The organism is Thioalkalivibrio sp. K90mix (genome assembly GCF_000025545.1).
Lineage (GTDB): Bacteria > Pseudomonadota > Gammaproteobacteria > Ectothiorhodospirales > Ectothiorhodospiraceae > Thioalkalivibrio.
This window is the reverse complement of sequence record NC_013889.1, coordinates 596134-652386: the sequence shown is the minus strand read 5'-3', so window position 1 is coordinate 652386 and position 56253 is coordinate 596134. Positions and strand designations below refer to the sequence as shown.

Genomic DNA, 56253 nt, shown 5'->3' with positions numbered 1-56253 from the left:
GAAGATCATATCCGCCTGCGCCTGATCCCCATCGATCGTGCCCCGCAAGGCGAGCGAGAACGGCGTCTGCAGGCGCGCCTGGAGCCCGAGATCCGCGAACAACTCGGCGCGGGCACACGCCTGGATATCGATCGCGTGAACGCGATCCCGCCGTCGCCCAGCGGCAAGCACCTGCATGTGATCAGCGAGTTGCAGGAGAGCCGACGGTGAAGATCCTGCACGTGATCAACGGGCTCGGCCAGGGCGGCGCGGAGCGCCAGCTGGGCAACCTGCTGCGCGCGGCACCGGACGCCGGCGCCGTGTTCGCGCTCAAGGAACCCGGGGTGATGGCCGGCGACATCCGGGCGCAGGGTATCCCGGTCTATACCGGGCGACTGCGCAACCCGCTCTCCACGGGATGGATCGCCGCCCTGCGCCGCGCGCTGGCCGCCTATCAGCCCGATGGCGTGATGGGCTGGATGTACCACGGCAACCTGGCGGCCTCGCTGACCCGACGCCTCGGGTATCAGGGCCCGGTGTTCTGGAACGTGCGCCACTCGGTGCATGACCTGGCGCACGAGAAACGCGGGACCCGCTGGGTGATCCGCACCGGCGCCTGGCTGTCGCGGTATCCGGCCCGCATCGTCTACAACAGCGCCACCGCCGCCGCGCAGCACGAGGCGCTGGGATTCGCCGCGGATCGCCGCGTGGTCCTGCCCAACGGCTTTGACCTCGCGCGTTTCCATCCGGCGCCGGACGCCACCCCCGGGCTGCGCGCCCAACTGGGTATCGGGGCGGACACCTGGCTGCTGGGCATGGTCGGACGCGCCCACCCCATGAAGAACCATGCCGGACTGGTGGCCGCCCTGGCGCACCTGGTCCGGGGTGGAGTCGACGTGCACTGCGTCATGGTGGGCACCGGGGTGTCCGCGGATGACAACCCGCTGGCCCAGGCCATCCGCGAACACGGGATGGACCGGCATGTCACGCTGCTGCCGCCCACCCCCGAACCCGAGGCCCTCTACCCGGGCCTGGACCTGCTGGTGCTGCCCTCGCGCTGGGGCGAGGGCTTCCCCAATGTCGTGGGCGAGGCCATGGCCTGCGGCAGACCGGCCGTGGTCACCGATATCGGCGATGCCGCCCGCGTGGTCGGGTCCACCGGCTTTGTCGCCGCAAGCCCCGAGCCGCAGGATCTGGCCGACGCCATTGTCCGGGCCATCGGCCAGGGCCGTGAGCGCCTGCACGCGCTGGGGGGCGAGGCCCGTGCACGCATGGAATCGCATTACGCCCTCGAGGCCGTGGCCGCGCGCTACCAGACCCTGTTCCGGGATGCGATGGCCCATACCGCGCCCGTCTCGCCATGAGCTATACCTCGATCCCGTTCACGACCATGGAGCTACTGCTGTCGGCCAGCTTCCTGATGGTGGTGCTGGTCGCCGTACTGTGGACCGGGGCCAGACGCGAGGGCTATCTGTGGCCCCTGCTGGCGGCCCTGCTGGCGCGCATCGGGGCGGCGCTGGTGCAGCGCTTCCTGTTTCCCCTCCCTCAGGGTGGCGCCGATGCGATCAGCTTCGAGCGCCGGGCCTGGTTCTGGGCCCAGAACGGCTGCGGCAATCTCGGCGACCACTTCAGCATGGGCAGCTCGTACCTGCACAGCTGGCTGATTGCCAACATCTATGCCTGTTCCGACCGCGCCCCCCTGGCCTTCCAGGCCGTGAACATCGCCCTGGGCATGCTGACGGTCTATCTGATTGCGCGCATCGCCGAGCAGCTCTGGGACCGCCAGGCCGCCGTGCGTGCGGCCTGGATCGCCGCATTGTTCCCGATCCTGATCGTGAATGCGGCCGTGCCACTGCGCGAGGTGTGGTTCACGGCCTTCTTCCTGCTGGGCGTGCTCTGGCTGGTGCGCTGGGTTCAGAGTCAGCGCACCGGTTTCCTGGTGGCCGCCGTCGGAGTGCTGCTGGGTGCGGCGGTCGTGCATGGCGCGGCGGTGTTTGCGATCGCGGGCATCGCGGTCGTACTGGTCGGCTGGTCGATCAAGGAATTCCTGCGGGCCTCGGATCTGGGGCATTTGCGCCCGGGCCTGCTGCTGGGCGGCATGCTGCTAGGCACGGCCGGGGTCCTTGGATTCGTGGTGATGGACGAGATGCGCTTCTCGTCGATCGGGCAGTTGGGCGATGTGATGGAACAGACCGAGACGCTGGACCAGCGGGCCGAGCGCAGCGCCCGCGGCGGGGCCGCCTACCCGTCCTTCCTGATCCCGTCCAATGACCTCCAGGCACTAGCCCTGACCCCGGTCCGGGTGGGCTATTTGCTGTTCGGTCCCCCGCTGTGGGAGGTGCGCTCGCCTGTCCACCTGATCGGCATGGCAGAGGGTCTGTTCTATCTGACACTGGTCCTGCTGCTGGCGGTGTATCGCCGCCACTGGTGGCATCGCTCGGACTTCCGGCTGCTGGTCGTAGTGTTCATCGTCCTGGCGATCATCTTCGCCTGGGGCACCAGCAACTTCGGGACCGCCGCCCGCCATCGCGCCAAGTTCCTCGGGATCCTGATCGCCCTGGCGGCGGGCCTGGCCGGGCGCCGCCTGTGGCGCTGGGAACGACTGCGACGCCTCGGCGCCACTCGCTCGACAGCCCCGAACAGCACGACGGACCTACCGGAGACTTCCGGCGCGGAACTGCCGCAACCGCGGCGTGCCGCGCCCTGATCGGCCGCGCGCGACTCGCGCGCACCTGCCCCGCTCCCGGGGCCATTACCAACATTCACACAGGAGATTGGAAGATGGCGGAATTTGCGGCACCGGACGCCCCGCGTCTGGCCATAATTGGTCTGGGTTATGTCGGCCTGCCCCTGGCAGCCGAGTTCGGACGGGTCCTTCCCACGCTGGGCTTCGATATCGATACGGGCCGCGTCGAGGAACTGCGCGGCGGACACGACCGCACACGCGAGGTCTCCCGCGAGGAACTCGCCGCCGCCGAGCATCTGGAACTGACCGCGGATCCGGGGCGACTGCAGGACTGCAACGTGTTCATCGTGACGGTGCCCACCCCGATCGATGCCCACCGGCGGCCGGACCTGGGCCCGCTGCTGGCGGCCAGCCGCACGGTGGGTCGCGCCCTGAAGCCAGGGGACGTGGTGATCTACGAGTCCACCGTCTACCCCGGCGCGACCGAGGAAGACTGTGCCCCTGTGCTGGCCACGGAATCCGGCCTCGAGCTCAACCGCGATTTTTTCCTCGGCTACAGCCCCGAGCGGGTGAACCCCGGCGACAAGGAACACCGCATTCCCGATATCGTCAAGGTCACCTCCGGCTCCACCCCCGAGGTCGCAGAATTCGTCAACGCGCTCTATGCCCGCATCATCCGCGCCGGCACCCACCCGGCTGCCAGTATTCGCGTAGCCGAGGCGGCCAAGGTGATCGAGAACACCCAGCGCGACGTGAACATCGCCCTGATCAACGAACTCGCGATGCTGTTCGAACGCCTGGACCTGGATACCGAGGCCGTGCTGGCCGCGGCCGGGACCAAGTGGAACTTTCTGCCATTCCGACCCGGCCTGGTGGGCGGGCACTGCATTGGCGTCGACCCGTACTACCTGACGCACAAGGCACAGGCCGCTAACTACCACCCGGAGATGATCCTCGCCGGCCGCCGCACCAACGACGGCATGGGCGGCTACATCGCGGATCGCACGATCAAGTCGATGATCCGCAAAGGGTTCCCGGTCGTGGCCTCGCGTGTCCTGGTGATGGGGCTCGCGTTCAAGGAAAACTGCCCGGATCTGCGCAATACGCGCGTGGTGGACATCATCCATGACCTGCACGGCTACAACGCCGAAGTCGATGTCTGGGACCCCTGGGTGGATACCGCCGAGGCCCGTCACGAGTATGGCCTGGACCTGCTGACCGAGGCGCCGAAACAGGGCCAGTACGACGCCATCATCCTTGCGGTTCCGCACCACGAGTTCGTCGAACTCGGCGCCCAGGGCCTGCAGAAATTCGGGCGCGAACGCGCGGTGATCTTCGACGTGAAATCGGTACTCCCGCCCGAGGCGAGTGACCTGCGTCTATAAACCGGCCATCCCCCTTGAGCCGGTCTGCCTTTTCGGGGTGTCTCGCACACTTTGAGCACCCCGAAACATGGCGATAAATCATTGTCCTGTTTACCTTTTGTACCCATGCACAAGGACTTCCGAGAGGCCTCTCCAGCGTAGGCGGAGACCACCCGGCACCTCTTGGGAACAGGAGCAACAGACATGCAGAACACCGAGCACCGCAGGGTGGCCACCACCCTGCGTGGGGATGCCACCAGCACGGCACGGGCCGACCGGGAAAGCGAGTCGCGGGAACACAGCGGGATCGATCTCCTGATCGTGGCGGCCAATGCCCGGTCGCTGATCGCCAACCGCGGTGACCTGATCCGCGAGATCCGCCGCCGCGGCCAAACGGTGGCCGCCGCCGTCCCGCGCAAGGACTACCTGCCCGAGGTCGAGGAGCTGGGCATCCCGATCTACCCGTTCGACCTGGGCCGTACCGGTGTCAACCCGATTGAAGACCTGCGCACGACCTTCGCCCTGACCCAGCTGATGCGGCGCCTGCGACCGGAGGCCGTGTTCAGCTATACCGTGAAGCCCGTGGTGTACGGTTCTCTGGCCGCCCGCTGGGCCGGGGTCCCGCGGGTATACGCGATGATTACCGGTCTCGGGCATGCCTTTACCACCGAGTCCTGGCGCACGCGCATCCTGCGCACGATCAGTTCCGGCCTGTATCGCCAAGCCCTGGCCCGCTGCGATCGCGTGTTCTTCCAGAATCCGGATGACCTCCAGGATTTTCTCGATCGGGGTGTGCTGCCGGATACCGAGCGGGTCGTTCGCATTAACGGCTCCGGGGTGGACGTGGACCGCTTCGCCCAGCATCCCCTTCCCGAGGGCGACCCGCTGTTCCTGTTTGTCGGCCGTCTGCTCACCGAGAAGGGCATCCTCGAGTTCGTGGAGGCCGCGCGCCAGGTTCACGCGCAACACCCCAATGCCCGCTTCGTGGTGGTCGGCCCCCATAACCCGGACCTGCCGCACACGATCTCGGCGGAGCAGGTAGAGGCCTGGAAGCGCGAGGGCATTGTCGAGTTCGTCGGTGGCGTGGCCGATGTTCGGCCCTGGCTGCATAAGGCCTCCGTATTCGTCCTGCCCTCCTACCGCGAAGGCACCCCGCGTTCGGTGCTGGAGGCGATGAGCGTGGGCCGCCCGATCATCACCACAGACGCCCCGGGCTGCCGCGAGACCGTCGTCGACGGCGAGAACGGCCTCCTCGTCCCGCCCCGGACCTCCGCGCCACTGGCCGAGGCCATGCAGCGGCTCCTCGAGCACCCGGAACTGCTGCCGCGCATGGCCAGGGCCTCGCGCGATCGGGTGGAGGCGAAGTACGAGGTGGGGCAGGTCAACCGCGTCATTCTGCGCACGATGGAGCTCGCATGAACGCCATCCTCAAACGCCTGTTCGACATCCTGTCCAGCATGGCGGCGCTGCTCGTGCTGGCCCCGTTGCTGCTGCTGATCGCCATTGCGATTCGCCTCGACAGCCCCGGGTCGATCCTCTTCCGCCAGCGACGCATTGGCTTCAACGGCCAGCCGTTCCGGGTACTGAAGTTCCGCACCATGGTGGATCGCGACCCGGACGCGATCGACCAGCACCAGGAACAGGTGGTCAGCACCGGGGTCGACCCGCGCATTACCCGCGTGGGTCGCTGGCTGCGTGCGACCAGTCTCGACGAGCTGCCGCAGCTGTGGAACATCCTGCGCGGCGACATGAGCGTGGTCGGTCCCCGCCCGATCCTGCCGGAACAGGTAGAGGTCGTGCCCCCCTCCTACGCCTCCCGGTTTTCGGTGCGTCCCGGCCTGACCGGACTGGCCCAGGTCCGTGGTCGCCGCACGCTGGGCTGGATCCAGCAGCTCGAGGCCGACACCGAATATGCCGCGCAGCACAACCTGCTGTACGACCTGGGGCTGATTCTGAAGACGGTCTACGTCGTCCTGACCGGCCAGGGGGTCTACGGCGAGGCCGGGATCAACTGGCGTACCTATCGCGATTCACTGCGTAACCGACAGCAAGGGGACATGGAATGACTTCGACCCTGAAACACATGTTCATCACGGCCTCCGCCGACGTCGCCCGGCAGGCCGAGGCAGCGGAAATCGCGCGTATCTTCGTCGACATGGAGACCCGGGGAAAGGCCGAACGCCAGGGTCATCTGGACACCCACAAGGCGCGGCACACGCTCGACGATGTCCGACGCATCTCCAGCGTGCTCACGAGCGCAGAGCTGATGGTGCGCATCAATCCGCCGGCTCCGCAGACGCCCTCCGAGGTCCGTCAGGCGATCGACGCCGGCGCCGACCGGCTGATGCTGCCGATGTTCACCCGTATCGACGAGGTACAGCACTTTCTCGACGCCGTCGGCGGACAGGTGCCGGTGACCCTGCTGGTCGAGACCCCGCAGGCCCTGATCCGACTGCCGTCCTACCTGCCCCTGCTCGGGCCACAGGACCAGATTCATATCGGCCTGAATGATCTCAGCCTGGCATCCGGGCTCGATTTCCTGTTCGAACCGCTGGCCGGCGGCATGCTGGAGGCGCCGGCCGCCCTGTGCCGCGAGGCGGGCGTCGCGTTCGGGTTCGGGGGCGTCGGCGCGGTGGGCAAGGGCGAGGTCCCGGCCGAATCCATCCTGGGCGAACATGTCCGCCTTGGGTCCGAATGGGTGATCCTTTCGCGCGCCTTCCGCGAGGTCGTCAGTCAGGAAGACCCGGCCACCGGGACGGCGCGCCTGCGCGGCGAACTGGAGCGGCTGCAGGCCGCGGAACAGCAGTTTCGCGCGGCCCCCCCGGAAGCACTGCTGGAGAACCGCGACGAGATCCGCACCCGTACTTTCCGGCTGGCGGCCCGCATGCACAACCGGAGCCGTGCATGCGCCTGAGCCACACACTGTTCCTGCAGAAACCGGAGGTTCTGGAGAACCAGCAGGATACGATCGAGGCCCATCTGCAGCAGGCATTACCCGGCACCACGCTGACCTTCGCCGGCCAGCCCGAGGCCATACCCGACGGGCTTGAGGTCGATGCGGTGATCGCCCCCACCCTGCCCTGGCTGCCCGACGCCCTGGACCGCCTGTCGCGCTATGACTGGGTGCACTTTCTGTCCGCCGGGGTCGAGAAGATTTGGGACATGCCATTCCCCAAGGATGGTCTGCTGATGACCAAGAGCAGTGGCGTCCACGGCGCCCCGATGAGCGAGTATGCGATCGGGGCCATGCTCTATTTCGCCAAGCACTTCGACCGCTTCAACGCACAAAGCCGCGAGAAGCGTTGGGAGCGCTGCTGGCTCGGGGAGCTGACCGGGCGCACCGCCATGGTACTCGGCATGGGGCATATCGGTACCCAGGTGGCGCGCCGGGCCCGGGCGTTCGACATGCGCGTGATCGGTGTCCAGCGCAACCCGCGCCCCCATGACTGCGCCGACGAGGTCATTGCCCTGGATAGCGTGGAGGACCGCCTGCCGGAGGTGGACGACCTGATCGTATGCCTGCCGCTCACCCGGGACACCCGGCACCGGATCGGCGAAGCCCAGTTCCAGCGGCTGCAGCCGGGCGCCGTGCTGGTGGACATCTCGCGCGGCGGGGTTGTGGATCAGCAGGCGCTGACCCGGGCGCTGGATGCCGGACGCCTGCGCGGCGCGGCGGTGGATGTCTTCGAGCAACAACCCCTTCCCGCCCAGTCACCGCTGTGGAACCGGGAGAACGTCCTCGTCACACCTCATGTCTCGGGCACCTCGCCGCACTATATGGAACGCGCGCTCGAGATTTTTACCCGCAATGCCCGCGCGATGGCGCAGGGCGAGCCCGCGGTGACCCCGGTCGACCCGATCGCCGGTTACTAGATCGGCGGTTACCAGGCAAGCGCTGGAGTCCCGCCTCTCCTTCCCCCACAATGCGCGGCATCCGGCCCGGGGCGGCATCGATCCGATTGCCTGCCCGGGGCCGCCAGCCGGGACCCATGGGGGATGCCTTACGTGATCGAGACCATCGGATTGCTGACCGCCTTCGTGCTGGTGGTGGTGATCACGGGCTGGATTCGCCAGTACGCCCTGGCGCGGCAGCTGGTCGACATCCCCGTCGCACGCAGCTCGCACCAAGCCCCCACACCACGCGGTGCCGGCCTGGCACTGGTGCTGGTTTTTCTGCTCGGAACCCTGCTCTCCGCCGGGATCGGCTGGGTCGACCTGCCGACCGCCGCCGCCCTGATCGGGGCGGCCGGCGCCGTCGCCTGGGTCGGCTGGCTGGACGACCACGGCCACCTGGCCGCGCGCTGGCGATTGCTGGTGCATTTTCTTGCGGCCGCCTGGGGACTGGCCTGGCTGGGCGGGCTGCCACCCGTAGCGATTGTCGGCGTCCAGATCGATGCCGGATGGATCGGCCATGTAATCGCGCTGTTCTATGTCGTCTGGCTACTGAACCTCTACAACTTTATGGACGGCATCGACGGTCTGGCCGGCATTCAGGCGGTCACGGCCTGTCTGGCCATGGCCGGCCTGCTCTTTGGCTGGGGGGATGCGCACGCGTGGTGGCTGCCGGCGCTGCTGGCCGCGGCAAGCGCGGGGTTCCTCATCTGGAATTTTCCACAGGCGCGGATCTTCATGGGGGATGTCGGGAGTGGCACGCTAGGATTGCTGCTGGGTCTGCTGTCGATGCACGCAGCGGGGCTGGACACGAACTTCCTGGCCGCCTGGCTGATCCTGCTGGGCGTGTTCATTGTTGACGCCACCACAACGCTGGCGGTACGCCTGTTTCGGGGAATGCGGGTCTACGAGGCCCATCGCAGCCATGCCTACCAGCATGCCGCCCACCGGTTCGGGTCGCATATCCCGGTGGCCCTGGGTGTCGCCACGATCAACCTGCTCTGGTTACTCCCCATTGCAGTCCTGGTCGTTGCCAATCATTTACCGGGTGCCGCCGGTGTCGTAATCGGCTACCTGCCCCTGCTCCTGCTGGCCATCGCCCTGCGCGCCGGACGCGACTGACCCGGGTCTCACCAGGGAAACCCGGATCACCACGCACGCTCGAGCGAGTCCGCTCTAGCGCGGAACCACCGGATCGGCCACCCGTGCATAGGCGACTGCCGCCGGACGCACGGTCGGGGCCGGAGCCGGGCGGGGCCGTCCGACCGGTGCAGAGGCACTGTGAGCGGCCTCTTCATCGCGGCCCGGCTCGTAACCATCGACGACCTCGCGCAGCACCTCGAACGCGGCCTGGGCATTGCGTTCGCGGTCGGCCTTCTCCAGCGTGCGCAGGGCGCGGGCGAGAACCGCCGGCTCCGCACAGGTTTCGCGTGCACGCATGATCTTGCTGTGCGGGGTCTCTTCCACGTTATCCCCGATCAGCAATTCCTCGTAGAGCTTCTCGCCGGGACGCAGGCCGGTACAGGTGATGGCAATACCTTCCCCTTCGGCCTCGTCCTCCCGGACCTGATGGCCGTGCAGACGGATCATGCGCCGGGCCAGGTCGATGATGCGCACCGGTTCGCCCATGTCGAGCACATAGACCTCGCCCCCCTGCGCCATCGCCCCGGCCTGAATCACCAGCTCGGCGGCCTCCGGGATCGACATGAAGTAGCGGGTAATCTCCGGGTGAGTCACCGTGACCGGCCCACCTTCGCGAATCTGGCGGTGGAACAGGGGTACGACGGACCCGGAAGAACCCAGGACGTTGCCGAACCGCACCATGCTGAACACCGTTGCATTCTGACGGCGTGCGCGGTCCTGCAGCACCATCTCGGCCAGGCGCTTGCTCGCGCCCATCACGTTCGTGGGCCGCACGGCCTTGTCCGTGCTCACCAGGATAAAACGCTCGACGCCGGCGGCGATCGCCGCATCGGCCACCACGGCGGTGCCCAGGCTGTTGTTGCGCAGGCCTTCCAGCAGATTGCCCTCGACCAGCGGCACATGCTTGTAGGCGGCCGCGTGGTAGAGCGTCTGCACGCCATACTGGTGGAGGACCTCTTCGACGCGCGCCTGGTTGGCGACCGAGCCCAGCACCGCGTGCACCTCGACGCCCGGCTGCATGGACAACCGCCGCTGCATGATCTCCTGTTCGATCCGGTAGAGCGCGAACTCGTTACGCTCGAACAGCACCAGGGCGGCCGGCTCCAGACTGAGGATGCGGCGGCAAAGCTCCGAACCGATAGAGCCCCCGGCGCCGGTGACCATCACCACGCGTCCGCGGATGCTCCGAGCCAGCAGGGCCTCGTTGGGCGGCACCGGATCGCGGCCCAGCAGGTCGGCGACATCCAGGTCCTCCAGCTGATCCAGGGGGGCCCGGCCCGAGACGACCGCCTCCAGCGAGGGCACCGACTGCACATGCAGCGGATAGGGCTCCAGCCATTCGAGGATGCGCCGGCGATCGGCCCGGCTCGCCGACGGCACCGCCAGCAATACCCGGCGCACGCCACACTGCTCCACCAGCGTGCCCAGGGCCTCGCGGCCACAGACCGGGATATCGTCAATCGAACGCCCCTGGACCGCCGGGTCCTCGTCGATGAAGGCCATCACCCGGAAGCGGCCGCTGGACTGCAGGCCGGAGGCCAGCTGAACCCCTGCCTCACCGGCGCCAAAGATGACCACGCGCTCGCTGCCAGTACGCGCATCGGACACGGCCTGGTACCAGCTGCGCACCACAAATCGGCCCGCCGCGACCAGGGCAAAGGCCAGCAGCGCAAAATTCACCGCCACCGCCCCGAAGAATCCAGGTGTCTGTGTCAGTTCGGCCGAGGCCCAGATCATCAGCGCCAGCGCGGAGACGCCGACGATCACCGCACGCACCGCGCGGGCCCCCATGAACCGCACGACCGTTCGATACAAACCGAGCCGCGCGAACACCAGCGCGCCGACCGCCGGGACCAGCGCAAACAGCCACCAGGCCTCGACCATCATCGGCGGGACCGTCTGGCCAGTACGAATCACGAAGGCCAGCCACAGTGCCAGCGGCAGCATTACGATGTCCGCCAGCACCATCAATCCCTGTTTTTTGCCGCGCGGCAGTCGCAGCAAGTTCTCCAGACTACGATCCAGTACCGCCATGATTAGGGCCTCCCATGTTTCAGCAACCGGGCGCGGTGTGCTTGCCGAACCTGTCGGCTTGCCTTGCACCACAAACGTGTGGGGAGGCTAGCACCTGAATGGCAGACTAATTGGGGGGGAAATCACGCTGTCAGACGAACGACTGAGGGCGCCATCACGCTGTCGGTAGATCGCTGCGAGATCAGGAGAAAAAGGTTGATCGAGTACCGCCACATCCACCCGGTACACCAGAAGCACATCGGCGCGACCAGGCATGGCCAACGGGCCAACCAACCAGAGACAGGCAAAAACCGTGAGAGGTCAGGCAAGGGAATGGTGGGCCGTGTAGGAATCGAACCTACAACCAATGGATTAAGAGTCCACTGCTCTACCAATTGAGCTAACGGCCCCCGAGAAAAAGGGGATGGGGTGACCGATGGGACTCGAACCCACGACAACCGGAGTCACAATCCGGGACTCTACCAACTGAGCTACGGTCACCACCGTGTCACTGCACAACCACTGGCACAAAGGGCGGCTCTGGCGCGCCCGGCAGGACTCGAACCTGCAACCGTCGGCTTAGAAGGCCGATGCTCTATCCGGTTGAGCTACGAGCGCGTTACCGCCGAACGTCGAGGTGCCACGCCTGATATCGAGCCTGCCTGCAAGCCTTCGGCCGGGAGAAATGGTCGGGGTAGAGGGATTCGAACCCCCGACATCCTGCTCCCAAAGCAGGCGCGCTACCAGACTGCGCTATACCCCGTCGAGCCGTCCCCGCAAAAGGGCCTACACAGCGAGCGCAGGATGGTAGCGCCGCCACCGCCAGCGGTCAAGGTACAAAGGGTTGCAAAGGTTGTTCTTTCATGCACGTTTCCGTGATACGTTGCAGGTACGCAAGTCGAGCTTGCGGGCGGGGGAGACAGGGACATGCTCAACTGGGTCGCCAACGGCGCCATCGTGCTGGGTGCAGCGGGCCTGATCTATGCACAGTGGAACCTGGCCCGCCTGTTGCGCGAGCTGCCGGAGAGCCGCGTTCGTACGGGCTGGCTGCTGATGTTCGTGCTGATCCCGATCTTCACGTTGGGGTATCTCGGTTTCATCCCCCTGAACTGGGGCCTGTACCACTCCATCCCTGACCTGCTGGTGCCAATCATATTCCTCCTGGGGGGAAGTTTCGTCTGCAGCGTCGTGCTTCTGACCTATAGCTCGGTGGAAAGCATCCGCCGCATCACCCGACTGGAACACGAATCGATCACCGATCCTCTGACCGGCCTGTTCAACCGCCGCCACATGGACCGCCGCCTGGACGAAGAAGTCGCCCGCTCGCGGCGCTATGGCCAGCCGCTGTCGGTGGTCATGCTGGACATCGACGAGTTCAAGGGGATCAACGATCGCCTGGGACACCTGGCGGGTGACTATATCCTCGAATCGATCGCCCAGCGCCTGCGGCAGAACCTGCGCCGCGTGGACCTGGCGGCACGCTTTGGTGGCGAGGAGTTCGTGGTCATCGCCCCGCACACCGACCAGGACGCCGCACTGCAACTGGCCGAGAAACTGCGCAGCGAGATCGCCCAGACGCCGATCATACTCAAGGGCCACGAACATGTGCCGCCCTGCGCCCCGGATGAACTGTACGTAACAGTCTCGGTGGGGGTCGCCAGCCTCAATATCGAGCCCGACTCCCGCGACAACGCGGATTTTCTGCTCCAGCGGGCGGACGACGCCCTCTATCGGGCCAAGGCCGGCGGGCGCAATCGCTGCGAGTCCGGACCCAGTCGCGCCAGCCTGGTCGCGGCGAGCTGACGCACCCGCGAACGAGCCGGCTTGAGGCGCTCCCGCGCGCGTGGGATGATCGCGGCCAGTTTCCGAGACAGAGCCTCCCATGACTGCCCAGCTCATCGACGGCCGCGCGATTGCCCAGACCCATCGCGCCCGCATCGCCACCGAGATCGAATCCATGACCGCCCGCGACCTGCGCCCGCCGGGCCTGGCTGTGGTGCTGGTCGGTTCCGATCCCGCCTCCCAGGTCTACGTGCGCAACAAGCGCAAGGCCTGCGAGCAGGTCGGCGTGGTCTCGCACTCCTATGATCTGCCCTCGGGCACGCCGCAGACCGATCTGCTGGCCCTGATCGACCAGCTCAATGCCGACCGCACCATCGACGGCATTCTGGTGCAGCTGCCGCTGCCCAGCCATATTGACCCCGAGACCGTGATCGAGCGCATCTCGCCCGCCAAGGACGTCGACGGCTTTCACCCCTATAACGTGGGTCGGCTCGTCGCCCGGATCCCGCGTCTGCGTCCCTGCACGCCCTGGGGTGTCATCCAGCTGCTGCGCCACCTGGAGGAGCCGTTCAAGGGCCGCACCGCCTGTGTGATTGGCGCCTCCAATATCGTGGGCCGCCCGATGGCGCTGGAACTCCTGCTGGCTGGCGCCACCCCGACCATCTGCCACCGCTTCACGCCGGATACCGCGGGCATCGCGCGCCAGTCCGACATCCTGATCGCAGCGGCCGGCAAACCGGGCCTGGTCAAGGGCGACTGGGTCAAGCCCGGGGCCACGGTGATCGACATCGGCATCAACCGCCGCGAAGACGGCACCCTGTGCGGTGACGTGGAATTCGACGCGGCGGCGGAGAAGGCCGCCTGGATTACGCCGGTGCCCGGCGGTGTCGGCCCGATGACGGTGGCGATGCTGCTGGACAACACCCTGCGCGCCCGCGCCTTCGGCACCCACGAGGCCAGCTAGCGATACGTCGGAAGTGTCGCTGGGTTTAATGCACGTAGCGCGAAACCCGCGGGACCGCCTCGAGCAGGTGACGGGTGTATTCGGCCCGCGGACTGGCCAGCACCTCGGCGGTGTTGCCGATCTCCTCCATGCGGCCATCGTGCATCACCAGCATGCGGTCGGAAAAATACTCGACCACCCCCATGTCGTGGGTGATGAAGATCAGCGCCAGGCGGCGTTCGACCCGCAATCGTCCGAGGATCTGCAGGACCTCCGCCTGCACCGAGACATCCAGCGCGCTGGTCACCTCATCGCAGATAATCACGTCCGGATCCAGCACCAGGGCCCGGGCAATCCCGATGCGCTGGCGCTGGCCGCCCGAGAACTCGTGCGGATAGCGCCACAGCGTATCCGCCGGTAGCGCGACCTGGTCCAGAGTCGCGCGCGCACGCTCGATGCGATCCTCCTGGTCCTCGCCAATCCCGTGTACCGCCATGGGCTCGGTCAGCAACGTCATCACGTTCAGGCGCGGGTTCAGCGATGAGGCCGGGTCCTGGAACACCACCTGCAAATGACGCCGCAGGCGGCGCAACGGTTTGCGCGGCATCCCGGTCAATGGCTGGTCGCGGTAGCGGATCTCGCCGCCAGTGGGCTCGATCAGGCGCAGGATCGCGCGACCCAGCGTGGTCTTGCCGCAGCCCGACTCGCCGACCACCGCGAGCACCTCGCCGTTGTCGAGCTGAAACGAGACGCCATCCACCGCGCGCACGACATCCACCTGGCGGCGCATCAGGCCCTTCAGCACCGGAAAATGCACCTGCAGATCGCGCACGTCCAGCAACGTCTCGCGCCCGGCCCCAGGCACCGAGGGCAACGGCGGCAGGTTTTCCGGCAGGGCGCCGATCAGCTTGCGCGTGTAGGCATCCTGCGGGTCGCGCAATAGCGGGTGACACTCGCCCTGCTCCACCAGCCGGCCCTTGTGCATCACCGCCACGCGATCCGCCACCGAGGCGACCACGCCGAAATCGTGGGTGATCAGCAGCACAGCCATCCCGTTCTTTTCGCGCAGCTGATCGATCAGCTTCAGGATCTCGGCCTGTATGGTCACATCCAGCGCGGTGGTCGGCTCGTCGGCAATCAGCAGATCCGGCTCCGCCACCAGCGCCATCGCGATCATCACGCGCTGACGTTGCCCCCCTGAAAGCTTGTGCGGATAGTCGTGGCGCCGCTGTTCCGGGTTTGGCAGCTGGACCTCGCGCAGCACCTCGAGCACCCGCGCCTCGCGCTCGGCCGGGGTCATCTGCGGGCGGTGCAGGCGCAGGACCTCGTCGATCTGGTCGCCCACAGTCAGCACCGGGTTCAGCGAGGTCATCGGTTCCTGGAAGATCATGCCCACCCGATCCCCGCGCACCTGCTGCATCACGCGGTCCGGCAGGCCCAGCAGTTCCTGCCGGGTCCCGTGCCCGGCCAGCCAGACATCACCCGTGGAGGGCTCGAAGCCCCCGTCCAGCAGCCGCATGATCGCCAGCGCCGTGATCGACTTGCCGGACCCCGACTCGCCCACCAGGGCGAACAGCTCGCCTGCACGGATCGAGAAGCTGATGTCCTCGACCAGCGGCGCCTCGCTGTCGCGATGCCGAATGCGGAGGTTGCGCACCTCGAGCATGGCCTAGCGCACCCCCCCGCTGGTGGCGCCCGCGGCTGCCGGGCGGGTGGGCGCGGCATGGCTGGCGGCCTTGGCGGCCGAGCGCGAGTGCGGGTCCACCGCATCGCGCAGGGCCTCGCCGATTAGGTTGTAGGCGAACACGGTCAGGAAGATCGCCCCGCCCGGGAAGGCCGCCATCCACCAGTTGAAGGTCGAGCTCTGCACCGCCTGGTTCAGCATCTGTCCCCAGGAGGGCTCGTCCACCAGCCCCAGACCCAGGAACGACAGTGTGGCCTCGGCGAGGATCGCGGAGGCGACGCCAAAGCTGGCCGCCACCAGGATCGGTGCGATCCCGTTCGGCAGCATATGGCGGAACAGGATCGAGGGCAGCGACAACCCCGACGCGATCGCACCCTGCACGAAGTCCTGCTGCCGCAGGCGCAGGAACTCCGCGCGCACATAGCGCGCATAACCGGACCAGGACGTCAGGCCGATGATCAGCATCATCAGATACAGCGATCGCCCGAAGAAGGCGACAAAGGTCAGCAACAGGAACAGGGTCGGGATGGCCTCGAAGATCTCCACCAGACGCATGCCGATGATGTCCACGATGCCCGAGAAGTAACCCATCAACCCGCCCAGGATCACGCCGATCCCGAGCGCGATCCCGGTGGCGATGAAGCCGATGGACAGGGCGATGCGCGAGGCGTGGATCATGCGCGAAAGCGCGTCCGCCCCATTGTCGTCGGTACCGAACCAGTGCACGCGATCGGGGGACTCGCGCGGGGCCTCGAGCCCGGTGTCCGCGTAATCCCGCAGGTAGTCGCGCGGCGAATACGGGATCGGCGCGCGGATCACGGTCTGGTATTCGCCCTGCGCCTCGGCCTCGCGGTACTGCTCGTAGATCACCAGCGAGGGGGGCGAGACCGTCTGCCAGGCGACCGCCCCCAGGATCGCACTCAGCACTCCCCAGAGCACAAAGCGCCGCCAGGGGCGGCCCGGCAGCAGCCAGAACACGCCCGCCAGCACCAGCATCCCGAACAACGTGACATCCGCCGCGGTCAGGTAGCGCAGGAACGGCATGGACCAGCCGTCCGCCGTCTGCACCAGCAGCGGATGCGAGCTGGCCAGCACGGGGGCCAGGATCGCAACCAGCGTCAGCAGCGCAATCCACCCGATCCCCAGCCGCGCACCCCAGCGCAGCAAGACCTCGCCGACCACCCGGCGTGCCCAGGAACGGCTGCGACGGCCCTCGCCCTGCTGCACCGACTCAGTCATAACTCACCCGCGGGTCGACAATGGCATAGGCCAGATCCGCCAGCAGATAGCCAACCAGGGTCAGCACGCCGGAGATCAGCGTGATCGACAGCACCAGCTCGCGGTCGCGGGTCTGCACCGCCTCCACCGCGAGTTTGCCCATCCCGTCGATCGAGAAGATCGCCTCCACGATCACCGACCCGGCCAGCAGCGACGGCAGCAGCGTGGCCGAGACCGTAATCAGCGGCAACAGGCTGTTGCGGAATACATGCCGCCACAGCACCTCGTGTTCGGGTACGCCCTTGGCACGCGCGGTGCGGGCGTAGTCCGAGTTCAGGTTCTCCAGCACGGACGAACGCGAGAGCTTCGCCAGAAAGGCGAGCCCGCCGTAGGACAGGCACAGTACCGGCAGCACCAGGTGCCATGCGCGATCCAGCAGGAAGCCCGGCACCATGCTGCCGGGCGCCAGGCCCAGCGCTATCGCGAACCCCGCGGCCAGGCCCACCGTGCCGAGGTAGAAGCCACGTAGCACGCCCCAGTCGCTGTGTGCCATCAGCCAGCCCAGCACCAGACCAACCCCCATGGCGACCGTCGTGCTGATCCAGCCCGCCGGGGCCAGGTCACTGAACATCAGCCAGCCGCAGAAGGCCCCGATGGCCGCACCAAGCCCGCCCCGGATCAGATCGGGCAGGTAGCGCGCCAGGTAAATACCCAGCGCCGCCCCCAGAAACGGCAGCACCAGCAGCAGCGGTATGGCCCAGGCCACCTCCACGGTTGGCAGGAAGGTCATGTCCAGCGCCGCCCGCTGGCTCAAGCCCCCGGTCGGAAACCATTGCCAGAACTGATCGGAGGCAAAGAAACCGATCAGAAGGACGCCCGCCAGCATTGTGGGCACCGACCACAAGGCCAGCAGCACCACCCCGGACTGGGAATCGAAGGCCTGCCCCTGCTGGGTGGCCGCGCGTACCCCGACGGCCACCGCCACGATGTAGATCAGTGGTATGGAGAGCACATTCAGCAGCAGGGTGATCGGCAATCGTTCGGCGACCAGATCCGCCACCGGACGGCCAAAACGGAAGCTGGTCCCGAGATTGGGGGCCTTCAGCTTCGGCCAGCCGGTCAGCGAGCCGTCCTCGTCCTGGGCAAAGCCCACCGGCGAGATGTTGTTCAGCCAGCGCCCGTACTGCACCGGCGGCGGCTGGTCCAGGCCATAGAGGCGGTTGTAGTACTCCTCCATCGCCTTTTGCGCCTGCGGCTCCAGGCCCTGTCCCTCGATCAGGGTCAGCGCGCTGATCCCGCCCGGCGCGGCCGCCATCACGGCGAAGACCACGACCGTGATGCCGAACAGGGTCGGCACCATCAAGATCAGGCGGCGCAGGATGTAGGTCAGCATGGCGTGCGCGGGTTCTCTGGCACTCCGGCCCCGGCTGGCATGCGGCTACTGCCCGTACCGCTGCTGGTCAAACGGGACGTAGATCTCCACCGGCACGAACCCGAGGTTCAGGCCGAGTGCCGTCTGTTCCAGGTTCTGGATACGGCGGTCGATGAAGGCAAGGGTCTGGCGCCGCATCAGGAAGGTATACGGCTGATCCTCCACCAGGATCCGCTCGGCCTCGCGCCAGTGTTCCATGCGCTTGTCCTCGTCCACCTCGCCGCGCGCGGCCTCGATCACGGCATCCAGCTCGGGGTTTTCGTAGTTGATGAAATTGTCACCACCAGAGACCGTCTGGCTGGAGTGGAACATCTGGTAGATGTCCACCTCCACGCCACTGGTCCAGCCCAGGGTAATGGCATCGAAGTCCTGGCGGCTGATCTTCTCCAGCATCACCGACCACTCGGTTGGCTGCGGCCGCATATGAACCCCGGCACGCGCGTACAGATCGCGCAGGAACAGCGCGATGCGACGGGTGTCCTCATTGTCCTGGAAATACACCAGGTCGAAGGAGAACGGCTCGCCCTCCTCGTTGACCAGCACCCCGTCCCGGTTTTTCTCGGAGTAGCCGGCCTCGGCCAGCAGTTCAAGCGCACGCTCGACATCGAACGGGATGTAATCGAGGTCGGGGTTGTGCTGGTCGCTGCGCGGGCTGAACGGGCTGATCGCGCGTTCAGCATACCCCAGCATCACCTGCTCGATCAGACGATCGACATCCGTCAGATAGCTCATCGCCCGGCGCACACGGGGATCGGCAAAGCGCGTCGGCTCGCCATCGCGCTTCTGGTTCCAGCCGATGTAGGAATAACCCGCGGTGGGGCTCATGTACTCGTGCGTATCCGCGCGTTCGCGCAGGGCCTCGTCGTCACGCAGCCGCGCGTACTCGCGCGGCCGGGCGCCGTAGACATCGATATCGCGGTTGCGAAAGGTCGTCAGGCGCGCACTGTCATTCTGGATCACGCGCCAGACGAGCCGGTCGAACGAGGGCTCCACCGGGCCCCAGTAGCGCGGATTGCGCTCCAGTTCGATCCGCCCGGCATCCGGCGTCCAGCCGGTCGGGTCCTCGAGCCGGTAGGGGCCGGATCCGAGCAGGATCCCGCGCGACTCGTTGAAGGTCTCGGGCTCGTCGAGGTAGCGCTCGTAGAAATGCTTCGGCAAGACGTTCAGCCCACCGGCAACCCGCAGGGCGTCAAAATACGGCTCCTCGAAGGTAAACACGACGGTGCGCTCGTCCGCTGCCTCCACCTTCTCGACCTTCTCCAGGAAGGCCCGCGCGCGCGGCACCGCAATCGCATCGGTCATCAGGAAGTTGAAGGTGAACTCCACGTCCTCCGCGGTCAGCGGCTCGCCGTCGGAGAACTGCAGGCCCGGGCGCAGCTGGAAGCTCAGCTCCTGGCCAGAGTCGTCGAAGTCCCAGGAGGCCGCCAGCAGGCCCTGCCACTCCAGGGTCTCCGGGTGGCGCTGCACCAGCGACTCCAGCACATAGTTCTGCACATCGGCGGCATAGGCATCGCTGGAGACATAGGGCGTGATCGTCGCCAGCCCCGTGCCGAAGGCCTGAACCAGCCAGTCGCCCTCCGCGTAGTCCTCGCGCCCCGCCGCCTCGGCCGCCCGCTCGAATGCCGAGGGGACCTCCGCGACCCGGGGTGCGCGCTCGCCGTCCCCAGTGGTGAAACGCCCCGAGGCCAGATCGGACTCGAGACTCTGCAGACTGCGGCGCAGTGCCCGCAGGTCGCGCGCCTGCTCGCTCATCATGTTCTGCATGGCGGCCATGCGCTGCCACTGGCGGTCTACCTGCACCATGACCAGCAACAGCAGGATGCCCAGCACGATCAAGGTGACAATCCAACCAAAATGACGACTCACAAGGCCTCCGCTCTCGAGTGGCACCGACGTCCGCGCTCCCCCAGGGACAACCGATGCAGACCGCACTTCGCGCACTATAGCAATCCCGCCGGCCGCTCTCACCGGGTCCAGGGGAACACTGGCCAATGTACACACTCGCGTTGGCACCCCAGGTTTTCCGATCCGGCGTTGCGGCCCTTGCCGGTAAAACCACTACCGGCTGCGCACCGTGCCTTGTTCGCACGAATAAGCGACGAAGCAGCGAGCGTGTACATTGGCCAGTGTTCCCCTAGCTGGCCGGACCCGCGGCACATCGGTATGATCCCGAGACAGTCGCGTCGGCACTGGGTTCCCGCCCGGTCCGGCCGCCACGGGGCGGTCCTTTTCAAGGGCGCCGGCACGAACCAGATTCAAGGAGATTTACATGGGTTTTCTGAAGGGCAAGCGCGCGCTGATTGTCGGCGTGGCCAGTAACCGCTCCATCGCCTATGGCATTGCCTCGGCCATGCATCGCGAGGGCGCCGAGCTCGCGTTCACCTATCAGAACGAGCGGCTGCGCGACCGCGTGGAGAAACTGGTCGCCGATTTCGACTCCGACATCCTCGTGCCCTGCAACGTCGAGGACGACCGCGAGATCGAACAGGTCTTCGAGCGTCTGGACGACTACTGGGACGGGATCGATATCCTGGTCCACTCGGTGGCCTTTGCCCCCAAGGAACAGCTCGACGGTGACTTCCTCGACAACATGACCCGCGACGGCTTCCGCATCGCCCATGATGTCAGCTCCTACAGCCTGGCGGCGCTGGCCAAGGCCGGGCGCGGCATGATGAAAGATCGCGAAGCCTCCATCCTGACCCTGAGCTACCTCGGGGCGGAACGCTCCATGCCCAACTACAATGTGATGGGCCTGGCCAAGGCCAGCCTCGAGGCCAACGTCCGCTATCTCGCCTACACCCTGGGCCCGGAGACCACGCGTGTGAATGCGATCTCCGCCGGCCCGATCCGCACACTGGCCGCCTCGGGCATCGGCGAGTTCAAGCGCATCCTCGACCATGTCGAGGCCAACGCACCGCTGCGCCGCAACGTGACGACCGAACAGGTCGGCAATGCCGGGGCCTTCCTCTGCTCCGATCTGGCCTCCGGCATCACCGGCGAGGTGATGTACGTCGACTCGGGCTACAACACCGTCGGCCTGGGCGCCGCCGAGATCGGGCTCGACAAGGATAGTTAAGCTCCTGCCCCGGCCACCTGGGCGGGGTGCGCGACCCACGAAAAAGGCCCGGCCCGCTTTCGCGGACCGGGCCTTTTTACGTTCGGCGGTTCCGGTGAACCGCCCGTTGGGGGCGCGACTAGTCGAGGTTTTCCGGATAACGCGTGATATCCGCCTCGGATTCCAGCCAGGCCAGATAGGCGCGGAACTCGGCGCTGGCATAGGCATTGCGCATCAGTTCGCGGGCCTGCTGGCGCATCGCCGCATCCGCCTCCTGCTCGTCGAGCCGCACTTCATGCAGGATCGCGACGGCGAAGTCGCCAGTCCCCAGACGAGTGCCGCTGATCTCGACGGCGTCCTCTCCCGGGGCCGACAGGCGGAACAGGTGCTGCTGCAAGCCACCGGGCACGCCGTTATCGCCATCTACCGGCGAATCCCGGCGCACCTCGCGCTCCATCTGCCAGGCGTCATCATCCTCGATAGCATCCGCCCAGTCGTCGGCGTCACGCAGCCGTGCGATCAGTTCCTCACCCGCTTCGCGCGCGGCATCGGCGGCCGCCTCGCGCCGCAGACGCTCGCGGATCTCGTCCTCGACCTCGGCCAGCGGACGGACCTCGGACGGCTCGTGCTCCTCGATTCGCAGCACGACAGTCGAGCCATCCTGCAGGTCGATCGCCTCGCTGTTGTGACCATCCTCCAGCACACGTGGATCGAAGGCCGCATTGCGGATCGAACGGTGCTGGGCGATGCCGTCGCCGGAGCCGCGGGTAAACCAGTCGCTGGTCTGGATCTCCAGACGGGTCGCCTCGGCGGCCGGCTCCAGGCTGTCCGGGTATTCGGCGGCCTGCCCCATCAGGTCATCCAGGGCGTCGATCTGCATCTGTTCGGCGCTGCGGTCGCGAAGATCGCGTTCAACCTCGTCCCGCACATCCTCGAACGGTTGCGGTCGGGCCTCCTGGATGGACGTCACCTCGAGGATGAACCAGCCCCGGTCAGTACGCACCGGGCGGCTGATCAGCCCCTCCGGCAGCGTGAAGATGATGGTCTCGAGCGTGCGATCCAGGTCGCCGCGGGCGATCTCGCCAAGGCTGCCGCCACGGTCGGCACTGAGGCTGTCCTCGGAATACGCTTCGGCCAGCTCGGCAAAGTCCTCGCCGTCGTCCAGGCGATCGCGCAGTTCGTTGATCTTTGCCTCGCCTTCCTCGCCGGTGTCCTGAATCCGGATCTGGCGCACCTCGCGCAACTCCGGCTCTTCATAGCGGCTGCGGTTCACCTCGTAGTGCTGGCGAACATCGTCCTCGGACACATCCACTGCGTCTTCCAGCGCCTCGGGGTCGAGCTGCAGGTAGGCGATACGTACCCGCTCTTCGGTGGTGAAATCGTCCTGATTGGCCTCGTAATAGGCCTCGATCGCCTTGTCGTCGACCACGTCCGGCTGGTCGAAATCATCGACCGGGAAGATGCGCCAGCTGGCCACACGCGTCTGGTTGCGCAGGCGACTGAAGTCGTCCACCAGCGCGTCCGCCGGGAAGCCCGTGGCCTGGATGCCGCCTTGGAGCTGCGACAGGATGATCGATCGGCCGATGTCGCGCTCGAAGTCCGACGGGCTCAGACGCTGCGCATTGAGCAACTGCGCATAGCGCTCGCGACTGAACTGGCCACCCTCCTGGAACACCGGCATGCCGCGAATCTCCCGCAGGATGCTGTCTCCTGCGGCCTTGAAGCCCGCCGAGTCGGCTGCCTGGCGCAGCAGTTCCTGGCGAATCAGGGTCTCCAGCGCCTGCATGCGGATGCCCTCCTCGTCGAGCAGGTCATCCGGGATCTGGCCACCGAACATGCGGGCCATCTGGTCCCGCTGTGCGCGCGCCTCGTTGTGCACGTCGCGCACCTGGATATCGGTCCCGTTGACCTCGGCCGCGACCAGCGGACCGGAACCACCGAAATATTCCCCGAGCCCCCAGACAGCGAAGGGGATGGTAATCAGGCCAATAATCACATAGGCGAGCCAGCCGCTCGCCCGGTCGCGAATTGCTTGCAGCATGGTGGTCTCTGCGTGCTCCGGGGTCGCCCCGGAACCTGGGGCCCGGGGGTTTCAGAATCAACCGCCGATGGTAGCAGGAGCGGAGCGCCAAGTCTGCGCCACGCCCAGGTCGAGTAGGGAATCCGTCAGGCAGTGCTAATCCGTATCACCATCAAACGCGGACACGCCCTGAGAGCAAGGCATCCACCCGGTCGAGATCCTCCGGGGTATCGACACCCGGCGGATGCGCCTCGCCGCGACGCCCGACCTGGATCCAGGCGCCCATGGCCAGGGCCCGCAGCTGCTCGAGCTGCTCCAGCTGCTCCAGCGCGGCGGGTGGTTCGGCACTCATGCGGCGCAGGAACCCGGCACGATAGGCGTAGACGCCCAGATGCCGGTTCGCCTGATCCAGCGCCGGGGCGCGGCCTGCCCGATGGGCCTCGCGATCCCAGGGGATCGGGGCACGCGAGAAATACAGCGCGCGCCCCGACGCATCGGTGACCAGCTTCACCTGGTTCGGGTCGGCCAGGTCTTCGGGGCGGCGGATAGGGACACCGAAGGTCGCCATATCCGCTTCCGGCGTATCGGCCAGCAGGCGAGCCAGGTCATCCAGCAGTGATCCTGGCGTCAGCGGCTCGTCACCCTGCAGATTGACCACGATGGACTCGTCGCCCCAGCCCTCGGCGGCCGCCACCGCCGCGATGCGGTCGGTACCGGAGGGCAGGTCAGCATCGGTAGCAAAGGCCTCGACCCCGCACTGGCGCGCGACATCGAGGATGCGCTCGTCGTCCGCCGCGACGATCACCCGCGAGGCCCGGCTCTCCTTCGCCCGGGCGATCACATGCGCGATCAGCGGGCGCCCGGCGACGGCCGCCAGCGGCTTGCCCGGGAGCCGACTGGAGGCCATCCGTGCCGGGATCACGACATGGAAGGCGGCCATGGAACGCTCAGGCGTCGCGCCAGCGTTCCTTTTCCTCGTCCGACAGGGCGCGGGCCTCGTCCTCCAGCATCACCGGGATTTCGTCGCGGATCGGATAGGCAAGACCGGCGGAAACGGAGATCAGTTCCTGGTTCTCGCGATCGTACTTGAGCGGGCCCTTGGTCACCGGGCAGACGAGAATGTCGAGCAGACGCTTGTCCATTTAATACCCCAACAGTAGTTGCGACGCGGTCAGATCAGCGCCTTCTTGATTCGGGCGACCGTTTCCAGACGGGCCAGCAAAGCCGACTCGAAGGCAGACGGCACGCGGGCCGCAATCGGCCAGTACCAGTGATTCTCCTGCGCGAACGTCCGGCATTTTACGGCATCCTTCTCGGTCATCAGAACCGGCAGACCGTCATCGAAGCGAATTTGGTGCGGACGAAAGCGGTGATGATCCGGGAACGGATGCCGGATGATGTCAATGTCCGCCGCCTCGAGCATGCGGAAGAAGCGCTCCGGGTCGGCGATGCCGGCCACCGCATGGGCATCACGGCGAGCAAAGCGGTGTGGCTTGTAGCCCTCGCCATGCCCATCCACGCGCTGCAGACGGCTGGACGGCACCAGCTCCATCGCGAACTCGCCGGGGCCGGGCTCGCCCCCGGTCACCAGCACGAAGTCCGCCCGCTCCCGCGCGGTCTTCGGCTCGCGCAACGGCCCGGACGGCAGACACAGGCCGTTGCCCAGCCGGCGCTTGCCGTCGATCATCAGGATGGTGATGTCACGCGGCAGACGGTGATGCTGCATCCCGTCGTCGGCGATCACCACATCCACGCCCTGGTCCGTCAGCGCCCGCGCCCCGCGCACACGATCGCGGTCGACCTGCACCGGGACCCCGGTGCGCTGTGCAATCAGCAGGGGTTCGTCCCCGACCACCACGGGGTCCGACAGCGGGGTCACTCGAATCCCCGCGGCATCCCCGCGCCCGCCGTAGCCCCGGCTGACGATCCCCGGACGATACCCGGCATCCGCCAGGCGCTTCGCCAGCCAGATGGTCATCGGGGTCTTGCCGCTGCCACCCACCGTCAGGTTGCCGACCACGATCACCGCCTTGGCCGGGATCGTGATGCCCCGCCGGGCCTGCTCCAGCCGATGGCGATTCCACTCCACCGCCCCGGCATAGGCCAGCGACAGCGGGTACATCGCCGCCGCGAACGGCCCGCGCTGACACCACTGATCCCAGATTCGGGCGCCCAGCCACGCCTTGAACCGGCCCATGGCTACCAGTCCCAGACCCGCCGCAGCACGGCATCGAAGTTGGCATCCACCTGCCGGCGCTCGTCCCAGAAGCGCCGCCGGGCCGCGTCGCCCTGCTGGCGCCGGGCAGCGGGGTCGTCCCGCAGTCGCGCCCAGGCCGCCAGCACGGCGGAGGCATCTTCCAGCACCAGGCATGGCACCTCGGTGGCCGGCGTCTCTCCCAGACTCACGGCCGCGCCCCCCGCCAGCCCCTGCCAGAGGGCCTGACGGTCGGGCGCGGCCAGGTGTACCGCATGCGCGGCACTGGCCGCGGCCGCAAACCAGCGCCGGTCATCCAGATGCAGGATGGTCCCGGCCGCCAGTGACGAGCGATCCCACTCCGATACCCGCAGCCCGGTCCCCGGAAGATCGCGCGCAGTCGCCGCCGCTCCGCCCCGGCGACTGGCCAGCAGGATATCGGTCGCCCCCAAGCCGGATGTTTCCCAGGCCGCGCGCCATGCCGACCACTGGTCGTCACGTCCATGCCACCACCACAGCCGCTGCACCTCCCCGCCCACCAGGGCGCGCAGGACCACGTCCGCCTGGGCCTCGACAAAACGCGCCTGGGGGTCGGCGACCGGCAGGACATCGGCCGCCGCACCGTGGGCCCAGCTCGTGGATGTGTTCAGAGGCCAGCACTGCTCCACTGGCCGCACGGGTTTCCACGTGGGGGGCCGGGCATTGACCGCAACCACCGGGCATTGGGCCTGCGCCAGCAGGCTGCGCGGGGCATTGCCCCCGGCCAGGAGGATGCCGTGGGGCTGAAAGCGATCCAGGACACGGCGCACCACGCGCGGGCGATCGCAGGGCCCGTAGCCCACGCCAACCTTCTTGAACGGCTGCATGTGGCGTTCGAACAGCTCGGGATAATCCTGCTCGAAGGTCAGCACGATGCGCACGTCCTGACGCTTGTCGCGCACCGCTCCCAGCAGCTCGATGCCCAAGCGTACATCCTCGGGGGTACCCCCGGCCTTGATCCAGACCAGGCGCCCGCGCTCGGCGGGCGGGCTCAGAAAGCCGCGGCGCGCCCGCGCCCGGGCCCCGTTGCCCTGGCGATAGTCGCGCCAGACGGCACGCCAGACCGGCAGCGGGCGGTCACCGTAGCCCGCCGCCTCATCCCCCATGCGCAGCCCCGAAGGCGGCATCTTCGCGCGCGCCATCAATCATCGTCGTCGCGCTCGCCAAGGGTCGCGATCGAGACAGAGGTAATGCCCAGGCGCCCGACCACGTCCAGCGCGCGCACCACCGACTGGTGCGAGGTATTGGCATCGGCGCGGATCAGCACGGGGTCATCCTCGCGCCCCTCGCGCGCCTCGGAAATCACCCGCTCCAGGGTCTCGGCGCGACGGTTGACCAGTTCCTGGCCATCCACGAAATAGTTGCCGTCGGCATCCACCACGATATCCAGCCAGGCCCGTTCAACCACCTCCGTCTCGCGGTCGGCCGACGGCAGGGTCAGCTCGATGTTGGCATGCTGATCGAAGGTGGTCGAAACCATGAAGAAGATCAGCAGCAGAAACACCACATCGATCAGCGGCGTCAGATTGACGCCCGGCTCGTCATGGTGCGGCCTGCGAAAGTTCACGCGGTGACTCCGCCTTCCGGCGTGGCGGCGGTTGCGTCCCGCTCGCCGTGGATCACCTCGACCAGCTTGGTCGCCTCCTGCTCCATCTCCAGCACCAGCTCGTCGATGCGGCCCCGGAAGTAGCGGTGGAAGGCCAGCGCCGGAATCGCCACACCGATGCCGGCGGCGGTGGTGATCAGGGCCTGGGAGATGCCCCCGGCCAGATCGCGCGGGCTGCCGACACCGATCTCGGTGATCACGGTGAACACCTCGATCATCCCGACCACGGTGCCGAGCAGGCCCAGCAGCGGGGTGATCATCGCGATGGTGCCGAGCGTATTCATGTAGCGCTCGAGTTCGTGGGCCACCCGACGGCCCGCTTCCTCGATGCTCTCCTGGGTGATCTGGCGCGCGCGGTCATGGGTCGCCAGGCCGGCGGCCAGCACAGCACCCAGGGGCGAACCGGCCCGGATGCGCTGGATGTCCTCCAGGGTCAGCCCCTTCATGCGCATCTGTTCCCAGATCGTGCTGAGCAGGCGCGGCGGGACCACGCGCGACCGCCGCAGCGTCCACAGGCGTTCCAGCACGATGGCCACCGCGAGTACGGAACACAGCAGGATCGGCAGCATCAGCCAGCCGCCCGCCTGTACGATCTCCAGCATTCAGTCTCTCCCTCTTGGCTCGTCGCGCCGGAACACGGCCATGGATTCCACATGGGCGGTATGCGGGAACATGTCCATGATCCCGGCCCGCTCCAGGCGATAGCCATGATGATGCACCAGGCGCTCGGCGTCACGGGCGAGCGTGGCCGGGTTGCAGGAAACATAGACCATGCGCTCGATGCGCTGCGGCGCCAGCGCCTCGATCACCGCGGCCGCTCCGGTGCGCGGTGGATCCAGCAGTACGCGGTCGTAGCGTTCGACCAGCCAGCCGGCGTTCTTCAGGGCCTCGACGTCGTCCAGGTCGGCGCGTTCGTAGCGGGTGTTGGCAATGCCCTGGTCGCGGGCATTGGCGCGCGCCCGTGCCAGCATCGCGTCGTCCACCTCGACGCCGACCACTTCGCCGGGCACCTCGCCATCCGACACGCTGCGCGCCAGAGGCAGGGTGAAGTTGCCCAGCCCACAGAACAGATCCAGCACCCGCTGGCCCGGCTGCAGATCCAGTGCCTCCAGGGCCTGCGGGACCATCTTGCGGTTGATGCCGGCATGCACCTGGATGAAGTCCGTCGGCATGAATGGTACTGACACGCCGTAGTCCGGATGGCGATAGACCAGCGGCTCGATCGGCCCGGCCAGCGCTTCCACCGTCTCCGGGCCGCCAGGCTGCAGATACACCTGAATGCCCTCGGCCTCCGCCCAGGCGGACAGCCGCGCGCTGTCCGCCGCAGACAGCGGATCCAGGTTGCGAAAGATCAGCGCCACGCGCTCGTCATCATCCACCGCCACCTCGATCTGCGGCAGGCGGTCACGCGCCTCGAGGCCGCCGATCAGCTCGCGCAGGGCCCGGATGCGATGCCCCACCGCCGGGTGCAGCACCTCGCAATGGGTCATTTCGGCCAGATACGGGCTGCCGCGCTCGCGAAAGCCGACGAGCACCCCGCCCTTCTTGGGCACGTACTTCGCCCCCAGCCGCGCAGTGCGCCGGTAGCCGAGGGTCGTGTCGGTCAGCGGCTCGAAGCGGGCCTCGGGGGTCACGTGGCCGATGCGCTCCAGGGCATCGAACAGGGCCTGCTCCTTGATCGCACGCTGGGTCTCGATGGAGGCATGCTGCAGCTTGCAGCCGCCGCAGAGGCCGAAGAACTCGCAGGGTGGTTCGACCCGGCCCGGAGCCGACTCCAGCACCTCGACCACCTCGGCGCTGTCGAAGCGACGCTTGCGCCCAGTCTGCACTGCCATCACCCGCTCGCCCTTCAGCGCCCCGTGGATGAAGCAGGCCTTGCCATCGCGCCGGACCACGCCCTGACCGTCCAGCGTGACCTCTTCGATCAAAGCCTCGAACGGGGTCTTGTCGATGCGTGCCATCAGCCCGTGCGTCCGGCCGCCTGCCAGGCGTCGAGAAATTCCCGGTGGTGAGCCGCGCCGCTGGCCTTCAGGTATTCGGCCAGCTGCTGCTGCCGGCTGGCCAGGGCCGCGTCGGTCAGATTGCCGCGCATGTATTCGAAGCGCAGCCAGACCAGATAGGTGTTCAGCACGTCGTGCTCCACATAGTCGTGGATCTCGGCCTGACGCCCGTCGCGCCAGGCCGGCCAGACCTTGGAGCCGTCCATGCCCAGCTTGCCGGGGAAGCCGAGCAGGCTGGCCATCATGTCGAGGCTGGTGACCGCGCGGCCCTGGAAGCCGGCCAGCACGTCCATCAGGTCCACATGCCGCCAGTGAAACCGCGACAGGTAGTTGTTGTAGCGAAACTCGCGGTCGTCGTCACCCTGCTCCCAGTAGCGCGGGGCCTGCACGCCGTTGACCAGCGCACGATAATGCAGCACCGGCAGGTCAAAGCCGCCGCCGTTCCAGCTGACCAACTGCGGCGTGCGCTTGTCGATCACGTCGAAGAACTGGCGCAGCAGCTCGGCCTCGGTCGGCGCCGGGCTGTCCTCGCCCTCGCGCCCGAAGGCGGAGAGCTTCAGCGCGTCGCCGCCCTGGTAGAGCACGCCGATGGAGACGATGCGGTGCAGCGGGTGCTTCAGGAACTCCGTGCCGGCCTGTGCGCGGCGCAGGGCGAACAGCGCCTCCGCCACCTCGTGATCGCTCAGGCCCTCGAAGTCGTGCAGGCGCCGGGCGCCGTCGATGTCGGGGACGGTCTCGAGATCGAAGATCAGGATCGGGGCGCTCATGCGGGGAACACGCCGGTGGAGATGTAACGGTCGCCGCGGTCGCAGATGATCGCGACGAAGGTGCCGCCCTCGGTCGCGGCCGCGAGCTTCAGGGCCGCGGCCACGGACCCACCGGACGAGACCCCGGCGAAGATGCCCTCCTCGCTCGCCAGCCGGCGCATGGTGTCCTCGGCCTCCTCCTGGGTCACGTCCACGGTCTGATCGACCCGCGAGGCCTCGAAGATGGTCGGCAGGTACGCCTCCGGCCAGCGGCGGATACCGGGGATGGACGATCCTTCGGTGGGCTGCACGCCGACGATCTGCACGCTGGGGTCGCGCTCCTTCAGATAGCGCGACACGCCCATGATGGTGCCGGTGGTGCCCATCGCCGAGACGAAGTGGGTCACCGTGCCCTCGGTGTCGCGCCAGATCTCCGGCCCGGTGCCAATGTAGTGCGCATCCGGGTTGTCCGGATTGCCGAACTGGTTCAGCACCCGACCCTTGCCCTCGGCCTCCATGCGATCGGCCAAATCGCGCGCGCCCTCCATGCTCTCCTCGCGCGAGACCAGCACCAGCTCGGCGCCAAAGGCCTTCATCGAGGCGCGGCGCTCGGCCGACATGTTGTCCGGCATCACCAGGATCATGCGATAGCCCTTCATCGCCGCGACCATCGCCAGCGCGATGCCGGTATTGCCGCTGGTCGCCTCGATCAGGGTATCGCCCGGCTGGATGTCGCCGCGGCGCTCGGCCGCCTGGATCATGTTCAGCGCGGGCCGGTCCTTGACCGAGCCGGCGGGATTGTTGCCCTCGAGCTTGACCAGCACGGTGGACGGCAGGTCCGCCGACATGCGCTGCAGGCGCACCAGCGGCGTGTTGCCGACAAAGTGCTCGAGGGTCGGGAAGGATTCAGGATGCAGGCGTTTCTTCATGCGCGCAGAGTATAACGACCGGGCCCCGTCCCTGCCCACGCATGCCGCTGCAGGCTCCGGAGCCGCCACCACGCCTTTTCCTCTCGAAAGCTCCGCGATTCCGGCCTAAGCTCCTGTCATGCTTGTATTGCTGGAATACCTGGTCGTCACCTTCCTGGCGGTGTTCGTGATCGTGAACCCGCTGACCACCGCCTTCATCTTCATGGCGATGCTGCCGCGTGCCTCGGAGGAGAAGCGCCGGGCGATCGCGCTGCGTTCGGTGAAGGTGGCCACCTCGCTGCTGTTCGCGTTCGCCCTGCTGGGCGGGGTGATCTTCCAGCTGTTCGGGATCACCCTGGCGGCGTTTCGTATCGCCGGCGGGATCATCCTGTTCGGCATTGCAATCGGCATGATCCGGCAAAAGGGCGCGACCGAGAAGGAGACCGCCGAGGAGGTCAAGGCCGACAAGGGGCAGGTGACCGAGGACATCTCGGTGATCCCGCTGGCCATCCCGTTCATGAGCGGCCCGGGCGCGATCGCCACGGTGATGATCCTGACCAGCGAGGCGCCGACTGTTTATCACACGGGGCTCGTATTCCTCGGCGTGCTGGCCTGCATGGTGGCCTGCTACTTCGCGATGATCTATTCGCGCTACATCGTTCAGTACCTGGGCGATACCGGGAAGGACATCCTGACCAAGGTCTTCGGCCTGATCCTCGCCGTGCTGGCCGTACAGTTCGTGATCAACGGCATCAGCGACGCGGCGATCGGCTTCATGCTGGATACGCAGATGCTGGACGAGAACGAGGTGGAGGACCCGCGCGTGCCGGCGCGCGATCACGATTAGGACAGCGCAACGGCCCTCCGGGTCAGGCCGTATCGGGCTCACGGTTGCGCCGAGCGAGATGCACCGGAATCGACGCCAGCAGTGCGGCCACGAACAGGAACAGGCAGAACAGGATCGCGTTGGCCAGCCCCAGCCAGGCCTGCAGCAGGCCAATCCCGACCAGGCCAAAGATCGCCGCCGCCCGTGCCGACAGCGCCCAGAAGCCAAACCAGCGCCCCGCCTCGCGGACCGGCACCATCATGCCCACCAGCGCGCGCCCGGCCGACTGTGCAGCCCCTAGACACAGCCCGGCGATGATCCCGACCCCGAGAAACACCATCTGCGCCTCGACCGGCTGGCCCAGCAACGCGCTCAGCCACTGGGCAATGGCCGAGGTACCGAAGATCGCCAGCACCGCCAGCGCCCACAGCGCCAGGGTGATGCGGTAGATGCGTACCGGCCCGACGCGGTCCATCAGGAAGCCAAACCCGATCGCCCCGATGATGGCCGTGACCTGGGTGATCACGAACATCGCGATGCGCACCGACTCCTCCCACTGGATCACCTGCGAGCCGTAGATGAAAGTGAAGGCGATGATGATGTAGATCCCGGCCATCATGAAGAAGATGGACACATACAGTGCACGCAGCTCGCGGCGCTGAGCCAGGGTGACCAGTGCCTCGCACACGCGGCGCCAGCCCAGCCCCAGTTGCAACCGCCGATGCATCCGCCGGCGCGTGCCGCGCTCTCTCAGGAACAGGAAGGTCGGGATCGCGGAAATCAGGAAGAAGGCCGCGGCGAACGGGCCCACCCAGCGGATGCGCTCGAAGTTCTCCTCGCTGACGTCACCCAGCAGACCCAGGGCAAAGGCGGTGGCAATCAGCCCGCCGACATAGCCCATGCCCCACCCGAGCCCGGAGATCCAGCCAAGCTTCTCCGGCGGCCCGAGGCTCGGCAGAAAGCTGGCGATAAAGGATTCGCCAATCGCATAGCCGAAGTTGGAGGCGATGATCAGCGCCATGCCGAAGACCACCAGCCCTGGCTCGACGAAGTAGAGCATCGCCGTGGCGATCACGGTCAGCATCCAGGAGGCCATCAGGAAGCGCTTGCGCGAGGCCGTGGCATCCATGATCGCACCGGCGAACGGGGCGGCGATCACCACCATCCCGTAGCTGATTGCCAGGCTCAGGCTCCACAGCAGATTGCCCAGCCGATAGTCCGGCCCGTCACCGACAATGATGCGGGTGAACAGATCGCCGAAGATCACCGTGATGATCAGCAGCGTGTAGGCCTGGTTGGCGAAGTCGAACATCGCCCAGCCGAAGATCTCGCGGCGCGGGGCAGGGGCATCGACGGGGTGGCGCCGAATCAGCGGCATAGGGAATCAGCAGTGGTGGACTTGCGGCATCCTAACGCGAATCCACCCCGCAGGCTTCGAAGGTGAGATTACGGCCGGATGGTGTAGGCCCCACCGTCGAACTCGATCTCGAAGGCGTCCAGAAACGCCTGGCCCAGCCGCGAGCGCGGAAGGTCATGGTCGGCCAGCACGATAGCCGGGACATCATCGCGCGCCAGATGACCCAGCTGCAGTCGGTCAATGCGTAGCGAACGCCCCTCCACTGTGCCCTGCGCACGCTCGACACGCACCGATTCCCCACGGTCGGGGTCGAGGCCCGCACGCCGTGCATCGCGCTCGCGCAGCAGCACCGCCTCGGTACCCGGATCAATCACGAAAGTCACCGCCTGGCCATTGGCCCCACCGGTAACCGCGTGCTCGCCCGCCGAATCCCGATGTACGGTAATCCCGGCCCCGCGTCGATCGGCCCGAGGGGTACCGGCACCGCGGGGGCGTCTTTCCACCTGAAGTTCGCGGCGCTCGCCGTCGCGCTCGACCACCGCGCCACTGCCGGAGATACGCAACACCCGCACCCCGCCCGGCCCGGTCTCGCCCTCGCCGACCAGCGCGCGCTCGCCGTCGACCGACAACACGACCTGATTGCCGAACACGGCATGCAGCTGCCAGTCCTCCGCCGCTACCGGCGCGGCGAACAGGCAAAGCAGAATGATGACGGCGATGCGTAGCATGCCTCGGTTATACCCTGACCGCCTGAACTGAACCAGAACGGCTTGTCCCTGCATCACGCGACGCCTGCGCTTGCTACCATCGGGAGACATCCCTTGCGGAGTCACGCATGTCCGCCACTGCCCCCGCCGCCGCGGTGCCCACCCGGGCGCCGGCCACTGCCGCCCGCCAGCTGTTCACGCTGGTGCTCCTGCTGATGGGGCTGTGGCTGCTTCACCTGAACCTGCGCGTGGCGCCCGAGGCGGTGATCCTGGCCCTGTGGATCGGCGCGACCCTGCTGATCGGCTATGGAGGCTTTCGCCGCCACCGTCTGCGCCGGGCGGCGTTCCTGCGCGGCTATCTGGATGCGGCCAGTCCGTGGAGCGAACGCCTGCGCGGTGGCCCGCTGATGGCATTGCGTCACCTGATCGTGGGGGCCCTGCTGGGCGGGCTGCTGGTGCTGGCGCTGGCCCGCATCCAGACCCCGGCGGTGTGGGCGGTCCTGGTCGCGGGCGCGCTGGCACTGGTCGCGCTGGAGGCCGTCTTTGCCCGTCTGATCGCCGGTCATGCGCACCCGCGGCTGGCCCCGGAACTGGCCCGGCGCGGCGCCTTGTGGATCACCGGCGGCGGGCTGACGCTGGCCCTGCTGGTGCTCGCCCTGCGCGGCTGGTATCCGGATCTGTCCGGGACCTCGCTGGAACAGGTGATCTGGTTCATGGTGGAGCACGAGGGCGCCCGCAGCGCCGTGCTGGAGATCGGGCTGCAGCTGGCCGCGGCCCAGGACGGGCTGCGCCTGTGGCTTGGCCAGCAGTGGCTGCCGCCCGGTGCCCAGCCCCTGCCGGTGCTGGTGGCCTGGTCGCTGCTATTGATCGAACAGGCATTCCTGGCCGCCGGCTTCCTGCTGCTGGCCAACGGGCTGTTCCCGCCCCGCGATCCCGGCGATGACCCCGCGCAACCGTAGACTCCTGCGGACCCTGGTCTGGTTCGCGCTGACCGCCCTTGCGGCGGCCGCGTTCCTGGCCCAGGTCGATCGCCACGAACCGCGCCAATGGGATGACCAGGCGCATGTCGAACTCGAGTTCGAGGGCGAGCGCTATCGGCTCGACCGCGACCGGCTGAGCCGCCTGGAGCGCTTTTCGCTGGAGTGGCTGGAGGCCGGTGACGAGCAGGTCCGCAGCCAGTGGCAGACCCGGATCGATCACGAACTGGACCAGCACTTCCAGACCCTGCATGACCGCGTGCCCGAGGTCGCGGACTGGTACTTCTCGCTGGGTGCCGAGTATCAGCGCCTGTTGCTCCGCGGTGCCCAGTGGCTGGGCACCGCGGAAGACGACGCGGCCACACGGGCCCTGCGCGACCGGCTCCTGCCGGATGAGCTGTGGGACGCCCCCCTGCAGGCGCTGGCCGAACGGGCGCAATGGGGTCTGGACGAGGATCAGCGCAAGGTCCGGGATGCCTGGCGCATCGCCCTGACGCGCGAGATGGCCGACGCCCGCGTACCCGCCACGCCGGCGGCCCTGCAGTCTCCAACCGAGCAGCACGCACGCATCGAACGGGCCCAGCAACTGGCCAGTGCGATGGATGCGGATCTCGCGCGGCTGGAACAACGCGCGGGCCTGGCGGCCACGGCCGCCGCCGGGACGGGACTGGCGACCCCGCTGATCGCCCGTGCGGTACAGGCCCGGCTGGCGGCGCAGGCGGCGCGCAGTGGCGGCGCAGCATTGACCCGGGCCGGGCGCGCAGGGGCCCTGGGCGCGGGGGTCTGTGCCTGGAGCGGCCCGGTCTCGCTCGGCTGCGGCCTCGCGGCCGCCGGCGCGGCCTGGGTTGGGACCGACTGGATACTGCTGCGGATCGACGAGGCGCGCCACCGCGAGGACCTCGAGGCCGCCCTGCACGAGGCCCTTAACGCCCTGCACGCCGAGATCCGACTGACCTGGCAGCAGGCCATCGCCGAGCATGTCGAGGCACGCCACGCGGCCAGCCGCGAGGCGATCGACCGGACCTTCCAGCCGTGGAAGGCGGCCCTGAATCCGTGAACCGCGGCAACCCCTGCGTGCCTGCGGCGTCTCGGCAGGGGGCGGGGCCTGCGTTACACTCGGCGCACCGAATTGACGCGCCCGCAGCCTCGACATGAACACGACCCCCGCCCGCCGCAAGACCGTCCCCGTTCGCATCGGCCCTGTCACCGTCGGTGGCGATCACCCGGTGATGGTGCAGTCGATGACCAACACCGACACCGCCGATGCCCTGCGCACCGCCGTGCAGGTGGCGGAGCTGGCGCGCGCCGGCTCCGAGGTCGTGCGCATCACGGTGAACTCCGAGGACGCGGCAAAGGCGGTGCCGGAGATCCGCGAACGGCTGGAGGCCATGGGACTGGAGGTGCCGCTGGTCGGGGACTTCCACTTCAACGGCCACAAGCTGCTGACCAAATACCCGGAGTGCGCCGAGGCACTGGCCAAGCTGCGCATCAATCCCGGGAATGTTGGCCGCGGCTCGAAGCGCGACGCCCAGTACGCCGCAATGATCGAGACCGCGATCCGCTACGACAAGCCGGTGCGCATCGGCGTGAACTGGGGCAGCCTGGATCAGGCCCTGCTCGCGCGCATGATGGACGACAACAGCCAGCGCGCCGAGCCGGCCGCGCCCGAGGTGGTCATGCAGGAGGCGCTGATCGCCTCGGCACTGGAGAGCGCGGCCGAGGCCGAACGCATTGGTCTGGCCCACGACCGCATCATCCTCTCGGCCAAGGTCAGTGGTGTGCAGCCGCTGATCAGCGTCTACCAGGACCTGGCCGCGCGCTGCGACTACCCGCTGCACCTCGGCCTGACCGAGGCCGGCATGGGCGCGAAGGGCATCGTCGCCTCCACCGCCGCCCTGGCCGTGCTGCTGCAGCAGGGCATCGGCGACACCATCCGCATCTCGCTGACCCCGGAACCCGGTGGCGACCGTACGAAGGAGGTCCTGGTTGCCCAGGAGATCCTGCAGAGCATGGGGCTGCGCAGCTTCCTGCCGTCGGTGGTCGCCTGCCCCGGCTGCGGACGCACCTCCAGCGAGTACTTCCAGCACCTGGCGCAGGACATCCAGTCCTACATCCGCCAGCAGATGCCCAGCTGGAAGCAGCAGTACCCGGGCGTGGAGGAGATGACCGTCGCCGTGATGGGCTGCGTGGTCAACGGCCCCGGCGAGAGCAAGCACGCCAACATCGGCATTTCCCTGCCCGGCACCGGCGAACAGCCGGTGGCCCCGGTCTACGAGGACGGCGAGAAGACCGTGACGCTCAAGGGCGAGCGCATCGCCGAAGAATTCCAGGCCCGCGTCGAGGCCTACATCGAACGCCGCTACGGACAGACCGCCTGACGCATCCCCCGTACGGCGCCATCCCGGCCGCAGCGAAGCGAAGGGCCGGGATCCCCGGCGTTTCACCTCGGCCGCAAGATCCCGAATCACTGCCGCGCGGTGCCCGAGATGACCGCGTAGCCCATCCCCAACGCGAGCGTCAGAAGTGAACGCTGTAGCCGCCGACCAGCAGGTGCTGCGCACCACTCTCGTCACGCGAGGCGTAGGTCAGCGAGAAGGTGCCAAAGTCCGTCGCGTGCGCCGCACCCAGTTCCCAGAATGCCGCGTTGTCGTCATCGGCGGGACGGTCGTGGCCCACCTCGGCGAACACGTCGGTACGCGGGGCCACCTCGAATGCAGTACCCGCGAAGAATTCCCGGCTGCCCCGGGCGTCACGATCATGGGCATGGGCCAGGTAATTCGCTCCTGCGTACACCGGTCCCCAGTCCACCACCACAAAGGTCTCGCCCTCGTAGCGCTCGTCGAGATCGGTGTAGTGGAAGTGCTCGTAACCAAACTCGACCCCGACCGGCCCGGCATCGAAGCCGTAGCCGACAAACGGCACAATCTCGCTGCCACGGCCGCTGCCGAGACTGGAGGCCTGCACACCGGTGAACACGCCGGTGGGGAAGCCCAGCTCGAAGCCACCCTGCACGATCGGATCGTTGTCGGACTTGGAGGCACCGTCGTCGATGTAGTCGGTAAACACGCCAAGGTTGTATTCGGCCTCCACCCCCTGCGCGGCACCCGACACACACCCCAGCGTGAAGAAAAGGCCCATCACCCGAGGCTGCAAGGAACTCGTGTTCATAGAATTCGCTGGCTCGATCCTGCTTGTGTCACCCGATACCGATCCCTGGCCGAGCGGTCGTACAAGTCTTTCCGCTGCGTATTATGGTGCGCTGTCGCGCCCCTCCGGAGCCCGCGCGCCGGGCAAACCGCGGGGAGTCTACCGCTGCTCGAAACGCTGGATCAATGCCTTGAGTTCCGCGGCCTCGGTCTGCATGCGCGCGCTGGCGTCACGGGCGTGCACCGAGACCGAACCGGTTTCACTGGCGACATCGCGGATGGACGTCACGTTGCGGTTGATCTCCTCGGAGACCGCGCTTTGTTCCTCCACCGCCGTGGCGATCTGGGTGTTCATCTCGGTGATCTGGGCGACGGCCTGACGGATGGTGGACAGCGAATCGCCTGCCGCCCGGGCCTTTTCCACGCCATCGGCGGCCTGCTCCTGACTGGCGCGCATCGCGGACATCGCCTCGCGCGCACCGTTTTGCAGGCTCTCGATCATATTGCGGATGGTCACGGTGGATTCGTCCGTACGCTGCGACAGCGAGCGCACCTCGTCGGCCACCACCGCAAAGCCGCGGCCGTGTTCGCCCGCGCGGGCCGCCTCGATCGCGGCGTTCAGCGCCAGCAGATTGGTCTGTTCGGCAATCTCGCGGATCACACCCAGGATCTTGTCGATCTCCTCGGTGCTCGCCTCCAGCTTGCCCAGCTTCTCGGCGGTGGACTCGACCTCGGCCGCCATGCGGTTGATCACGGACACCGTGTCGTTCACCACCTCCTGGCCAGCACCGGTCTCGTTCTCGGCGTTGTTGGCGGCCTCGGCCGCGCGCGACGAATTGCTCGCCATCTCCTGGATGGTCGAGGTCATCTCGTTCATCGCCGTGGCGACCTGATCGATCTCGTTTTGCTGGCGTTCCACGCCCAAGGCCGTCTGCTCGACACTGCTCGCCATTGTCTGTGCGTCACCGGCCACGGCATCTGCCTTGTCCTCGATGCGGCCGAGCACCGTGCGCAGCTTCGCCTCGTTGAAGTGCTGGACCAGTTCCAGCGAGGCGCTGTCGTCACGACGTCCTGTGTAGATCGCCTCCATCACCGGGTTGTCGAACTGCTCGCGGGCCCGATTCACGGCCTTCCGGATGCCGGAGGTCAGCGCCAGAGACGCAATTCCACCAGCTGCGAAAATCAGCAGCAAAAGCCCCGCCTGGACCAGCGGCGAAGACACCAGAAACACTACCCCCAGCGCCAGCAGGACACCCACAAGCCACGTCCCCGCGAGGCGGCAGGTGAGGCCGTGATACCAGCGCCGAGCAAAGCTGCGACCCCGGTTGATCGCGGCATAGACCTTCTCCGCACGGGCGACATGCTCGTGCTCGGGGATCGCGCGCACCGACTCGTAGCCGGTCTTGCGGCCGTCCTCGTAGGCGGGGGTCACGAAGGCATCCACCCAGTAGTGGTCGCCATTCTTGCGCCGGTTCTTGACGATACCCATCCAGGCCCGGTCGGCCTTCAGGGTGTCCCACATGTTCGCGTAGGCGGCTTCCGGCATGTCCGGATGGCGCACGATGTTGTGGGCCGTCCCTTCCAGCTCATCGCAGTCGAAACCGCTGACCCGGACGAAGTCGTCGTTGGCATACCGGATGCGCCCTTTCTCGTCGGTGGCCGAGATGAGGTCTCCGTGGGCCTCCAGGGAATACTCCGTCTGCGTAACAGGAAGGTTCTTGCGCATAGCGGACGATGTCCTCTTGTTACAGGGTGGAGGTGGAGCCGATGGGACGGACGGGTGGCCGCGCCATGACGCGGTCCTGCATATATGCTGTTCACGATATAACGGCCACCGGCGCCAGGGCTTGAGGCCGGGCCGCCTCCGCATGGAACGGTCTAGCCAGTGCCTGAGATGGCCTGCACCACGCGGCAGAAGCCCTTGAAGGCGCGGTCATCGAGGCCGTGCTGGCGGCTGCGTCGATCGGCGTAAACCATGCCGATCACCTCGCCCCGTTCACGCACCGGCGCGTAGAAGCCATCGACTCCTCCGGTCAGGGCCTGGATCGCCTCTGGCAGCGCCACACTGGGGTAGTGACGGCCCCACCAGGTCGGCGTGTCACGCTCCAGCACGGCCTCCAGAGCCCCCAAAGCGGAGCGCTGGATCACGAAATGACTGAACTCCGGCTCGTGCAACGTGCCGACCAAGTGCTCGGCCCGAAGCGATTCGCCGTCGCGCGCGAGGCGCGCGAACACCACGCGATTCAGCCCGAGCCCGAACTGCATCACACGCAGCATCCGTCGTAGCCGCGCGACACGGTCGTCACCCTGCCGCAACCGGGCGAGCCCGTCTTCCAGGATATCGGCACGCGGGCACAACGCCAGCCGCGTCCGGTGGCGTGCCCCCAGCCAGACGGCCCCGGGTGTCGCGGGGTCCAGGGGCTCGATGCGGTATACATCGATGTCTTCATTGAAACGCTCGATGATCTCCGACAACCGGTCCGCGACCACCTTCTCGTTGACTCCCGTCAGGCCGGCCAGCAGGCGCATATCCCGGTCGCCCCGAACCGTATCCATGCCGCGCATGATCTGCCAGGCCACAGCACTCGCGACCATGACCTCGAAGGCACGTGGATGCGCGGCGTTGACCGCGCGCTGCGTGCCCACCACCAGTTCGGGCAACACCATCGCCTCGGTCATCGCGCGCGACAGATCGTCGGTTGCGTAGCCCAGCGCGGTATAACTGGCCTCATCGGGAAGGGCGTTGAGTTCCAGCATGGCGAGTAGCCGCTCCAGGCGTGGTTCGCCGGCAACCAGGAGACCGAGCAGGCCCAACTGGTTCAGCGACGCAGCCAGACTGACTTCCGCCGGCTCGGAATCACGTCGTCGCCGGGCGACGTCGGCCGCGATCATCGCCGCCAGCCGCGACTGGGCCGCTACGTGCCGATAGTGTTGCGTTTCACGCACGACCTCGCCGACCGGCGGGGCCGCCCGAACTTCATCACACACGTTCTGCAGGCCAAGCATGGCGATGGCATCGGGAACCGAGTGCACCTCCTGGCGCAAACCTCGGCGCGAACCGTTCGCACGCAGTACCAGGCGCAGTACCAGGCCGGGATCCCGCTCTGCCCACTGACCCAGTTCCCGCAGGGAATGCTGCACCAGCGCATCGGGCTGCGAAAAGGCCGCAGCGCTCGCTTCCAGAATTGGCCAGTCGAGCTCAGCCAGGCGTCGTGCCTGGTCGCGGTAGGGCGCGCCCTCATCCTGGGCCATGCTGTACCTCGCGCGGGGGAGTCGTTATCGTTGTGGCCATCACTATATCAACTGCGAAAACGTGACCGGCGTCACCTTCGCCCCATCGACAAGCACGGGGTTCCCGTTTCGTGAAGTACATCCTTGGTTTCCTGGTCGTCCTGTTCGCGGTGTTCGGGGGGTTTGCCGCGCACGGGGGCGACCTCCTCGTCATCTGGCAACCCTACGAGTACATCATCATCGGGGGAGCGGCACTGGGCTCGTTCCTCATCGCCAACCCGCCACGGGTCGTGCTGACTGTCTTCAAGTCGCTCCCCAAGCTGCTGCAGGGCAGCAAGTACAAGCGCGAAGATTACCTCGACCTGCTGGCCCTGATGTACAAGCTCTTCACCAAGGCCCGCAAGGAAGGGCTGATGGGCGTGGAAAACGACATCGAAGAGCCCGAGAATAGCGAACTCTTCCAGGCTCATCCACGCGTCCTGGCCGATCACCACGCGATGGAGTTCATCACCGACTACATGCGCCTGATCATCTCCGGCAGCATGAACCCGCACGAACTCGACGCCCTGATGGACCTGGACCTGGAAACCCATCACGAAGAGGCCCATAAGCCCTCCCACGCGGTGTATCGCGTGGCCGACGCCCTGCCCGGCTTCGGCATCGTAGCCGCCGTGCTGGGAATCGTGAACACCATGGGCTCCATCGGGGGGCCCATCGAGGTCATCGGCATGAACGTGGCGGCCGCCCTCGTCGGCTCCTTCCTCGGGATCCTGCTGGCCTACGGCTTTGTCGGCCCCACCTCGGCCGCGCTGGAGGCCCGCGCACAGGAGGAAGGCAAGTTCCTGCAGTGCGTCAAGGCCTGCATCCTGGCCAACGTCCAGGGCTACAGCCCGCAGGTGGCCGTCGAGTTTGGCCGCAAGACCATGGAAGGCGCGATGCGTCCGACCTTCCTCGAGCTCGAGGAGCACGTGAAGGCGGCCTGAGGCCGTCCGGACCGCATTCATGGGCGTCGAGGACAAGACCCAGCCGATCATCGTCAAGAAGAAGGTGGTCAAGGGCGGCCATCACGGCGGTTCGTGGAAGGTCGCGTTCGCCGACTTCGCGATCGCGATGATGGCCTTCTTCCTGCTGCTGTGGCTGCTGGCCGCCCTGGACGACGAACAGCGTGCCGGCATCTCCGAGTACTTCCAGAACCCCTCCGCGTTCGTCGGCGAGGCCGCCGCACCCGGCCAGGCCCCCGGCGACGGAACCGGAGTGGATCCGTCGCTGATCGACTTCGAGGGCATGCCCGAGCTGATTCACGACCCCGAGGCCATGGGGGCGCCCATGGGGCTGGATGACGAGGCGTTGGACGAGCTGGCCGAAGCACGCGACCGCGAAGCCCTGGAGGTCCTTCAGGAGGCGCTGGAAGAGGCCCTGGAGCAGAGCCAGGCGCTGGAGCCCTACAAGGACCAGTTGCTGCTGGACATTACCCCGGAGGGGCTGCGCATCCAGATCATTGATCGCGAGAATCGTCCGATGTTCGACACCGCCAGCTCCACCCCCCTGCCGCACGCTGACGCGATCCTGCGCGAGCTCGCGAGCCTGATCAACAAGGTGCCGAATCGCATCTCGATCACCGGCCACACCGATGCCCGCCCGTTGCTGCGGCCGGACTATTCCAACTGGGAGCTCTCGGCCGACCGCGCCAATGCCGCACGCCGCGCCCTCATTGCAGGTGGTGCCGAGTCGGGCCAGGTGGCCCGAGTCGTGGGCCTGGCCGACAGCGTGCCGTTCACCCGCGACGACCCGGAAGCGGCCATCAATCGCCGTATCTCGATCATTGTCCTCAACCAGGAGGCCGAGGAGGCGATGCGCAAGAGCCTCGAGGGCGAGGCCTACGCGCCGGAATCCGACCCCTCCCCTGAGAGCGAGAACGGCCCGGGCACACTGATCGATCCCCAAGCGCCCATCGACGAAACTCGCCCAAGCGACACCTGAGCGCTACGGCTCCCTCTCGCGCGCCCCCAAGGTGCGCTCGCAGCAACAGCAGCCGACCGCGTACCGGGCTCAAGCTGGGCCGCATGCGCCGCGGCAGCCCCTCTTTCCTGCGCACCAAACGGCAACGAGTCGCTTCTCGGGAATGGGGGCCGGCCTGGGCTGTACGACAAGCAAAGAAAAAGGCGCCCGAAGGCGCCTTTCTCAGATATGGCGGAGCGGACGGGACTCGAACCCGCGACCCCCGGCGTGACAGGCCGGTATTCTAACCAACTGAACTACCGCTCCAAATTTTCTTCATGCAGCCAGATCAGGCTGCATGGTGGGTGCTGACGGGTTCGAACCGCCGACATTCGCCTTGTAAGGGCGACGCTCTACCAACTGAGCTAAGCACCCGATAAAGCGCGCTAGTTTACGCGATCCTTGAGCGCTTTACCAGCCTTGAAAGAAGGCGTTTTGGAGGCGGCGATCTGGATGGACTGGCCAGTACGCGGGTTACGGCCGGTGCGGGCTTCGCGCTCGCGGACGAGGAAGGTGCCAAAGCCCACCAGGGAGACCTGGTCACCCTTGGCCAGAGTATCGCCCACCACGGTCACCATGGCGTCCAGCATACGGCCGGCCTGGGCCTTCGGGACATCGGCTTCTGCGGCGATCGCGTCGATCAGTTCGGATTTATTCATGAAGCGCTTCCTTATCTCAGTGGTGACTCAGGCTTGTGGCCCGATGAAGGCCAAGCTTACACCAGCGCGGGGAGTGTTCTCCATCCTGTCGCGGGCTTGCCCAGCCGGGAATCAAATAATGCGATTGGGGTTATATCAGGGGGCTCGAAAAAGTGTCAAACAAGCGTTACACACCCGGCCGCGGATCGCTGTGCGCCATGGCGCAAAAAAACCGCGGCCGGAGCCGCGGTTATGATTACAAATCCGTCGCTTAGTGGTGGCGGACCCGACGCCGACCCGATTCCTTGGCCGGCTTCACGGCCTCCTCGACTTTGGCCGGCGTATCGCCGCCCTTGGCCTCCGGCAGGTGCGTCAGCGCCACCTCGAACACCTCGTCGATCCAGCGTACCGGACGGATATCGAGCTTGTTCTTGATGTTCTTCGGGATGTCCACCAGGTCCTTTTCGTTCTCCTCGGGGATCAGCACCGTGCGAATCCCGCCGCGATGGGCCGCGAGCAGCTTCTCCTTGAGCCCGCCGATCGGCAGCACCTGACCCCGCAGGGTAATCTCGCCGGTCATCGCCACGTCTGCACGCACCGGGATGCCGGTCAGCGCCGAGACGATGGCCGTACACATCGCGATACCGGCCGAGGGGCCATCCTTGGGCGTGGCACCCTCGGGGACGTGGATGTGCAGGTCCTTCTTCTCGTGGAAGTTCTCCTCGACCCCCAGGGACTCGGCACGCGACCGCACGACGGTCAGCGCGGCATGGATCGACTCCTGCATCACGTCGCCGAGTTTGCCGGTCTGCTGGGTCTTGCCCTTGCCCGGGACGACCGTCGCCTCGATGGTCAGCAGTTCGCCGCCCACCTCGGTCCACGCCAGGCCGGTGACCTGGCCGATCTGATCGTTCTCCTCGGCCAGGCCGAAGCGGAAGCGCCGCACACCCAGGTACTTGTCCAGGGTCTTCGGCGTGACCGACGTGGTGCGGTCACGCTCCTTGCCCTTGGCCAGAAGCCGCTGCTTGACCACCTTGCGGCAGATCTTGGCGATCTCGCGCTCCAGGGCGCGCACACCCGCCTCGCGGGTGTAGTAGCGCACGATGTCGCGCACAGCAGCGTCCGAGATATTGATCTCGTCGGGTTTCAGGCCGTTAGTCTTGATCTGCTTCGGCACCAGATAGGTATGGGCAATATTGACCTTCTCGTCTTCGGTGTAGCCGGACAGACGGATGACCTCCATACGATCCAGCAACGGCCCGGGGATGTTCATCGAATTGGCCGTGGCCACGAACATCACATCGGACAGGTCGTAATCGACCTCCAGATAGTGGTCGCTGAAGGTATGGTTCTGCTCCGGGTCCAGGACCTCGAGCATCGCCGAGGCTGGATCACCGCGGAAGTCCATCGCCATCTTGTCGATCTCGTCGAGCAAAAACAGCGGGTTGCGCACCCCGACCTTGGACAGGTTCTGGACGATCTTGCCCGGGAGGGAGCCGATATAGGTCCGGCGGTGACCGCGGATCTCGGCTTCGTCTCGGACACCACCAAGGGCCATCCGCGAGAACTTGCGGTTGGTGGCGCGCGCGATGGACTGCCCCAGCGAGGTCTTGCCGACCCCCGGGGGGCCGACCAGGCACAGGATCGGGCCCTTCAGCTTGCGCACGCGCGACTGCACGGCGAGGTATTCAAGGATGCGCTCCTTGACCTCTTCCAGGCCGTAGTGGTCCTCGTTGAGGATCTTCTCGGCACGGGCAAGGTCCTTGCTGACCCGGGTCTTCTTCTTCCACGGGACATTGACCAGCCAGTCGATGTAGCTGCGCACGACGGTCGCCTCGGCCGACATCGGCGACATCATCTTCAGCTTGTTCAGCTCGGCGGTGGCCTTCTTCTTGGCCTCCGCCGGCATGCCGGCCTGTTCGATCTTCTCGGCCAGGTCTTCCTGTTCGTTCGGCGCATCCTCGAGATCGCCCAGCTCCTTCTGAATGGCCTTCATCTGCTCATTCAGGTAGTACTCGCGCTGGGACTTCTCCATCTGCTGCTTCACACGACCGCGGATCTTCTTCTCGATCTGCAGCACGTCCATCTCGCCTTCGATCTTGGCGACCAGGTGCTCCAGACGCGCGCGTACGTTGGCGATCTCGAGGACCTGCTGCTTTTCCTCGAGCTTCAGCGACATGTGTGCGGCAATGGTGTCGGCCAGACGCGAGGTGTCGTCGATCCCGGCCAGCGAGGTCAGGATCTCCGGCGGGACCTTCTTGTTCAGCTTGATGTACTGCTCGAACTGATTGAGCGCGGAGCGACCGAGGACCTCGAGTTCCTTCTCCTCGGTGTCGTATTCCTCCTCGATCATGCGGATATCGGCGGTGAAGTAGTCCTCTTCCTTCTCCGCATCGCCGGTCGTGGAGACGTCCATCACGCGCGCACGCTGGGCGCCCTCGACCAGCACCTTGATGGTGCCATCGGGCAAGCGCAGCAGTTGCAGGATATTGCCGAGGGTGCCGATCTCGTGCAGATCCCCGGCCTCGGGCTCGTCCACCTCGGCGCTCTTCTGCGCAACCAGCAAGACCTGCTTGTTCTGGGCCATGGCCGAATCCAGCGCGCGGATCGACTTCTCGCGACCCACGAACAGCGGGATGACCATGTGCGGATACACCACGACATCGCGCAGCGGCAGGACCGCGACGCGCTTCACGGGGGAATCCACCTCGTTCTGGGAGGAGTGTTGGTCGGTCATGTGGCCCCCTCAGGGCTAAACGAATGTACGGGAGAGATGGGGGCGCCCTGACCGTTTTTCAAGCCGGGGCCAGCCCCATGCCCGCCCCCTGTGCATGACCGCGGGGCTTCAGGAATCCGCTGCGGCCTGCTTGGAGAACGATGCGTTCTCGTAAATGAGGTAAGGCTCGGCGTCGCCGCGGATCACGGCCTCGTCGATCACCACCTTGCTGACGCCCTCCATCGAGGGCAGCTCGTACATCGTGTCGAGCAGGATGTTCTCCATGATGGTACGCAGGCCCCGGGCGCCGGTCTTGCGCTCCATCGCCTTGTGGGCGATCGCGGCCAAGGCATCGTCCCGGAACTCCAGCTCCACGCCTTCCATCTCGAACAGGCGGGCGTACTGTTTGACCAGCGCGTTTTTCGGCTGGGTCAGGATGGTGATCAGCGCATCCTCGTCCAGTTCATCCAGCGTCGCCTGCACCGGCAGGCGACCGACGAACTCGGGGATCAGGCCGTAGCGCACCAGGTCATCGGCCTCCAGCTGCTTGAGCCACTGGCCGCCACTCTTGCTCTCGTCCTTGGAGCTGAGTTCGGCGGAGAAACCGATGCCGCCCTTCTCCGCCCGCTGCTGGATGATCTTTTCCAGACCCGAGAACGCGCCGCCGCAAATGAACAGGATGTTGCGGGTGTCGACCTGCAGGAACTCCTGCTGCGGATGCTTGCGCCCGCCCTGCGGCGGCACGGAGGCCGTGGTGCCCTCAATCAGCTTCAGCAGGGCCTGTTGCACGCCCTCGCCCGAGACATCGCGGGTGATCGAGGGGTTGTCCGACTTGCGCGAGACCTTGTCGATCTCGTCGATGTAGACGATGCCGTTTTCGGCCTTCTCCACATCGTAGTCGCACTTCTGCAGCAGCTTCTGGATGATGTTCTCGACGTCCTCGCCCACGTAACCGGCCTCGGTCAGCGTGGTCGCATCGGCGATGGTGAAGGGGACATTGAGCACCCGCGCCAGCGTCTCGGCCAGCAGCGTCTTGCCGGAGCCGGTCGGGCCGATCAGCATGATGTTGGACTTGGACAACTCGACGTCATCCTTGCCGGCCCGGGCCTCGAGGCGCTTGTAGTGGTTGTACACCGCGACCGAGAGGATCTTTTTCGCGGAGGTCTGACCGATCACGTAGTCGTCGAGAATCTCGCGGATCTCGCGCGGCTTGGGCAGCGAATCGCGCTCGGTATGCCCCGCCTCCTGCATCTCCTCGCGAATGATGTCATTGCAAAGCTCGACACACTCGTCACAGATAAACACGGAGGGCCCCGCGATCAACTTGCGCACTTCGTGCTGACTCTTCCCGCAGAAAGAGCAGTACAGAAGCTTGCCGTCGGCGGAGGGGGTCTTTTCGTCGCTCATCCGTATGCCTCGGTTGCGCTGTCAGGGTTTCTCAGAACATGCCCCGTTTGCATCCGCGTTGCAAACGGACCGGGCGCGAGTCCGGTATATCCTGCGCGCCCAGGCCTGGTCGCAATCAGGACTTGTCCTTCTTGCCGGCATCCTTGTCGCCGGCGGCAGGCGCGCCTCGGCTGGAGAGCACGTTGTCCACCAGACCGTAGTCCTTGGCCTCCACTGCGGTCATGAAGCGGTCACGATCCGTGTCCTGCTCCACCTGCTCGACGGTCTGCCCGGTGTGGTGGGCGAGTACGCGGTTGAGCTCCTCGCGGATTTTCAGGATCTCGCGGGCATGGATATCGATATCCGACGCCTGCCCCTGGAAGCCACCCAGCGGCTGGTGGATCATGACCCGCGAGTGGGGCAGGGAGTAGCGCTTGCCCGGGGCACCACCGGCCAGCAATACCGCGCCCATGCTGGCCGCCTGGCCGACGCACAGGGTGCTCACCTGCGGCTTGATGAACTGCATGGTGTCGTAGATCGCCATGCCGGCGGTCACGGCCCCGCCCGGGGAATTGATGTACAGGCTGATCTCCTTGTCCGGGTTTTCCGATTCGAGGAACAGCAGCTGGGCCACGATCACGTTGGCCATGTAGTCCTCGACCGGACCCACACAGAAGATGACCCGGTCCTTCAGCAACCGGGAGTAGATGTCATAGGCGCGCTCGCCGCGAGCGGTCTGTTCGACCACCATCGGGACCAGATTCAGCCCCTGGGCATGCTGCGCCCCCTGACCGGCCATGTCGTGGCTCATTCAGTCGACTCCTTGTTCGGATTCATCACGTCCTGGAAGCTGGTCTTCTTCTCGGTGACCTTGGCCTGATCGACGATCCAGTCGACCACCTGGTCCTCGAGCACCAGCGACTCCAGGTTGCTCTTCGCCTGCGGATTGGAGCGGTAGTACTGCTTGACCTCTTCCGGGTCCTCGTAGGTGGCCGCCATGTCTTCCAGGTCACGCTCGACCCGCTCTGCGTCCACCTCGAACCCCTTCTGGTCGATGATGGCCCGCAGGGCCAGACCCAGGCGTACACGACGCTTGGCCTCTTCTTCGAACAGGCTGTCGGGGAGCGGCTGGGTCTGCTGGGCACCACCGAAGCGCTTCTCCGCCTCCTCGCGCAGACGATTGATCTCGGACTTCACCAGGGCATCCGGCAGGTCGAAGCCATGGCGCTCGATAATCAGCTCCATGACCTGATTCTTGACCTTGCCCTTCAGCGCCTGGTTCAGCTCGCGCTCCATATTGGACCGCACGTCGGCGCGAAGTTTCTCGACCGAGCCGTCTTCGATGCCGAATTTCTTCGCGAACTCTTCGTCCACCTCGGGCAGCTTGGGCCCCTCGACCTTCTTGATGGTCAGGGCGAACTGCGCGGTCTTGCCTTTCAGGTTCTCGGCCGGGTAGTCGTCGGGGAAGGTGACGTCGATGGTCGGCTCCTCGCCGGTCTTCACACCCTTGAGCTGCTTCTCGAAGTCCTCGATCAGACGGCCGGCCCCCACCTCGACCTGGAAGTCGTCGGCCTTGCCACCCTCGAACTCCTCGCCATCAATGCTGCCCACAAAGTCCAGCGTAATGCGATCGCCCTTCTTCGCCTTGCGCTTAACATCGGCCCACTCCTTGTTCTGCTCGCGCAGGGAGTCAATCACGCGATCGATGTCCTCGTCGCCAATCTCGGCCACCGGACGCTCGATCTTGGCATCGGAGAAATCGGCCACCTCGACCTCGGGAAAGACCTGAAAGCTTGCAACGAACTCGATCGGCTGCCCACTTTCCACACTCTGCGGCTCGATGCTCGGGTTCCCCGCAGGCTCCAGACCTTCCTGCTGCACGGCCTCGCGATAGCTCTCCTGGAGGACCTCGCTCAGCACCTCCTGATAGACCCCGGCCCCGTAACGCTGGCGCACGACCTTCAGCGGGACCTTGCCCGGGCGAAAGCCGTCGAGCCGGACGCGCTTGGCCAGCGATTTCAGACGGTTGTCGACTTCGGTCTCGACGCGCTCGGGGGGGACCTGGATGGTCATCTTGCGTTCCAGGTTGCCGGTGGCTTCAACGGAAACTTGCATGAAGGGCCTCGCAATAGTTCAAAAATCGGTCATCCCTGCCGACCGCAGCACTCGCCGGCTGCCTGCCTGGGCGTTCACGGGACATTGGTGCGAAAGGAGAGACTCGAACTCTCACGGGTTTTACCCCACTGGGACCTAAACCCAGCGCGTCTACCAGTTCCGCCACTTTCGCGTGTGTATTCAATGGTTCGACAAAGGCGCGCATTCTAGCCTGTTCGCGCCCCATAAACACAAAAAGCCCGCGTAGGCGGGCCCTTGTGCCGGCCACGCTCGCACGCGGCCGGGAATAATGGTGGGTCGTGTAGGATTCGAACCTACGACCAATTGGTTAAAAGCCAACTGCTCTACCAACTGAGCTAACGACCCATGTCTGCGGCCCGCATGGCACCCCCGCAGGGGCCCGCCGACCTGGTCATTACGCGGCAGCACCTGGATCACCGCGCCGCGTAGTTTACGGCCCGCCGGGGAAAACGCAAGGCTCCCCCGGCGGCCGGCGATCAGATGGCCTCGAGCTTGCGCATGCCACCCGGCAGCAGCTTCATGTCCACCAGCGAGGTCACCAGGGCCTTGCCGAAGGTCGCCTCGTCTTCATAGACCATCTTGTAGTACTGGATCTTCATGGTCAGCGCGGAGCCGAACACGATGAACGCAAAGGTGAAGAAGCCACCCAGCGCCAGCGTGGAAATCCCGGTGACCGCCTGACCGATGGTGCAGCCCAGCGCCAGGATGCCGCCGACACCCATCAGGATGCCGCCGATAAAGTGGTTGACGAAGTCACGGAAGGACGAGAACCACTCGATACGGAAGCTGCGCGAGATGAGGGCCCAGAAGAACGAACCCAGGATCACGCCGGCCAGCGCCATCACGCCGAAGTACAGCATGGTACGGTCAAAGCCGCTGGACACGTAGCCCACGCTCTGGCCCATCGGGTTGATAAAGGTAAACGACTGGTTGGCCCAGGGGCCGGACAGCGCCGGACGTTCGCCATCGTCGTCATCGGCGACGAAATCCCATTCCTGGATGTATTCCTGGGCGCTGTACACACCACCCATGCCGTCGTCGATCTGGATGTTGCTGGTCAGCCACCAGGCCCCGATCACGACCAGGCCGATCACCAGACCACCCAGGATGTTGTCGAAGCTCTTGCGGAAGTCCGCGGCCTTGAAGATCAGGGCCAGCAGCAGCACGCCGATCACCAGGCCCATCACCAGGCGGGCGCCCAGAGCATTCTCGCCGGCAATGATGGAGCCAAGATCCTGGCCACCTTCCATCTGGATGGACACCGCGTCCATCCAGCCAAACAGCAGCTGGAACAGCGTCTGGCCGGTGCCAAAGACCGTGGCGCGACTGGTCAGCCAGAAGGCGATCACACCGATGATGATCATCACCATCACCGACTTGATGTTGCCGCCGCCGACGCGCACCAGCGTCTTGTTACCGCAGCCGGACGCATAGGTCATGCCGATGCCGAACAGGAAGCCACCCAGCACGTGCCCGAGCCAGTTGAAGTTCTCGCCGCGGTAGGGAGGGAAGGAACCCTCGGCGCTCAGTACCCCGAAGAACTCGAGCGCCGCCACGCCCAGCATCGCCACGGCAATGGCCAGCAGCCAGGAGCGCATGCGCCCGGTGTCACCCATGTTCACCCAGTCGGAGACGGCTCCCATGGTGCAGAAGTTGGTCTTGTTCGCGACCGCACCCATGATGAAGGCGAGGACGAACGTGCCGCCCAGGAACATCATTGCGGCGGTTGAAAAGCTGGAGAATTCCATCAACGTATCCTCTCACTGATCGGTTGTCGGGCACGCCTGCACCCATGGGGTGCGCAGCATACATCGGACGCAAGACGAGATCGACCCCGATTTCATTCCGGATCCGGGGCCACCTGACGAGGGCGAACCGTCCGCCGTCAGCCTGCCCGGTAGAGCGTCGGGTCGGGGACACCAGCGGCCGCAAAACCTTCGCGACGGATACGGCAGCTGTCGCAGCGCCCACAGGCCCGCCCGTCCGGGTCGGCCTGATAGCAACTTACCGTCTGGGCGTAATCGACCCCCAGGGACGCCCCGGCACGGATGATCTCGGCCTTGCTCATGTGCATCAACGGTGCACGCACCTCCCAGCGTACGCCCTCCACCCCCGCACGGGTAGCAACCTGCGCAAGATCACGGAAGGCATCGATGAAGGCCGGACGACAATCCGGGTACCCGGAGTAGTCGACCGCATTCGCACCGACATAGAGCAGCCGGGCATCAAGCGTCTCGGCCAGCCCCAGCGCCAGGGAAAGAAACACCGTGTTGCGCGCCGGCACATAGGTAACCGGGATGCCTTCGCTCGCCTCGGTGGGCACTGCGATCGCGTCATCGGTGAGCGCAGAGCCGCCGATCGCGGTCAGATCGACCCGGACCACGCGGTGGTCCTGCACGCCCTGGGAGGCAGCCACGCGCCGCGCCGCGTCCAGCTCGGTGCGGTGGCGCTGGCCGTAGTCGATCGACAGGGCATGGCAGTCGAGCCCGTCGGCCCGCGCCATTGCCAGGCAGGTCGCCGAGTCCAGCCCGCCCGAAAGCAGGACCACCGCCTTTTCCGGTTGCGACATTACCTAACGCCCCGGCTGGTCGCCCCACAGGAGCTTGTGGAGCTGAAGCTGAAACCGCACGGCTAGTCGTTCGGCGACGATCCAGTCGGCCAGCTCGCGCGGGGCGAGCTCACCGAATACCGGCGAGAACAGGACCTCGACCCCGGGCGCGAGATCCAGGCGGCCGAGTTCGGCGCATGCCCAGTCGAAGTCCGCCCGGTTGGCGAGTACGAACTTCAACTGATCGCCGGCCGCCAGATGGGCGATATTGGCTTCCAGGTTGCGGTCCTGCTCGCCGGAACCCGGCGCCTTCCAGTCCATCACGACCGTAACGCGCGCATCGAGCCCGCCAATGTCGAGAGCGCCGCTGGTTTCCAGCGACACCCGGTAGCCGTCATCACACAGCCGCGCCAGCAGCTCGCGACAACCGGGCTGGGCCAGTGGCTCCCCACCCGTGACACAGACATGGCGCACACCCGTCTGGCCGACCCATGCGAGAATCGAGTCCAGCGCGCGCGCCTCGCCACCCTCGAAGGCGTAAGCACTGTCGCACCAGCGGCAACGCAGCGGGCACCCGGTCAGCCGCACAAACGCGGTCGGCCAGCCGGAATCCGCCGCCTCGCCCTGCAGCGAAACGAACATCTCGGTGATGCGGACTTGGGTCGCCCCTCCCGAATCGCCCCTGGTCGGTGCGCGCGTTGCGCGCACGGGGATCTCGGTCATTGCCCGTCGAGCCGCCGCAACCGCTCGCGCGCCAGGCGGTCGAGGGTCGTGCCGCCGAAATCGGCGCGCACCGCCTCCAGCGCCTCGCGGGCCTCGTCTTCGTTGCCCAGCTCGTAATGCGCATAGCCGATCTTGAGCAGGGCATCCCCGGACTTGTCGCTCTCCGGGTACTGCTCGCGCAAATGCTCGAAATCCTCCAGGGCCGCCTCGAAGTCGCCACTGGCATACTTGGCCTCGGCCAGCCAGTACCAGGCATTGGCGGAATAGTCGCTGTCGGGATAGGTCTCGATGAAGCGCTCAAGACCGCTCATCGCGGCGTTGTAGTCACCCGCCATCAACTGCTCGAAGGCCTCCTGGTAGGCCGCCTGCTCGTCCGCCTCGGGCAGGTCGAACTCGATGACCTCGTCCGCCGGGGCAGCGGCATCCGCAGGCGCGGCCGCGCCGGTCTCGAACGTGGCGACACGCTCGTCCAGGTTGCGGAATTGATCGCGCTGCCGGGCGTTCAGGCGCTCCAGCTCGTGGCGCAGCGTCTCCACTTCGCCCCGCAGCTCGCGCATCTCCCGGTTCATGGTTTCCGCACCCCGCAGGAGTTCCTGCATGGCGCTGGAATCCAGCGTCCGCTCGATGCGGTCCAGGCGCCGCGAGAGGTCCCGGATCTGCGACTGGGTGGCGAACACCTCGTCCTGGGCGACGGCTTCGCTGGCAAGCGGGCCCCAGGACCCCATCGCCAGGACCAACAGCCCGGCGGCAGCCGCCACACCGACCCGCGGAAAGAGAAATGCCCCCGGGGGGGCATTTCGGTTACTGCTACCTGCCAAACGCCGCATGGCGCCTCCCGTCATCTAGCGCCGGGATTCGTAGACCAGCTCGACCCGGCGATTCTTGGCCCAGGCCTCCTCGTTCTGCTCAAAGGCGACCGGCATTTCTTCACCATAACTGATGACCTCGATCTGGTCATCCGAGGCCCCGTTCAGGGTCAGGATACGGCGCACCGACTGTGCGCGGCGCTCGCCCAGCCCCAGGTTATACTCGCGAGTACCCCGCTCGTCGGTATGGCCCTCCAGCCGCAGGCGGGCCCCGGAGTTCTGCGACAGATAGGCCGCATGCGCCTCGAGCATATCCATGTACTGCGACTGCACCTCGTCACGGTCGAATTCGAAATAGACCAGGCGCTCGGCGAGCGGGCTGTCCGGGTCGTCCAGTGCGTCGGCATCGAACTGCCGATCACGACCCAGCGCACGGGCCTCGGCCTCACGGGCCTCGCGCTCGGCGCGCTCGCGTTCGGCCTCCTCGGCCGCGGCCCGTTCGGCCTCGCGTTCGGCATCCTCGGCATCACGCGTCGGCGTCGCACACGCCGACAGCGCCCCAATCACCATGGCCACAAAAAACCAGCGAAAGATCGTGCTCATCACGTCATTATCCTCGAAAAGCGGTTGTTATTAGGAAGATCAATTCAAGGGTGACCAGGCCGGTTCACGGACCTCGCCCTCCCTGGCAGCGAGACGCTGATGGACCTGTCCATCCTGACTCACCGAGCCCAGCACGCCACGCCCGCCGTCCGTCATCGCATAGATAATCATGCTGCCATTCGGGGCAAAGCTTGGCGATTCCGCGTCCCGCCCTTCCGTGAGGCGGGTCACACGGCGGTCGTTCAAATCGAGACGGGCCAGCTGGAATCCGCCATCACCACCGTGCACATAGACCAGATAGCGCCCATCCGGAGAAACCGTCGCGGCGGCCGCATAGCCGCTCTCGAAGGTCAGACGCCGGGGGCTGCCCCCCTCCCGCGGCAGCGCATAGATCTGCGGTGCACCCGCACGGTCGGAGGTGAAATAAAGGGTCTCGCCATCGGGCGACCAGACCGGCTCGGTTTCGATCGAGCGGGTCTGGGTCATCTGGCGCATCTCGCCTGTCTCCAGTTCCATCAGGTAGATGTTCGGCGCACCGTCGCGTGACAGGCTCAGTGCGAGATAACGGCCATCGGGCGACCAGGCAGGCGCACTGTTAATGCCGGTAAAGCTGGCCACCCGTTCGCGGCTGCCGGTCTCGACATTCTGGCGATAGACCTCGGAACGGCGATTCTCGAACGAGACGTACACCAATTCGCGCCCGTCCGGCGACCAGTCCGGCGACATGATCGGCTTCGCGGAACGAAACAGGGTGCGCGGATTGGCCCCGTCGGAATCGGCGACCTCAAGGGCAAAGCGCCGCTCGTCGCCGTTACGCTCCACACTCACGAACGCGATACGCGCACTGAATGCCCCCGGGTCACCGGTAATCTGTTCGTAGATGATGTCCGAGATGCGATGCGCCCCGCGCCGGAGCATGTCGCCAGGCACCGGAATGCGCCATCCACCCAGGCGTTCCTCGGACAGCACATCAAATACGTGAAACTCCACGAGGACGTCATCGCCATCACGGCGCTGATTGCCCACGACCAGATACTCGACCCCGGCGTCGGCCCAGGGCCCGGCAAGAAAGTCGGCCGGTCCGGACGGGGCCGCGGGCAGATCGTCCTGTTCGACATTGAACAGCCCACTACGGGCCAGATTGGCCGCGACAATCTGGGAAATGTCCTCGTCGAGTTCCCCCTCGCCCTCGTAGGTAAACGGCGCAACGGCTACCGGTATCGCCCCGGTAACGCCCTCGGTGACCGTGACTTCCAATACGGCCTGTGCCTGCGCCGCCCACAGCAGCAGCATGGCCGGCAGCATCCAGTGAATCAGTCGTCGCATGAGCTCCTCGTCAGGCGGGCATGGCCCGCGAATCAGTCCGGTTCAAATCGGATCCGCACCCCGCCACGCACCGCACTCGCATCCGGCGGGCGTGGCAGCGAACTCAGACGGTCCATGGTCTGGCGCACGGAGTCGCAGAACCGGCTGTCGCCGGAACAGCTTTCGATATCGAAGTCGATGATACGCCCGGTCTCGTTCACACGCACGAGAACAATGGCACGGTCCGAGGAGTCGATATCCGACGGCTGGCGCCAGCGCCGCTGGACCACCGACTGCACCTGGGCACGCCACTCATCCACTTCGCGATCCATCTGCGCCTGGCGCTCGGCGGCCTCGCGCCGTTCGCGCGCCTCCGCCAGGCGCTCCTGCTCGCGCTCCATCGCCTCGCGGCGGCGCTGCTCCTCCAGCTCGCGCTCCTGCTCGGCC

50 protein-coding genes and 8 tRNA genes (2 of these 58 cut by a window edge) are annotated in these 56253 nt (G+C 66.5%); 18 read left to right on the top strand and 40 right to left on the bottom strand.

All coding sequences use genetic code 11. The annotated features are described in order from the left end of the window. From TK90_RS03085 to TK90_RS03045, 9 genes are all read left to right on the top strand, one after another. Nucleotides 1-210, top strand: partial view of a phenylacetate--CoA ligase family protein gene (locus tag TK90_RS03085; RefSeq protein ID WP_012982027.1) — the 3' portion only. Its footprint begins 1128 nt before the window's first position; 210 of the gene's 1338 nt are visible here — the last part of the coding sequence; its start codon lies off the left edge, out of view; it ends in the stop codon at nucleotides 208-210. Continuing rightward, a complete protein-coding gene (locus TK90_RS03080) occupies nucleotides 207-1343 on the top strand; it encodes a glycosyltransferase (RefSeq protein ID WP_012982026.1) in 1137 nt (378 codons plus the stop codon). The genes TK90_RS03085 and TK90_RS03080 overlap by 4 nt, the downstream gene beginning before the upstream one ends. Continuing rightward, nucleotides 1340-2686 carry a glycosyltransferase family 39 protein gene (locus TK90_RS03075; RefSeq protein ID WP_012982025.1) on the top strand — a complete coding sequence of 449 codons (1347 nt, stop codon included), beginning with the start codon at nucleotides 1340-1342 and terminating at the stop codon, nucleotides 2684-2686. The genes TK90_RS03080 and TK90_RS03075 overlap by 4 nt, the downstream gene beginning before the upstream one ends. Before the next feature lie 74 nt (nucleotides 2687-2760). After that, a complete protein-coding gene (locus TK90_RS03070; RefSeq protein ID WP_012982024.1) occupies nucleotides 2761-4050 on the top strand; it encodes a nucleotide sugar dehydrogenase in 1290 nt (429 codons plus the stop codon). Between the two features lie 183 nt (nucleotides 4051-4233). After that, nucleotides 4234-5448, top strand: coding sequence for a glycosyltransferase family 4 protein (locus TK90_RS03065; protein ID WP_012982023.1), 1215 nt, complete (start codon nucleotides 4234-4236; stop codon nucleotides 5446-5448). Further along, nucleotides 5445-6095, top strand: coding sequence for a sugar transferase (locus TK90_RS03060; protein ID WP_012982022.1), 651 nt, complete (start codon nucleotides 5445-5447; stop codon nucleotides 6093-6095). The genes TK90_RS03065 and TK90_RS03060 overlap by 4 nt, the downstream gene beginning before the upstream one ends. Then, the gene (locus TK90_RS03055) at nucleotides 6092-6943 is read left to right on the top strand and encodes an aldolase/citrate lyase family protein (protein ID WP_012982021.1); all 852 of its coding nucleotides are present in this window, start codon (nucleotides 6092-6094) and stop codon (nucleotides 6941-6943) included. Before TK90_RS03060 ends, TK90_RS03055 begins: the two co-directional genes overlap by 4 nt. Next, nucleotides 6934-7902 carry a D-2-hydroxyacid dehydrogenase gene (locus tag TK90_RS03050; protein ID WP_012982020.1) on the top strand — a complete coding sequence of 323 codons (969 nt, stop codon included), beginning with the start codon at nucleotides 6934-6936 and terminating at the stop codon, nucleotides 7900-7902. The genes TK90_RS03055 and TK90_RS03050 overlap by 10 nt, the downstream gene beginning before the upstream one ends. A gap of 123 nt (nucleotides 7903-8025) precedes the next feature. Further along, nucleotides 8026-9042 carry a glycosyltransferase family 4 protein gene (locus TK90_RS03045; RefSeq protein WP_012982019.1) on the top strand — a complete coding sequence of 339 codons (1017 nt, stop codon included), beginning with the start codon at nucleotides 8026-8028 and terminating at the stop codon, nucleotides 9040-9042. 54 nt (nucleotides 9043-9096) lie between these two features. On the opposite strand, the gene TK90_RS03040 is transcribed toward TK90_RS03045, so the two are convergent. The 5 genes from TK90_RS03040 to TK90_RS03020 form a co-directional block, all read right to left on the bottom strand. Continuing rightward, nucleotides 9097-11097: a nucleoside-diphosphate sugar epimerase/dehydratase gene (locus TK90_RS03040; protein ID WP_012982018.1), complete on the bottom strand. Its 2001-nt coding sequence runs from the start codon at nucleotides 11095-11097 to the stop codon at nucleotides 9097-9099. A 313-nt stretch (nucleotides 11098-11410) separates the two neighbouring features. Beyond that, nucleotides 11411-11486: transfer RNA gene (locus TK90_RS03035), tRNA-Lys, on the bottom strand. A 15-nt stretch (nucleotides 11487-11501) separates the two neighbouring features. Beyond that, a tRNA-His gene (locus tag TK90_RS03030) sits at nucleotides 11502-11577 on the bottom strand. Nucleotides 11578-11617: 40 nt separating this feature from the next. Beyond that, nucleotides 11618-11694, bottom strand: a tRNA-Arg gene (locus TK90_RS03025). A 68-nt stretch (nucleotides 11695-11762) separates the two neighbouring features. Then, nucleotides 11763-11839, bottom strand: a tRNA-Pro gene (locus TK90_RS03020). A 164-nt stretch (nucleotides 11840-12003) separates the two neighbouring features. Between TK90_RS03020 and TK90_RS03015 the strand changes: the two genes are divergently transcribed. Then, nucleotides 12004-12879, top strand: coding sequence for a GGDEF domain-containing protein (locus tag TK90_RS03015; RefSeq protein ID WP_012982017.1), 876 nt, complete (start codon nucleotides 12004-12006; stop codon nucleotides 12877-12879). Nucleotides 12880-12958: 79 nt separating this feature from the next. Then, nucleotides 12959-13822, top strand: coding sequence for a bifunctional methylenetetrahydrofolate dehydrogenase/methenyltetrahydrofolate cyclohydrolase FolD (gene folD / locus TK90_RS03010; protein ID WP_012982016.1), 864 nt, complete (start codon nucleotides 12959-12961; stop codon nucleotides 13820-13822). Between the two features lie 25 nt (nucleotides 13823-13847). Here the strand turns inward: folD and TK90_RS03005 are convergent, their stop codons facing one another. The 4 genes from TK90_RS03005 to TK90_RS02990 are packed head-to-tail and all read right to left on the bottom strand — an operon-like array spanning nucleotide 13848 to nucleotide 20001. Next, complete coding sequence (locus tag TK90_RS03005) at nucleotides 13848-15467, bottom strand: ABC transporter ATP-binding protein (RefSeq protein ID WP_012982015.1); 1620 nt, start codon at nucleotides 15465-15467, stop codon at nucleotides 13848-13850. Between the two features lie 3 nt (nucleotides 15468-15470). Further along, complete coding sequence (locus tag TK90_RS03000; protein WP_012982014.1) at nucleotides 15471-16724, bottom strand: ABC transporter permease; 1254 nt, start codon at nucleotides 16722-16724, stop codon at nucleotides 15471-15473. Beyond that, nucleotides 16717-18096 (bottom strand): ABC transporter permease, encoded by a 1380-nt coding sequence (locus TK90_RS02995; RefSeq protein WP_012982013.1) that lies wholly within the window; start codon nucleotides 18094-18096, stop codon nucleotides 16717-16719. The genes TK90_RS03000 and TK90_RS02995 overlap by 8 nt, the downstream gene beginning before the upstream one ends. 45 nt (nucleotides 18097-18141) lie before the next feature. After that, the gene (locus tag TK90_RS02990; RefSeq protein WP_012982012.1) at nucleotides 18142-20001 is read right to left on the bottom strand and encodes a peptide-binding protein; all 1860 of its coding nucleotides are present in this window, start codon (nucleotides 19999-20001) and stop codon (nucleotides 18142-18144) included. 403 nt (nucleotides 20002-20404) lie between these two features. Here TK90_RS02990 and TK90_RS02985 point away from each other — a divergent pair, with 403 nt between their 5' ends. After that, nucleotides 20405-21211, top strand: coding sequence for an enoyl-ACP reductase (locus TK90_RS02985; protein WP_012982011.1), 807 nt, complete (start codon nucleotides 20405-20407; stop codon nucleotides 21209-21211). A gap of 118 nt (nucleotides 21212-21329) precedes the next feature. Here the strand turns inward: TK90_RS02985 and TK90_RS02980 are convergent, their stop codons facing one another. The 10 genes from TK90_RS02980 to cysM form a co-directional block, all read right to left on the bottom strand. Beyond that, the gene (locus TK90_RS02980; RefSeq protein WP_012982010.1) at nucleotides 21330-23231 is read right to left on the bottom strand and encodes a SurA N-terminal domain-containing protein; all 1902 of its coding nucleotides are present in this window, start codon (nucleotides 23229-23231) and stop codon (nucleotides 21330-21332) included. A 151-nt stretch (nucleotides 23232-23382) separates the two neighbouring features. Beyond that, on the bottom strand, nucleotides 23383-24150 hold the full coding sequence (gene kdsB, locus TK90_RS02975; RefSeq protein ID WP_012982009.1) for a 3-deoxy-manno-octulosonate cytidylyltransferase: 768 nt from the start codon (nucleotides 24148-24150) through the stop codon (nucleotides 23383-23385). Between the two features lie 7 nt (nucleotides 24151-24157). Then, nucleotides 24158-24352 carry a Trm112 family protein gene (locus TK90_RS02970; RefSeq protein WP_012982008.1) on the bottom strand — a complete coding sequence of 65 codons (195 nt, stop codon included), beginning with the start codon at nucleotides 24350-24352 and terminating at the stop codon, nucleotides 24158-24160. Nucleotides 24353-24381: 29 nt separating this feature from the next. Then, a complete protein-coding gene (gene lpxK / locus TK90_RS02965; RefSeq protein WP_012982007.1) occupies nucleotides 24382-25407 on the bottom strand; it encodes a tetraacyldisaccharide 4'-kinase in 1026 nt (341 codons plus the stop codon). Nucleotides 25408-25409: 2 nt separating this feature from the next. Beyond that, nucleotides 25410-26549, bottom strand: a complete 1140-nt coding sequence (locus TK90_RS02960) for a glycosyltransferase N-terminal domain-containing protein (protein ID WP_026148158.1) — start codon at nucleotides 26547-26549, stop codon at nucleotides 25410-25412. A gap of 35 nt (nucleotides 26550-26584) precedes the next feature. Then, a complete protein-coding gene (locus TK90_RS02955) occupies nucleotides 26585-27010 on the bottom strand; it encodes a biopolymer transporter ExbD (protein ID WP_012982005.1) in 426 nt (141 codons plus the stop codon). After that, nucleotides 27007-27651, bottom strand: a complete 645-nt coding sequence (locus tag TK90_RS02950; protein WP_012982004.1) for a MotA/TolQ/ExbB proton channel family protein — start codon at nucleotides 27649-27651, stop codon at nucleotides 27007-27009. Before TK90_RS02950 ends, TK90_RS02955 begins: the two co-directional genes overlap by 4 nt. Then, complete coding sequence (gene rlmD, locus TK90_RS02945) at nucleotides 27652-29010, bottom strand: 23S rRNA (uracil(1939)-C(5))-methyltransferase RlmD (protein WP_012982003.1); 1359 nt, start codon at nucleotides 29008-29010, stop codon at nucleotides 27652-27654. After that, complete coding sequence (locus TK90_RS02940) at nucleotides 29010-29816, bottom strand: 3'-5' exonuclease (RefSeq protein ID WP_012982002.1); 807 nt, start codon at nucleotides 29814-29816, stop codon at nucleotides 29010-29012. The genes rlmD and TK90_RS02940 overlap by 1 nt, the downstream gene beginning before the upstream one ends. Beyond that, nucleotides 29813-30724, bottom strand: a complete 912-nt coding sequence (gene cysM, locus TK90_RS02935) for a cysteine synthase CysM (protein ID WP_012982001.1) — start codon at nucleotides 30722-30724, stop codon at nucleotides 29813-29815. The genes TK90_RS02940 and cysM overlap by 4 nt, the downstream gene beginning before the upstream one ends. A gap of 118 nt (nucleotides 30725-30842) precedes the next feature. Between cysM and TK90_RS02930 the strand changes: the two genes are divergently transcribed. Further along, a complete protein-coding gene (locus TK90_RS02930; RefSeq protein ID WP_012982000.1) occupies nucleotides 30843-31550 on the top strand; it encodes a MarC family protein in 708 nt (235 codons plus the stop codon). Nucleotides 31551-31572: 22 nt separating this feature from the next. On the opposite strand, the gene TK90_RS02925 is transcribed toward TK90_RS02930, so the two are convergent. Both TK90_RS02925 and TK90_RS02920 read right to left on the bottom strand, forming a co-directional pair. Continuing rightward, on the bottom strand, nucleotides 31573-32907 hold the full coding sequence (locus tag TK90_RS02925; RefSeq protein ID WP_012981999.1) for an MFS transporter: 1335 nt from the start codon (nucleotides 32905-32907) through the stop codon (nucleotides 31573-31575). Nucleotides 32908-32975: 68 nt separating this feature from the next. Continuing rightward, a complete protein-coding gene (locus tag TK90_RS02920) occupies nucleotides 32976-33614 on the bottom strand; it encodes a TIGR02281 family clan AA aspartic protease (RefSeq protein WP_012981998.1) in 639 nt (212 codons plus the stop codon). A 107-nt stretch (nucleotides 33615-33721) separates the two neighbouring features. Here TK90_RS02920 and TK90_RS02915 point away from each other — a divergent pair, with 107 nt between their 5' ends. The 3 genes from TK90_RS02915 to ispG all read left to right on the top strand — a co-directional run bounded on the left by TK90_RS02915 (nucleotide 33722) and on the right by ispG (nucleotide 36948). Continuing rightward, nucleotides 33722-34552: a hypothetical protein gene (locus TK90_RS02915; protein WP_012981997.1), complete on the top strand. Its 831-nt coding sequence runs from the start codon at nucleotides 33722-33724 to the stop codon at nucleotides 34550-34552. Beyond that, nucleotides 34533-35627, top strand: a complete 1095-nt coding sequence (locus tag TK90_RS02910; protein WP_012981996.1) for a hypothetical protein — start codon at nucleotides 34533-34535, stop codon at nucleotides 35625-35627. Before TK90_RS02915 ends, TK90_RS02910 begins: the two co-directional genes overlap by 20 nt. Before the next feature lie 94 nt (nucleotides 35628-35721). Beyond that, complete coding sequence (ispG, locus tag TK90_RS02905) at nucleotides 35722-36948, top strand: flavodoxin-dependent (E)-4-hydroxy-3-methylbut-2-enyl-diphosphate synthase (protein WP_012981995.1); 1227 nt, start codon at nucleotides 35722-35724, stop codon at nucleotides 36946-36948. A 139-nt stretch (nucleotides 36949-37087) separates the two neighbouring features. Here ispG and TK90_RS02900 read toward each other — a convergent pair whose 3' ends face one another. The 3 genes from TK90_RS02900 to TK90_RS02890 form a co-directional block, all read right to left on the bottom strand. After that, entirely contained in the window at nucleotides 37088-37708 is a 621-nt protein-coding gene (locus tag TK90_RS02900) for a TorF family putative porin (RefSeq protein ID WP_017925859.1), read from the bottom strand. A 168-nt stretch (nucleotides 37709-37876) separates the two neighbouring features. Beyond that, nucleotides 37877-39442, bottom strand: coding sequence for a PAS domain-containing methyl-accepting chemotaxis protein (locus TK90_RS02895; RefSeq protein WP_012981993.1), 1566 nt, complete (start codon nucleotides 39440-39442; stop codon nucleotides 37877-37879). 152 nt (nucleotides 39443-39594) lie between these two features. Beyond that, the gene (locus TK90_RS02890) at nucleotides 39595-40968 is read right to left on the bottom strand and encodes an HDOD domain-containing protein (protein WP_012981992.1); all 1374 of its coding nucleotides are present in this window, start codon (nucleotides 40966-40968) and stop codon (nucleotides 39595-39597) included. A gap of 110 nt (nucleotides 40969-41078) precedes the next feature. On the opposite strand from TK90_RS02890, the gene motA reads away from it, so the two are divergent. Next, complete coding sequence (motA, locus tag TK90_RS02885) at nucleotides 41079-41930, top strand: flagellar motor stator protein MotA (protein WP_012981991.1); 852 nt, start codon at nucleotides 41079-41081, stop codon at nucleotides 41928-41930. A gap of 19 nt (nucleotides 41931-41949) precedes the next feature. Further along, a complete protein-coding gene (gene motB, locus TK90_RS02880) occupies nucleotides 41950-42927 on the top strand; it encodes a flagellar motor protein MotB (protein WP_012981990.1) in 978 nt (325 codons plus the stop codon). A 208-nt stretch (nucleotides 42928-43135) separates the two neighbouring features. Here motB and TK90_RS02875 read toward each other — a convergent pair. The 16 genes from TK90_RS02875 to tolA form a co-directional block, all read right to left on the bottom strand. Further along, nucleotides 43136-43212: transfer RNA gene (locus TK90_RS02875), tRNA-Asp, on the bottom strand. Between the two features lie 32 nt (nucleotides 43213-43244). Further along, nucleotides 43245-43320, bottom strand: a tRNA-Val gene (locus TK90_RS02870). A gap of 11 nt (nucleotides 43321-43331) precedes the next feature. After that, complete coding sequence (locus tag TK90_RS02865) at nucleotides 43332-43604, bottom strand: HU family DNA-binding protein (RefSeq protein WP_012981989.1); 273 nt, start codon at nucleotides 43602-43604, stop codon at nucleotides 43332-43334. Between the two features lie 250 nt (nucleotides 43605-43854). After that, complete coding sequence (gene lon / locus TK90_RS02860; protein ID WP_012981988.1) at nucleotides 43855-46320, bottom strand: endopeptidase La; 2466 nt, start codon at nucleotides 46318-46320, stop codon at nucleotides 43855-43857. Between the two features lie 108 nt (nucleotides 46321-46428). Further along, nucleotides 46429-47706: an ATP-dependent Clp protease ATP-binding subunit ClpX gene (clpX, locus tag TK90_RS02855; RefSeq protein ID WP_012981987.1), complete on the bottom strand. Its 1278-nt coding sequence runs from the start codon at nucleotides 47704-47706 to the stop codon at nucleotides 46429-46431. Nucleotides 47707-47821: 115 nt separating this feature from the next. Continuing rightward, a complete protein-coding gene (gene clpP, locus TK90_RS02850) occupies nucleotides 47822-48496 on the bottom strand; it encodes an ATP-dependent Clp endopeptidase proteolytic subunit ClpP (RefSeq protein WP_012981986.1) in 675 nt (224 codons plus the stop codon). Then, nucleotides 48493-49800: a trigger factor gene (gene tig, locus TK90_RS02845; RefSeq protein ID WP_012981985.1), complete on the bottom strand. Its 1308-nt coding sequence runs from the start codon at nucleotides 49798-49800 to the stop codon at nucleotides 48493-48495. The genes clpP and tig overlap by 4 nt, the downstream gene beginning before the upstream one ends. Before the next feature lie 85 nt (nucleotides 49801-49885). After that, nucleotides 49886-49972 (bottom strand) — tRNA-Leu (locus TK90_RS02840). 118 nt (nucleotides 49973-50090) lie between these two features. Further along, nucleotides 50091-50166 (bottom strand) — tRNA-Lys (locus tag TK90_RS02835). A gap of 131 nt (nucleotides 50167-50297) precedes the next feature. Beyond that, nucleotides 50298-51569, bottom strand: coding sequence for a YeeE/YedE family protein (locus TK90_RS02830; protein WP_012981984.1), 1272 nt, complete (start codon nucleotides 51567-51569; stop codon nucleotides 50298-50300). Between the two features lie 137 nt (nucleotides 51570-51706). Next, the gene (gene queC / locus TK90_RS02825) at nucleotides 51707-52390 is read right to left on the bottom strand and encodes a 7-cyano-7-deazaguanine synthase QueC (RefSeq protein WP_012981983.1); all 684 of its coding nucleotides are present in this window, start codon (nucleotides 52388-52390) and stop codon (nucleotides 51707-51709) included. Between the two features lie 3 nt (nucleotides 52391-52393). Then, nucleotides 52394-53092, bottom strand: a complete 699-nt coding sequence (gene queE, locus TK90_RS02820) for a 7-carboxy-7-deazaguanine synthase QueE (RefSeq protein ID WP_012981982.1) — start codon at nucleotides 53090-53092, stop codon at nucleotides 52394-52396. Beyond that, a complete protein-coding gene (ybgF, locus tag TK90_RS02815; protein WP_049772253.1) occupies nucleotides 53089-53817 on the bottom strand; it encodes a tol-pal system protein YbgF in 729 nt (242 codons plus the stop codon). The genes queE and ybgF overlap by 4 nt, the downstream gene beginning before the upstream one ends. A 117-nt stretch (nucleotides 53818-53934) precedes the next feature. Further along, nucleotides 53935-54501, bottom strand: coding sequence for a peptidoglycan-associated lipoprotein Pal (gene pal, locus TK90_RS02810; RefSeq protein ID WP_012981980.1), 567 nt, complete (start codon nucleotides 54499-54501; stop codon nucleotides 53935-53937). Nucleotides 54502-54540: 39 nt separating this feature from the next. Continuing rightward, nucleotides 54541-55827 carry a Tol-Pal system beta propeller repeat protein TolB gene (tolB, locus tag TK90_RS02805; RefSeq protein ID WP_012981979.1) on the bottom strand — a complete coding sequence of 429 codons (1287 nt, stop codon included), beginning with the start codon at nucleotides 55825-55827 and terminating at the stop codon, nucleotides 54541-54543. Nucleotides 55828-55859: 32 nt separating this feature from the next. Next, nucleotides 55860-56253 carry the final stretch of a cell envelope integrity protein TolA gene (gene tolA / locus TK90_RS02800; protein WP_012981978.1) on the bottom strand. The gene runs 620 nt beyond the window's last position, so only the last 394 of its 1014 coding nucleotides appear in the window; the start codon falls outside the window, past its right edge — the gene reads right to left on this strand; it ends in the stop codon at nucleotides 55860-55862.

What these genes read in the sequence shown, in the direction of transcription:
- TK90_RS03075 (WP_012982025.1), top strand. Translation starts at nt 1,340, where the DNA reads ATGAGCTATACCTCGATCCCGTTCACGACCATGGAGCTACTGCTGTCG.
- TK90_RS03070 (WP_012982024.1), top strand. Translation starts at nt 2,761, where the DNA reads ATGGCGGAATTTGCGGCACCGGACGCCCCGCGTCTGGCCATAATTGGT.
- TK90_RS03065 (WP_012982023.1), top strand. Translation starts at nt 4,234, where the DNA reads ATGCAGAACACCGAGCACCGCAGGGTGGCCACCACCCTGCGTGGGGAT.
- TK90_RS03060 (WP_012982022.1), top strand. Translation starts at nt 5,445, where the DNA reads ATGAACGCCATCCTCAAACGCCTGTTCGACATCCTGTCCAGCATGGCG.
- TK90_RS03055 (WP_012982021.1), top strand. Translation starts at nt 6,092, where the DNA reads ATGACTTCGACCCTGAAACACATGTTCATCACGGCCTCCGCCGACGTC.
- TK90_RS03050 (WP_012982020.1), top strand. Translation starts at nt 6,934, where the DNA reads ATGCGCCTGAGCCACACACTGTTCCTGCAGAAACCGGAGGTTCTGGAG.
- TK90_RS03045 (WP_012982019.1), top strand. Translation starts at nt 8,026, where the DNA reads ATGCCTTACGTGATCGAGACCATCGGATTGCTGACCGCCTTCGTGCTG.
- TK90_RS03040 (WP_012982018.1), bottom strand. Translation starts at nt 11,097, where the DNA reads ATGGCGGTACTGGATCGTAGTCTGGAGAACTTGCTGCGACTGCCGCGC.
- TK90_RS03015 (WP_012982017.1), top strand. Translation starts at nt 12,004, where the DNA reads ATGCTCAACTGGGTCGCCAACGGCGCCATCGTGCTGGGTGCAGCGGGC.
- folD (WP_012982016.1), top strand. Translation starts at nt 12,959, where the DNA reads ATGACTGCCCAGCTCATCGACGGCCGCGCGATTGCCCAGACCCATCGC.
- TK90_RS03005 (WP_012982015.1), bottom strand. Translation starts at nt 15,467, where the DNA reads ATGCTCGAGGTGCGCAACCTCCGCATTCGGCATCGCGACAGCGAGGCG.
- TK90_RS03000 (WP_012982014.1), bottom strand. Translation starts at nt 16,724, where the DNA reads ATGACTGAGTCGGTGCAGCAGGGCGAGGGCCGTCGCAGCCGTTCCTGG.
- TK90_RS02995 (WP_012982013.1), bottom strand. Translation starts at nt 18,096, where the DNA reads ATGCTGACCTACATCCTGCGCCGCCTGATCTTGATGGTGCCGACCCTG.
- TK90_RS02985 (WP_012982011.1), top strand. Translation starts at nt 20,405, where the DNA reads ATGGGTTTTCTGAAGGGCAAGCGCGCGCTGATTGTCGGCGTGGCCAGT.
- TK90_RS02980 (WP_012982010.1), bottom strand. Translation starts at nt 23,231, where the DNA reads ATGCTGCAAGCAATTCGCGACCGGGCGAGCGGCTGGCTCGCCTATGTG.
- kdsB (WP_012982009.1), bottom strand. Translation starts at nt 24,150, where the DNA reads ATGGCCGCCTTCCATGTCGTGATCCCGGCACGGATGGCCTCCAGTCGG.
- TK90_RS02970 (WP_012982008.1), bottom strand. Translation starts at nt 24,352, where the DNA reads ATGGACAAGCGTCTGCTCGACATTCTCGTCTGCCCGGTGACCAAGGGC.
- lpxK (WP_012982007.1), bottom strand. Translation starts at nt 25,407, where the DNA reads ATGGGCCGGTTCAAGGCGTGGCTGGGCGCCCGAATCTGGGATCAGTGG.
- TK90_RS02960 (WP_026148158.1), bottom strand. Translation starts at nt 26,549, where the DNA reads ATGGGGGATGAGGCGGCGGGCTACGGTGACCGCCCGCTGCCGGTCTGG.
- TK90_RS02950 (WP_012982004.1), bottom strand. Translation starts at nt 27,651, where the DNA reads ATGCTGGAGATCGTACAGGCGGGCGGCTGGCTGATGCTGCCGATCCTG.
- rlmD (WP_012982003.1), bottom strand. Translation starts at nt 29,010, where the DNA reads ATGGCACGCATCGACAAGACCCCGTTCGAGGCTTTGATCGAAGAGGTC.
- TK90_RS02940 (WP_012982002.1), bottom strand. Translation starts at nt 29,816, where the DNA reads ATGAGCGCCCCGATCCTGATCTTCGATCTCGAGACCGTCCCCGACATC.
- cysM (WP_012982001.1), bottom strand. Translation starts at nt 30,724, where the DNA reads ATGAAGAAACGCCTGCATCCTGAATCCTTCCCGACCCTCGAGCACTTT.
- TK90_RS02930 (WP_012982000.1), top strand. Translation starts at nt 30,843, where the DNA reads ATGCTTGTATTGCTGGAATACCTGGTCGTCACCTTCCTGGCGGTGTTC.
- TK90_RS02925 (WP_012981999.1), bottom strand. Translation starts at nt 32,907, where the DNA reads ATGCCGCTGATTCGGCGCCACCCCGTCGATGCCCCTGCCCCGCGCCGC.
- TK90_RS02920 (WP_012981998.1), bottom strand. Translation starts at nt 33,614, where the DNA reads ATGCTACGCATCGCCGTCATCATTCTGCTTTGCCTGTTCGCCGCGCCG.
- TK90_RS02915 (WP_012981997.1), top strand. Translation starts at nt 33,722, where the DNA reads ATGTCCGCCACTGCCCCCGCCGCCGCGGTGCCCACCCGGGCGCCGGCC.
- TK90_RS02910 (WP_012981996.1), top strand. Translation starts at nt 34,533, where the DNA reads ATGACCCCGCGCAACCGTAGACTCCTGCGGACCCTGGTCTGGTTCGCG.
- ispG (WP_012981995.1), top strand. Translation starts at nt 35,722, where the DNA reads ATGAACACGACCCCCGCCCGCCGCAAGACCGTCCCCGTTCGCATCGGC.
- TK90_RS02900 (WP_017925859.1), bottom strand. Translation starts at nt 37,708, where the DNA reads ATGGGCCTTTTCTTCACGCTGGGGTGTGTGTCGGGTGCCGCGCAGGGG.
- TK90_RS02895 (WP_012981993.1), bottom strand. Translation starts at nt 39,442, where the DNA reads ATGCGCAAGAACCTTCCTGTTACGCAGACGGAGTATTCCCTGGAGGCC.
- TK90_RS02890 (WP_012981992.1), bottom strand. Translation starts at nt 40,968, where the DNA reads ATGGCCCAGGATGAGGGCGCGCCCTACCGCGACCAGGCACGACGCCTG.
- motB (WP_012981990.1), top strand. Translation starts at nt 41,950, where the DNA reads ATGGGCGTCGAGGACAAGACCCAGCCGATCATCGTCAAGAAGAAGGTG.
- TK90_RS02865 (WP_012981989.1), bottom strand. Translation starts at nt 43,604, where the DNA reads ATGAATAAATCCGAACTGATCGACGCGATCGCCGCAGAAGCCGATGTC.
- lon (WP_012981988.1), bottom strand. Translation starts at nt 46,320, where the DNA reads ATGACCGACCAACACTCCTCCCAGAACGAGGTGGATTCCCCCGTGAAG.
- clpX (WP_012981987.1), bottom strand. Translation starts at nt 47,706, where the DNA reads ATGAGCGACGAAAAGACCCCCTCCGCCGACGGCAAGCTTCTGTACTGC.
- clpP (WP_012981986.1), bottom strand. Translation starts at nt 48,496, where the DNA reads ATGAGCCACGACATGGCCGGTCAGGGGGCGCAGCATGCCCAGGGGCTG.
- tig (WP_012981985.1), bottom strand. Translation starts at nt 49,800, where the DNA reads ATGCAAGTTTCCGTTGAAGCCACCGGCAACCTGGAACGCAAGATGACC.
- TK90_RS02830 (WP_012981984.1), bottom strand. Translation starts at nt 51,569, where the DNA reads ATGGAATTCTCCAGCTTTTCAACCGCCGCAATGATGTTCCTGGGCGGC.
- queC (WP_012981983.1), bottom strand. Translation starts at nt 52,390, where the DNA reads ATGTCGCAACCGGAAAAGGCGGTGGTCCTGCTTTCGGGCGGGCTGGAC.
- queE (WP_012981982.1), bottom strand. Translation starts at nt 53,092, where the DNA reads ATGACCGAGATCCCCGTGCGCGCAACGCGCGCACCGACCAGGGGCGAT.
- ybgF (WP_049772253.1), bottom strand. Translation starts at nt 53,817, where the DNA reads ATGGGGTCCTGGGGCCCGCTTGCCAGCGAAGCCGTCGCCCAGGACGAG.
- pal (WP_012981980.1), bottom strand. Translation starts at nt 54,501, where the DNA reads ATGAGCACGATCTTTCGCTGGTTTTTTGTGGCCATGGTGATTGGGGCG.
- tolB (WP_012981979.1), bottom strand. Translation starts at nt 55,827, where the DNA reads ATGCGACGACTGATTCACTGGATGCTGCCGGCCATGCTGCTGCTGTGG.